This is a genomic window from Microbacterium sp. MYb54, from assembly GCF_002979515.1.
In the GTDB taxonomy this organism is placed as follows: domain Bacteria; phylum Actinomycetota; class Actinomycetes; order Actinomycetales; family Microbacteriaceae; genus Microbacterium.
The window spans coordinates 1-54,997 of sequence record NZ_PCPA01000023.1 but is presented as its reverse complement, the minus strand read 5'-3'; the positions used below and the strand labels follow the sequence as shown (position 1 = coordinate 54,997).

The window sequence follows — 54,997 nt, the reverse complement described above, 5'->3', positions numbered from 1 at the left end:
AGCAGCGGGAGGAGCGGCCGGCGCTGCGGGCGGCGGCGTGCCCGGGTCAGAGGAGTCGGGGGTCGGCGGCTCGGGGAACGGGGGGTTCGTCATGTTCTGTCCTGTCGACGGTGTGCACGGGGGAACACGCTCGGCGGTTCCGATTGCCCCGAGCGTAGCGAGCGCGAAGCCCCTCGCACCATCCCATCGCGGATCATCACCGCACCCTGCCGCCTCTTCCGTCTGTCCACGGCCCGGCGTAGCGTGCCGGTATGTGTCGAAACATCGTCCCGTTGAACAATCTCGAGCCCGCGGCCACCGAGGCGGAATGCCACGACGCCGCCCTGCAGTTCGTTCGCAAGATCGCCGGGACGACGGCGCCCTCGCGAGCCAATGAAGCCGCTTTCGGCAGTGCGGTCGAAGAGATCGCGCAGGTCGTCAGCCGTCTCCTCGGCGAGCTCGTCACCGCGGCACCGCCGAAGAATCGTGAAGACGAAGCAGCCAAGCGACGGGCGCGATCCGCCGAGCGCTACGAGGCGATCAGGGTCTTTCAGGCGGAGAAGCGCGCCGCTCGTGCCGACGCCTAGTCGAGGAGCCGCTCGACGGTTGTGCTGTATGCCACAATCGACATACCCCGCTCGACTTTCCCTGCGGTCCCGGTGTTGAAGGCACTGAGATCGCGATGCCGATCCCCATCGGCGAGGGAACCTCCCCAAGGAGAGCTGTAAATACATGCCTGAGGATGCCCCCCGCGTACTCGTCGTCGACGATGACCCCGATGTAGCACTGCTCGTGAAGACCGTTCTCGAGCGACGGGCAGGCTGCATCGTCGACGTCGCTGAAGACGGCCAGATCGCGGTCGAGCGCGTCGCAGCGTCACGCCCCGACGTCGTCGTGACCGACATCGAGATGCCGGGGCTCAGCGGCCTCGAGCTGCTCGCCGAGCTGCGACGAATGGATCCCTCCGTTCCCGTGGTCGTGATGACCGCGCACGTCTCCGTCGAGTACGCGGTCTCGGCACTGCGTGCGCAGGCTGACGAGTTCCTCACCAAGCCGCTCGACAACGGCAAGCTCGTCGAGGCGGTCACCCGCCTGGTGGAGGAAGGCCGGCGTCGCCGCGAGGAGGCGCGAAAGCCTGAGCGGGTGCTCGCGATCGGCGCGCATCCGGACGATGTCGAGATCGGAGTCGGTGGGCTGCTCGCCGCCCACGCCAGGGCCCAGGACGAGATCACCATCCTGACGCTGTCCCGCGGCGCTCGTGGCGGCGACGCCGACAGTCGACAGAACGAGTCGCTGGCGGCCGCCGAGATGCTGGGTGCTCGGCTCTTCCTCAAGGATCTCGTCGACACGGAGATCTCCGGCGGCGGCTCCACCGTCCGTCTCATCGAGGAGGTCGTGCAGGAGGTCCAGCCCACGATCGTCTACACGCACTCGAGCCATGATCGTCACCAGGATCACCGCGCAGTGAGCGAAGCCACCATCGTGGCGACCCGGCGCGTCGGCACGGTCGCGTGCTACCAGAGTCCCTCTTCCACGATCGATTTCCGCCCCACGCGGTTCGTGCGGATCGATCAGTACCTCGACGAGAAGCTTCAGCTGCTCGAGCGCTTCGGCTCGCAGACCGAGAGCCGCGAGTACCTCGCACCCGAGTTCGTGACGGCGACTGCGCGGTACTGGTCGAGGTTCGGCGGCGGAACGGCGGTCGAGCCACTCGAGGTCGTGCGTGAGACCGCGGAGTTCATCGGCGCCCACGAACTCACCCGACGGGAGAGCTGATGACGAAACGTGTGCTGGTGACCGGTGCCGGTGGGCCGGCCGGAGTCGCCGTGATCCGCTCGCTCCTGCGTCGCTCTGACCTGACGGTGTTCGCCGCCGACATGGACGGCTGGGCGAGCGGCATCTACCTGGTGCCACCGGAGCAGCGTCGTCTGGTGCCGCCGGGGCGGGATGCGGACTTCGTGTCGACGATCGCGCGGATGGTCGCCGACGACGCGCTCGATCTCGTGATCTCCACGGTCGACGTCGAACTCATCGCCCTCGCCGACCGGCGAGACGAATTGGCGCCCGCGGTTCTGGCCGCACCCTCGGCGGACACGCTGAACACCGCGCTCGACAAGCTGGCCCTCGCCGAGCGCTGCGCCGCGACCGGCCACACCCCGCGCACGGTTCTGGCCGGGAGCGATGCAGAGGCCGTCGACTGGGAGTTCCCGGTCTTCGCCAAACCGCGCCAGGGAGCCGGCAGTCGCGGGGTGCGCCTCGTGCCCGACCGGGCCGCGCTCGAAGCGCTGCCGACCGACGAAGGCCTCATCGTGCAGGACTTCCTCCCGGGGGAGGAGTACTCCGTCGACGTCATCGCCGACGCGGCCGGCACCGTCATCGCAGCAGTGCCCCGCACCCGCGCCAGGGTCGACTCCGGCGTCGCGATCGCCGGGCGCACGGTCCTCGACCCCGAGCTGGAGGAGACGGCCGCATCGATCGCGCGGGCGATCGGACTCGTCGGCGTCGCGAACGTGCAGCTGCGGCGCGACCGCGACGGCCGCGCCGTGCTGCTCGAGGTCAATCCGCGTTTTCCCGGCGCGCTGCCCCTGACGATCGCGGCCGGGGTCGACATCCCCTCGCTCGTGGCCGACCTGTTCCTGGGGCGCGAGCTGCCGGTGCGGATCCCGTTCCGCGAAGTCGCCTCGGTGCGCTTCCTCGAAGACATCATCGTCGAGGTCGACGACCTGCTGGTCTCCGACCATGCGGGGCATCAGGAGGAACTGTGATCAACGCGGCGCTCCGCGGCGATCACCACGTCCACTCGACGTTCTCGGACGATGCCGTCTCGACGCTCGCGCAGAACGTCGAGGCCGCATCGGCGGTCGGGCTCACGACGCTGCGTCTGGTCGATCATGTGCGTCAGAGCACCACCTGGGTACCCGAGTACCTCGCCGCCGTCCGCGCACTCCGGGTGCCGGACGGGCTCACGGTTCTCACCGGCGTCGAGGCGAAGATCCTCGACGTCACAGGAACACTCGACATCCCGGCGCTTCCGACCGGCATCGATCGGATCCTCATCGCGGACCATCAGTTCCCCGGAGTGGAGGGTCCGCTCGGACCCTCAGCCGTGCGGGAGCGGATCGCCGAGGGCTGGGCGACCGACGACGTGCTCGACCAGCTCATCGAAGCGCTCATCGCGACGATGCGCCGGTACCCGGGGAACCAGCTCGCACACTGCTTCTCGATCCTGCCGAAGATCGGTCTGTCCGAGGGCGACCTCGGTGCGCAGCGCACCGAGGCCTGGGCGCGAGCCGCCGCCGACACCGGCACGCTCGTCGAGGTGAACGAGAAATGGGGCTGCCCCGGGGTCGCGACGCTGACCACGCTGCGCCGAGTCGGTGGCGAAATCGTCGCCTCCACCGACAGCCACGACGCATCGGACGTCGGCCGCTACTCCCGGATCATCCCGCTGCTCGACGCGGTCGAGGCCTCCTGATGGTCGACCTCACCTGGCTGCAGACCGTGCTGGTCATCCTGCTCCTGCTCTGCGTCCTGGTCGGCACGCTGCCTGTGATCAACACCGGGCTGCAGTTCCTCGCCCTGCCGTTGCACGCATTCCGCAACCACTACGGCAAGGCGGCGCCCTACCACCCGAACGTCGCGGTCATCATCCCCGCGTGGAACGAGGGGGCGGTGATCGGTCCGGCGATCGAGCGTCTGCTCCAGCTGGAGTACCCGGCCGACCGCCTCCGGGTCTTCATCGTCGACGATGCCTCCACCGACGACACCCCGGCCATCGCGGCCGCCAAGATCGCTGCCCACCCCGGGCGCGTCGTGCACCTGCGGCGGGAGAAAGGCGGCGAGGGCAAGGCGCACACCCTCAACCACGGGCTCGATGTGGTCCTCGCCGATTCGTGGACCGAAGCCGTGCTCATCATGGACGCCGACGTGATCTTCGCACGCGACTCGCTGCGCAAGCTCTCCCGGCACCTCGCCGATGAGAAGGTCGGCGCCGTCACGGCCTACATCGCGGAGGGCAGCCGCGACCGCAACTACCTCACCAGGTTCATCGCGATCGAGTACGTGATCGGGCAGCTCTCGGCACGCCGAGTCCAGAACGTCGGGGGCGCGATCGCGTGCCTGGCAGGCGGCGCGCAGCTGCACTCGAGGGCGAACCTCGAGGCGATCGGCGGGCGGATTCCCACCGGCACTCTCGCCGAGGACACCATGACCACGTTCGAGGGGCAGCTCAAGGGGCGTCGGATGGTCTTCGAACCGCACGCCGTTGTGTTGGCCGAAGAACCGCGCACGATCGACAGCCTCTGGAAGCAGCGGTTGCGGTGGGCGCGAGGCAACGTTCAGCTGACCTCGATCTACCGAAAGCTCTGGTTCCGTCCGAGCCGGGAACACAAGCTGGGCAGCTTCGGGTTCGGTCTCGCCTGGTTCACGATCCTGCTGCTGCCCGCCTTCATGCTCCTGGCCGCGGGCGGCATGCTCGCACTGTTGGTCCTGCACAGCGACATCGCCGAGTTCGTCTTCCGCTTCATGTGGATCTCCGCGGCCTGCATCTACCTCTTCTCGATGCTGTACGCGGTGCAGCTCGATCCGCGCACCGGCCGGCACTCCTGGCGTGAGGCGATCATGTTCCCAGGGCTCGGGGCTTTGATCCTGATGGCCATCGCGCTGTTCCCCTGGGTGTTCGAGTCGGTTCTGACCGCGCTCGGACTGCAGCTGACAGACCAGTCCCGCATCACGTGGGCAGTGATCTTCTACCTCTGGGGGCCGATCTCGATGCTCGGGATCTGGTTGGCGCGTGCGGTGGAGCCTCTCCCCGGCGGGCGGTTCTTCGCCGGTCTCCTGCTCTACATCTGCGGCTACGGTTCGCTGCTGTGCGCCATCACCGTGGACTCCTACATCAAAGAGTGGCGTCGAGCTGACGCCTCCTGGATCAAGACAGAGAAGATCGGACGTGTCGACTCATGACCGCAGCACCGTCACACGACGCCGAGGTGGAGGAGATCGCCGCGGACGGCCGCCGAGAGCGGCGACTGATCCCGCAAGCGCTCCTCGCTCTCGCGGTCGTCGTCATCGTGGTCGTCGTGCGAGAGCTGTTCCTGCGATGACCGGGAGGCCGTTGGCCCTGGTCGTCGAAGACGCCCCCGACCAGGCGGCGCTGCTGCGCCGCTATCTCGACCGCGAGGGCTTCGATGTGTTCATCGCGCCGGACGCCGAGTCGGCGATCGCGGCGTTCCCCGACATCGACCCTGCTCTCGCGGTGCTCGATCTCCTCCTCCCCGGCATCTCAGGGCAGGAATGTGCGCGTCTGGTGCAGGAGCGGTTCCCCGACTGCTTCCTCGTGATCAGCTCGGTGCTCGACGCGGCCGACTACCCACCCGCCGATGCCGCATTGCCGAAGCCGATCACGGGCTCGGACCTGCACGCCATCGTCGGTCGGGTACGGCGATGAGGGCGACGCCGCTCGACCGTGCGGAGACCCGCTGGTATCAGGTCTTCGACAGCCCGAGCCCGCTGCTCAAGCAGGCCCCGACGGTCGTCGCGACTGTCATCGCGGCGATCCTTACCTGGTGGGTCCCCGACCTTCCGATGACGCACGTCGTGCCGGCGGTGGCGGGAATCGCCGTCGTCCTCGTCGCCACCGCGTTCGCCGCCGTGCTCACGGCGCGCGGGGTGCACGACGGCTGGGCCGTGCTGCTCATCCCCATCGTCGACATCGTCGGCCTCGGTCTGTTCCGCACCGGCACCGGCGGCGCCACCTCCCTCTTCTCGTCGCTCGTTCTCCTGCCCGTGGTCTGGTTGGCTGCCGCTCCCGGCATCCGCTGGGTCTTCGTCGTCGGCGGGCTGACCTCGATCGCGCTGCTGATGCCGTACTTCACCGATCCTCCCGAGACCTCGGTCGAGTGGCTGCGGGGCGTCGTGGGTCCGCTGGTGTTCTCGGCGGTGGCAGCAGTCATCAACCAGCTCTCCCGGCAGCAGCGCATGCGCGTCGAACAGGCGGAGGAGCTGGTGGCCGAACGCACCAGGGCGCTTTCGGAGAACGTCGCCATGATCGTGCAGCTGCGTGACAAGGAGCGCCAGTACCGCGAACTGCTGGACTCGTTCGAGAGCCTGTGGTCATCGATCACGGCGCAGGCGGTGATCGCGACGGATTGCAGCGGCACCGTGACCGCGTGGAACCCCGGAGCAGTGCGGCTGCTCGGACTCCCCGTCGACGAAGCGCTCAAGGGCGTGCGCATCGATCGCTTCTTCTCGACCGCCGTCCTCTCGATGCTGGCCGCGGACAACGCCGAGCCCCCGCAGCTCATGCCAGGGCTCCCTCCGGGCTACACCGAGCTCTCGCCGGGGATCAAGGCGCTGTTCGCGCAGGCCGATGCCGGCGCGACGGTCGACGGCGACATCGATGTGATCACGACGGGAGGGACCACGGTTCCGGCCCGCGTGACGGTCACTCCGCACAAGGACGGCGCAGGGGCGCAGCAGGGATACCTGTTCGTGCTCACGGATGAGACCAGGGCCGTCGAGGTGGCGCGGATGAAGGACGAGTTCGTCGGGATGATCTCGCACGAGCTCCGCACGCCTCTCAGCGCCATCATCGGCTTCCTGGATCTGCTCCAGAACGATCCGGGGCAACCTCTCACCGACGACCAGCAGGAGTTCGTCGGGATCATCGAGCGCAACGCGCAGCGTCTGCTCAACCTCGTGGGCGATCTGCTGTTCACCGCTCAGGTCGAGTCCGGACGGTTCCCGCTGGAGCGCGAGGAGGCCGACGTGGCGGAGCTGGTCCGCTCTGCCGCGAGGTCGGCCGGACCGCACGCGCAGCGAGAGGGGATCGAGCTGATCGCAGAGGTGGGCGTGGACGCAGTACCCGTCTTCGTCGACGCCGGCAGGGTCGGGCAGGCCATCGACAACCTGCTCTCCAACGCCATCAAGTTCACCCCTCGAGGGGGGAAGGTCACGGCCGGAGTGCGGCAGGTCGACGGCGGCGTCGAGTTCTTCATCTCGGATACGGGCGTCGGGATCCCCGAAGACGAGCAGGGGATGCTGTTCACCCGCTTCTTCCGCGCGTCGACCGCGACGCGCAACGCGGTCCCGGGCGTGGGGCTCGGGCTCACGATCACCAGAGCCATCGTCCTGGCGCACGGCGGCACGATGGAAGTGACCAGCCAGGAGGGCGTGGGCACGGAGTTCCGTTTCGTCCTGCCAGCGGCGCCGCGCACCGAGGTGCTGATGAGCCTGAGCCGCGCCGACTGACCGCGACCCGGTGGCGCCGGGGCCATCCGGAGATCGTGACGCCCTGTGTCCGCCCGTGAAGCCCCGTGACGTGCGGCGGGCTGTTCGCTGGAGACGCTCGCTACCGTCGGGCCATGACTCTTCTCCAGGACCAGCTCGCCGGCATCGCCGATGTCACCCCTGTCGAGCGCACGCAGCGACTCACCGACGCCGGCGCCGCGTGGAACGAGAGGATCGCGGCGGACGACGCGAACGCCCAGCTCACGTATCGGGTCAGCGGCCGCGGCATCGGATCGGTCGCCACCGAGATCCGCGCGGGCAAGCACCGCTTCCTCGTCGACGAGCCCGGTGCGCTCGCCGGCGACGACGTGGCGGCGAGCCCGGTCGAGTACGCACTGGGTGCGCTCGTCTCCTGTCAGGTGGTCGTCTACCGGCTCTATGCCCAGGCCCTCGGGCTCACGATCGACGAGATCGAGATCACGGCAGAGGGAGACCTGGATGTGCGGAAGCTCTTCGGCATCGATGAGTCGGGGCGCGCCGGATTCCACGACGTGCGGGTATCGGTCGACATCACGGGCCCTGACAGCGCGGAGCAGTACGAGAACCTGCGCGCGGTCGTCGACGCGCACTGTCCCGTTCTCGACCTCTTCGCAGCACCCGTGCCGACAGCGAGCGCTCTCGCCTGAGCAGAGTCGGAGCATCGTGGCTCAACCTGATATCCTGGTCGGCTCGGCATGCGCGGGCGGAAGGACGGCCACGCACCGTGGGCTATATCGATGTCTCCAGCGTCTCACTGACGCTCCCAGACGGCAGACCTCTTCTCGATGAGGCGACATTCAGAGTCGGCGCCGGCTCGACCAGTGCGCTGATCGGTCCGAACGGAGCGGGCAAGACGACCCTCCTGCGGATCATCCGCGGCGATCAAGCCGCGGACGACGGCGTCGTGACGATCGACGGCGGGCTCGGCGTCATGGACCAGTTCGTCGGCCATGGCGAAGCAGGCGAGACCGTGCACCAGCTGCTGGCGCGCGTCGCCCCCGCACGCATCCGCACGGCGGCCGAAGCGCTCGAGGCAGCCGAGAACGCTCTGATCGAACGCGATGAGCATGACACGCAGATGGCCTACGCGTCGGCGCTCGCCGAGTATGCGGACGCGGGCGGCTACGAGCACGAGACCGTCTGGGACCAGTGCACGGTCGCGGCGCTCGGGCTGCCCTTCGAACGTGCGAGGTATCGCGAGCTCACGACCCTCTCCGGCGGGGAACAGAAGCGGCTCGCGCTCGAGGCGCTGCTGCGCGGCCCCGACGAGGTGCTGCTGCTGGACGAGCCGGACAACTACCTCGATGTGCCGACCAAACGGTGGCTCGAAGAGCAGCTGCGCCAGACGCCGAAGACCGTGCTGCTGGTGTCGCACGACCGTGAACTGCTCGCGCGTGCGGTAGATCGGCTGATAACGCTCGAACCCGGTGGGGCCGGAGCCACGGCCTGGGTGCACGGTGGCGGGTTCTCGACGTATCAGCAGGCGAGGACCGACCGGATGGATCGGCTCGACGAGTTGCGCAGGCGTTGGGATGAGCAGCACGAGAAGCTGCTCACCCTCGTCGCGAACCTCAAGGTGAAGGCCTCGGCGAACGACGGCTTCGCGTCGCGGTATCAGGCGGCGCAGACCCGTCTGCGCAAGTTCGAGGAGGCGGGACCACCGGAGGAGCGTCCGCCGTCGCAGGACTTCGACATGCGTCTGCGCGGCGCACGTACCGGCAAGCGCGCAGTGGTGGCGCAGCGGCTCGAACTGATCGGCCTCATGCGTCCGTTCGACGCGGAGGTCTGGTACGGCGACCGGGTCGCGGTGCTCGGGTCGAACGGATCGGGCAAGTCGCATTTCCTGCGGCTGCTCGCGCGCGGCGGCAGCGATCCTGACTCCACGCTCGGTCACGTCACATCGACCGGGGAGAAGTTGAGCGCGGTGGAGCACACCGGCACCGCGACCCTCGGAGCGCGCGTCGTACCCGGGCTCTTCGCGCAGACGCATGCGCATCCGGAGTTCGTCGGACGCACACTGCTGGAAATCCTGCACCGCGGCGACGACCGCCGCGCCGGGATGCCGCGGGACGCCGCGAGTTCGGCGCTCGACCGCTACGGACTCGTGCGCCAGGCCCAGCAGACGTTCGACTCGCTCTCGGGCGGGCAGCAGGCGCGGTTCCAGGTGCTGCTGTTGGAGCTCTCGGGGGCGACGCTGCTGCTGCTGGACGAGCCGACGGACAACCTCGACCTGGAGTCGGCCGAAGCCCTCGAACAGGCGTTGGCGCGATTCGAGGGGACCGTGCTCGCGGTCACCCACGACCGCTGGTTCGCCCGGTCGTTCGACCGGTTCCTGGTGTTCGGCGCCGACGGCGAGGTCTACGAGTCCGATGCTCCGGTGTGGGACGAGAAGCGCGTGGCCCGCGCCCGCTGAGCGGTGCGGGTTCAGGGCAGCCGGAAGGGCGCGGCGGCGCGGGCGGCGGGGTCGATCGCGAGGTCGGCGAGGACCCCGCCGACACCCGGTGCGAACTTGAAACCGTGGCCGGAGAACCCCGCGCCCACCACGACCCGGCCGCGGCGATCGAGCACGAACGTTCCGTCGTCGGTCGAGGTGTACGTGCAGCTGATCGGCGCGGCTGATGCGGGGTCGAGGCCCGGCATCCACTCCCGTACGTAGTCCGCCAGCGCTCGCTCGTGCGTGGGCAGGTGCGGGCGGGCGTCCGGGTCGATCTCGTCGCCCACGCGGTGGAATCCCACCTTCACGCCCTCGCCCGGTGTGGGCATGCCGTAGACGGTCGCGGGGTATGCCGCAGTGTCGACGTAGTGGTTGAACGACGGCCACGGCGCATCCGTCGACGGCCGGAAGTGCGCCGGTGTCTCTTCGGTGACGGTGAGCCGTGGCAGTCCGAGTCGGGCGAGGAGCTTCCCCGTCCATGCGCCGGCGGTCACGACGACGGTCTCCGCGCGGAGTCGAGTGCCGTCGGCGAGAGCGAGCACAGCGCCATCCGGACTCTCGCCGATGTGCGCGACCGGTGTGTTCCAGCGCACCTCGCTGCCTCCGACGACGATCCGCCGTTCGAGCTCGCGCAACGTCTCCGCCGCGCGCACGACTCCGGCGTCGGAGGACCACAGTACGTCGCCGTCGAACCGCATGCCCGGCCACCGGGTGCCGGCTTCGGCGGGGGAGAGGATCGTGGACGGGATGCCGCGGACAGCGAGCCCCGTGTGCACGGCGGCGATGTCGAGAACTCCGTGCGTGACGAGCCCGTGCAGGCGCAGCAGTGGTTCGCCGTCGACCTCTCCGAGCGCATCCCACCCGTCGCGGGCGCGCACCAGCAGGTCGAGATAGTGCTCCTCGTCGTACGCGTTGTTGAAGTTGCGCGTCGCTCCGTGAGATGCGCCTTCGTGGTGGCCGCGGGCGAAGCGCTCCAGCACGAGGGGACGCAGGCCCCGGCGCACCAGCTCCCAGGCAGTCGCCAAACCCATGACACCACCGCCCACCACGACGATGTCGACTGTCTCGGTGCTCATGCAGCCTCCCGGTCTCGCCTCCAGTCTCCCAGCACGGGTGCGCCCGGCCGCCGGGTAGGCTGGTGGGGTGACCATGGAGATCGAGCTCGGCCGAGGAAAGCGTGCACGTCGCGCGTACACGTTCGATGACATCGCGGTGGTGCCTTCGCGGCGCACGCGCAACCCGGAGGACGTGTCGACCGCCTGGACGATCGACGCCTTCGGCTTCGAGATCCCGGTGCTCGGTGCACCGATGGACTCGGTCGTGAGCCCGCAGACCGCGATCATGCTCGGGCAGCTCGGCGGACTCGGTGTGCTCGACCTCGAGGGTCTGTGGACGCGCTACGAGAACCCGGAGCCGCTGCTGGCGGAGATCGCCGGTCTCGACGACGCCAAGGCCACGGTGCGGATGCAGGAGCTGTACTCCGAGCCGATCAAGCCCGAGCTCATCACCCGCCGTCTCGCCGAGGTCCGCGAGGCCGGCGTCACGGTCGCAGGCTCCCTGACCCCCCAGCGCACCCAGGAGTTCTACGACACCGTCGCTGCGGCGGGCGTCGACCTGTTCGTGATCCGCGGCACCACGGTGTCGGCCGAGCATGTCTCGAGCGTCGCAGAGCCCCTCAACCTCAAGAAGTTCATCTACGACCTCGACGTGCCCGTCATCGTCGGCGGTGCCGCGACCTACACCGCTGCCCTCCACCTGATGCGCACCGGCGCCGCCGGCGTGCTCGTCGGCTTCGGCGGGGGAGCAGCCTCCACGACCCGCGCGACCCTCGGCATCCACGCGCCGATGGCGACGGCGGTCTCCGATGTCGCAGCTGCTCGCCGCGACTACCTCGACGAGTCCGGCGGACGCTACGTGCACGTGATCGCCGATGGCGGCGTCGGCACCTCCGGCGACATCGTCAAGGCTCTCGCGATGGGTGCCGACGCGGTCATGCTCGGCGTCGCGCTCGCGCGTGCCACCGACGCGCCCGGTCGTGGTTTCCACTGGGGCCCCGAGGCGCACCACCCCAAGCTTCCGCGGGGCCACCGCGTCGAGGTCGGCGGCATCGGCACGCTCGAGGAGATCCTGTACGGACCGGCGCCCGTCGCCGACGGCACCGCGAACCTCATCGGCGCGCTGCGCAAGTCGATGGCGACCACCGGATACTCCGACCTCAAGGAGTTCCAGCGGGTCGAGGTCGTGCTCGCACCGTACGAGGCCTAAGGGTCCTGCGCTTCACCGTGACGAATCCTGCTCTGTTCCCCCCGACTCTCCGTGAGGTCATGCTCCGGGGACGCTGGATCGGGATGCTCCTGCTCTGCCTTCTGGTCGCCGGCGTTTTCGCCTGGCTCGGCCAGTGGCAGCTCGAGCGTGCGATCGAGACCGATCCGCCTGCTCCCGGCGCCACCGAGCAGGTGCTGCCGCTGACGGAGGTCTTGGAACCGGGCGAGTACCTTCCTGAACCGCTCGTCGGTCAGCGTGTCGAGACCTCGGGCGCGTGGGTGCCGGAAGACTTCCTCGTCGTGTCGAGTCGATTCAACGACGATGTCCAGGGCTACTGGGTCACCGGTCAGCTGCGGGTCGATGAGGGCGTCTCGGTCGCGGTCGCGATCGGCTGGGCTCCCGATCAGAAGACCGCCGACGCCGCTGTGAAAGAGCTCGAGGCCGGTGCCGACGGCTCCGAAGTGGCCGTCTCCGGACGCATCATCTCCGACGAGGGTCCGCGCGTGCCACCGCATGCGAACCCGGACCAGATGGACCGGATGTCGCCTGCAGCTCTCCTCAGCCGCTGGCACGACATCGAGCAGCTCGATGTCTACCGTCCGTATCTCGCCTCGACGACCGCGACGGCCGGACTGGCCGACATCTCTTCTCCCGCACCGGATGAGATCTCGCCGGTCAACTGGCTCAACGTCTTCTACGCGGTCGAGTGGGCGATCTTCGCCGGCTTCGCGTTCTACCTCTGGTATCGCCTGGCGAAGGACGCCTGGGAGCGCGAGGTCGAGGAGTTCGAAGAGCAGGCTGCGGCCGAAGCCGTCTGACCGCTCGCGCATCCGCGCGTGATCTGATGCGCAATTGTGCGTCGCCCTCCCCGGTTAGCGACCTTCGTCAGGGGTCGCGCGGGCCATCCGGTGAGCGCTCGATGACGAATCGGGAAACTCCGTTGAGGATGTCCGGACCGCTCCGTATGCTCGCACCATGTGAGCATGCTGGGAGTTTCCCCTGTGTGCCGTGACAGTCCTGAGAAGTGTCGAACCCGACCGAGGAGACAGCACCGATGATGTCCGCTCCAGACGACGAGAGCCGCATGGCTCCCGTCTCGCACCGTAGAAGTCGGGGGCGCATCGGCGCTCTCGCCGTGACCTGCGTCGCCGCGCTGAGCCTCGGCTCGCTGGCCGCGGTTCCCGCCACCGCAGACACCACGGGAACGGGGGTGGTGATCAATGAGGCGTACCTGTCCGGCGGAAGCGCGGGCGCGGCGTTCAAGAACAAGTTCGTCGAGCTGTACAACCCCACGTCCGCCCCTGTCACCCTCGACGGGATGTCGTTGCAGTACCGCTCGGCGAACGGAACAGCGGCGTTCAACGGCGTCGCCCCGCTCACCGGTGTCATCCCGGCCGGTGGTTATTACCTGGTGCAGGGAAACAGCAACGGAGCCAACGGCGCTGAGCTGCCGGCCCCGGACGCCGTCAGCACCCTGACTCCCAGCGGCACCAACGGCACGCTCGCGCTTGTCGAGGGCACCGCCGCTGTGACCCTCACCCCCGGCTCGGTCGTGGGTGTCGACGGCGTCGTCGACCTGCTCGGCTACGGCACCTCGAACACGTTCGAGGCCACGGCGGCGACTGCGCCCACCGGCAACACCGACGTCAAGTCGCTCAACCGCACCGGTGGCGTCGACACCGACGTCAACAGCGCCGACTTCACGCTCTCCGCCACGATCACTCCGCAGAACTCCGGCGACACCGACCCGGGCACAGGTCCTGGCACTGACCCGACCGAGGCCACCATCGCCGAGGTCCAGGGCGCGACCGACGTCTCCCCGCTGAACGGCCAGACCGTGCAGGTCGAGGGCGTCGTCACCGCCGACTACCGCACCGGCGGCTACAAGGGCATCGTCATCCAGACCCAGGGTTCGGGAGGCGCGACGGATGCGACTCCCGGTGCCTCCGATGGCGTGTTCGTGTTCCTGAACGCCCTTGCTCCGGCCCTGGCGATCGGTGACCTCGTCTCGGTGACGGGCTCTGTGAGCGAGTACTTCGGGCAGACGCAGATCAACCCGGCCGCGGCCGCCGATGTCGAGGTTCTCACCGCCGGCGTCGGGGTTCCCGCCGTCACGCCGCTGCCCGCCACGGTGCAGGGCGCCGACCGCGAGCAGTACGAGAACATGTACGTGGCTCCGGAGGGGACCTACCGTCTCGCTTCCAGCCACCAGCTGTTCAACTTCGGTGCGCTCTGGCTGAACGCCGGCGATGCGCTCGCCGTCAAGAGCACCGAGACCACGCGTCCGGGTGACGCAGCCGCAGCGATCACCGCGGCCAACCGCGCCAACCGGATTCTGCTCGACGACGGCTGGTCGATCCAGGTGTCCAACAGCGGCCACCCCGGTGAGCAGCCGTACTTCACGAAGGACACGGTGGTCCGCAACGGCGACACCGTCGACTTCGGCGACAACGGCTACGTGCTGCAGTGGGGCTTCAACGACTGGCGTCTGCAGCCGGTCGTGCCGATCGACGACTCCTCGTCCGCCGACCTCAAGGTCGGTTTCGAGGCGACGAACCCGCGCACCGAGAGTGCACCGACCGTGGGCGGCGACGTCCAGGTCGCGTCCTTCAACGTCTACAACTACTTCACGACGCTGAAGAGTGAGAACTCCAACGCCCGAGGTGCGGCGAACGCGGCGCAGTTCGCGATCCAGAAGTCCAAGATCGTCGCGGCGATCAACGGGCTGGATGCGGACATCGTGTCGCTCATGGAGATCGAGAACTCGGTGAAGCTGGGCAAGCCCATCGACACCGCCCTCAAAGACCTGGTCGCCGGGCTCAACGCCGACGCAGGCAGCGACGTGTGGGGCTACGTGCCCACGCCCGCCGCCCTGAACAACGCGGCGACGACCGACTTCATCACGAACGCGATCATCTACAAGAAGGATGCGGTCAAGCGGGTCGGCGACAGCATCACCGTCACTGACGAGACGGTGTGGGGCAACGCCCGTGAGCCGATCGCGCAGGCGTTCGACATCGACGGACGTGTCGTCACGGTCGTGGCGAACCACCTGAAGTCGAAGTCGCCGCCCGAGGGCGCGGGAGCCGAGCCGGCCGACGGCCAGGGCTTCTTCAACGCCGACCGCGTGAAGCAGGCGAACGCGATCCTCGCCTTCACCGACCAGCTCGAGCAGACGACCGGCAGCGGCGACATGCTGCTGATCGGCGACTTCAACGCCTATGGCAAGGAAGACCCGATCGACGTGTTCACCTCGAACGGGTGGAGCGACCTGGTCGCCGACAAGGCCTCCGGTCAGTACACGTACTCGTTCGACGGCGAGCTCGGCTCGCTCGACCACGTGATCGCGTCGCCGTCGCTCGCCTCGTCGATCACGGGTGCCGGGGTGTGGGGCATCAACTCGCCGGAGTGGAGCGACCGCGGCTACGCGTACGGCGCCACCGAGTCGGGAACCCCGTACCGTTCCAGCGACCACGACCCGATCATCGTCGGCGTCTCCGCGGAGATCCCGCCTGTGAGCATCGACGTCGTCACGGTCAATGACTTCCACGGTCGGATCGAGGCCGACGGCGCCGCTGCAGGCGCGGCGGTGCTGGCAGGCGCGGTAAAACAGTTCCGTGAGGCGAACCCGAACACGATCTTCGCCGGTGCCGGCGACCTGATCGGCGCATCGACGTTCACCTCGTTCATCAATGACGACAACCCCACGATCGACGCGCTCAACGCGGCCGGCCTCGACGTCAGCGCGGCGGGCAACCACGAGTTCGACCAGGGCTGGGAAGACCTGCGCGATCGCGTGCAGGAGCGTGCGGACTGGGAGTACATCTCCTCGAACGTGTTCGTCACCGAGACCGGCGAGCCTGCGCTCGCACCGGCCTGGGTGAAGGAGCTCGACGGCGTCCGGGTCGGTTTCGTCGGTGCGGTCACCGAAGATCTCGACTCGCTCGTCTCGCCCGAGGGCATCAAGGACCTCGAGGTCCGCAGCATCGTCGACTCCGTGAACGCGGTGGCCGACGACCTGCGCGACGGCGATGAGTCCAACGGCGAGGCGGATGTCGTCATCCTGCTCGTCCACGAGGGCGCAGCCAGTGTCGCGCTCGACAGCATCACCCCGGACTCGCCCCTCGGCGAGATCGTCTACGGCGTCGATGACGACGTGGACGCCATCGTGTCGGCGCACACCCACCTCGCCTACAACCACGTGATCGACGGCCGCCCGGTCGTCTCTGCGGGGCAGTACGGCGAGAACCTGGGCCTGATGAACATCAAGGTCGACCCGAAGACGAAGGACCTGATCTCGATCACCAACGAGATCAAGCCCCTCACCGCTGCGGGCAAGCCGCTGTACCCGGCCGTCCCCGAGGTGGCCGACATCGTCGCCAAGGCGAAGGCCGAGGCCGATGTGCTGGGCGCGATCAAGGTCGGAGACATCACCGCCGACTTCAACCGCGCACGCCAGAGCGACGGCAAGACGGAGAACCGCGGTGGCGAGTCCACCATCGGCAACTTCGTCGCCGACGTGCAGAAGTGGTCCACGGGCGCCGATGTGGCGATCATGAACCCCGGCGGCATCCGTGCGAACCTCACGTACGCCTCGGCCGGAGCATCCGACCCCGACGGCAACGTCACCTACCGCGAGGCGGCGACGGTCCAGCCGTTCGCCAACACGCTGGTGACGCTGACGCTCACGGGTGCACAGCTGAAGGGCGTGCTGGAGGAACAGTGGCAGCCGGCGGGATCGGCGCGTCCGTTCCTGAAGCTCGGTGTCTCGGAGGGCCTGGTCTACGCCTACGACCCCGCCGCGGCGCAGGGTTCGCGGATCACGTCGATCACGCTCAACGGCGCGGCGCTCGACCCGGCTGCGAACTACACGGTCGCAGCCAACTCGTTCCTCGCGGCGGGTGGAGACAACTTCTTCACCTTCAAGGAGGGCACGGGCAAGCGCGACACCGGCAAGGTCGATCTGCAGTCCATGGTCGACTGGTTCGACGCGAACAAGACCGCGAGCCCCGACTACGCCCAGCGCGCGGTCGGCGTCGCGGTCAGCCCTGCGGACGCCGACGGCTACAGCGCCGGCGACCAGGTGACCGTGTCGCTCTCCTCGCTGGCGTTCAGCGCCGGTGAGCCGGCCCCGGGCGAGGTGTCGCTGTCGCTCGGCGGCACGCAGCTCGCGGCCGGTGCGGTCGACCCGGCGGTCGTCGACACCACCGACGAAGGCGGGCGTGCCAGCCTGACCTTCACGGTTCCGTCCGGCGTCTTCGGCGAGCAGGTGCTCACGGTGGCCGTCGCCGGTACCGGCACCACGGTGCAGGTGCCGTTCACGATCGCCGGCGAAGAGCAGTTCGCCGGCACGATCGCCCTCGGCTCGTCCAAGGTGACCGCGGGCAAGAGCCTCAAGGTCACCGGTGAGGGCTACGTGCCCGGCGAGACCGTGAGCATCGAGTTGCGTCCCAAGAAGGGCAAGCCGGTCCAGGTCGGCACCGTCCAGGTGGGCGCAGACGGCACGTTCAACACCTCGGTCACCGTGCCGAAGAGCGCTCCGTCGGGCAAGTACACCGTCGCTGCGTCGCAGGCCGATGGAGACGCGGCGACAGCCACCGTCACCGTCAACCGCGCCGGCGGCATCATCGGTGCGATCCTCGACTGGCTCTGGGACCTCCTCACTCGGTGGTTCTGAGCGGGAGAGCGCGGTTCTGATCCGATAGTCGGATGACAAAGGCGAAGGCCGTCGGGAGCGATCCCGGCGGCCTTCGTCGTCTCCTCTCCGGATCACGGGTGGTGAACGCGACGTCTCAGGCGGTCACCGCGACCGGAGCCCACACGAAGCCGTCGGGGTCGACCGCCGCACCGAGCACGCCGTTGACCGTGATCCGATGCGAGCCGGACCCTTCCGCCGGAACACCCGCATCCTTGGCAAGCGACGCATGACGGTACAGGCCGAGTCCGATCGGGCCGGCTCCGGTGTCGAACTGCACATAGCTGCGGCCGAAGCTCTTGCCGACCGGGATGCCGCGGTCCGCGTAGAAGGTCTTCGAGGCGACCACGTCCTCCGCGCCGAGCAGCAGCACGATCTCGTCGACCGCGCGACTCGGGGGAGCGGTGTCCTTCTTCGCGGAGGTCGCGATCTTCCAGATGGCACCGTCCGGAGCCTGGACCGTGCCGCCGACGCCCCAGAGCGACTTCGACACCGGCTTGATCACGGTGGCTCCGCCGGCGACGGCCGCGTCGATGAGGGCGTGTACGTTCGCGGGCTGCGAGACGACGAGCGACAGGGTGTATCCGCGGAAGCCGGAGGTATCGGCATCTGCGGTGCGGAACCGCAGGCGATCGCCGAGGTCGAACGCCTGGGTGTAGAAGGAGCGGGCGGCGTCCACATCCGGGAGGTCGAGGGTGAGGGAATCGATGGTGGTGTTCATGACGACGACGCTACGAGCCCGGCATCCGAGCTGCTTCTCGATTCCTGACCGATGCCTCCGCGACCGGATTCGGCACGATTTTCCGGCGGCTAGACTGGACCCATGCCCGAACCGAAAGTCGCCAGCTTTCCGGCGATCCGCGGTGCGCTGAAGTTCTACCAGATCGCGTCGATCATCACCGGAGTCATGCTGCTCCTGCTGCTGACCGAGATGGTGCTGAAGTACACGCCGATCCACCTCGAGCTCTTCATGGGAGGCTCAGGAGGACCGCTCTGGTTCGCCGGCGTGATCGCCGGGCCCGACTGCCAGTGGTGGTCGCTCTTCGCCCCGATGACCAACTCCTGCGAGATGACCTCTCTGGGCGACGGGTTCAACCTGTCGCTGTTCATCCTCGTGGCGCACGGCTGGTTCTACGTCGTCTACCTCTTCGCGTGCTTCCGCATGTGGAGCCTGATGCGCTGGCGCTTCCCCCGCTTCATCCTGCTCGCGCTCGGCGGCGTCGTGCCGCTGCTGTCGTTCTTCATGGAGGCGGTCGTCGCCCGTGAAGTCAAGACCTATCTCGCCACCAGAGAGGCCTCCGAGGCCTCCACCCCCGCCCCGGAAGGTGTCCGTTGACCGAACAGTCCGAGACCCAGCAGCGCCCCGCGCTCGTCGTCGACTTCGGCGCGCAGTATGCGCAGCTGATCGCCCGTCGCGTCCGCGAGGCGGGTGTCTACAGCGAGATCGTGCCGCACACCGCCACAGCTGAGGAGATCGCCGCCAAGAACCCGGTCGCGATCATCCTGTCGGGCGGTCCTTCGTCGGTGTACGAGGAGGGGGCCCCGAAGCTCGACCCGGCGGTCTTCGACCTCGGTGTTCCGACGCTCGGCATCTGCTACGGCTTCCAGTACATGGCCCAGACGCTCGGCGGCGAGGTCGCGAACACCGGCCTGCGCGAGTACGGTGCGACGGATGCCGTCATCTCGGGCGACGGCGGAACGCTGCTGGGCGGCCAGCCCGCGCAGCAGAACGTCTGGATGAGCCACGGCGACCAGGTCGCCAAGGCGCCGGAGGGCTTCGACGTGCTCGCGACGACGGATGCGACCAAGGTCGCGGCGTTCTCGAACGAGGAGCGCGGCTTCTACGGCGTGCAGTGGCACCCCGAGGTCAAGCACTCCGACCACGGTCAGCAGGTCCTCGAGAACTTCCTGCACAAGGGTGCGGGTCTCGCGTCCGATTGGAACAGCGGCAACGTGATCGCCGAGCAGATCGAGCGCATCCGCGAGCAGGTGGGTGACGCCCGCGTCATCTCCGCTCTCTCCGGCGGGGTCGACTCCGCGGTCTCCACCGCGCTCGTGCACAAGGCGATCGGCGACCAGCTGACCGCCGTCTTCGTCGACCACGGCCTCCTCCGCAAGGGCGAGCGCGAGCAGGTCGAGAACGACTACGTAGAGTCCACCGGTGTGCGTCTGATCACGGTCGACGCGGCAGAGACCTTCCTCGGTCACCTCGAGGGTGTGACCGATCCGGAGGAGAAGCGCAAGATCATCGGACGCGAGTTCATCCGCGCGTTCGAGAAGGTGCAGCTCGACCTCGTCGCTGAGGCCAAGGCTTCGGGCGGCGCTCCGGTGAAGTTCCTCGTGCAGGGCACGCTCTACCCCGACGTCGTCGAGTCCGGCGGCGGTGCCGGCACCGCGAACATCAAGTCGCACCACAACGTGGGCGGCCTCCCCGACGACCTCGACTTCGAGCTGATCGAGCCGCTGCGCGCCCTGTTCAAGGACGAGGTGCGTGCGATCGGTCGCGAGCTCGGCATTCCCGAGGCCATCGTCGGACGCCAGCCGTTTCCGGGGCCCGGTCTCGGCATCCGGATCATCGGTGAGGTCACCGCTGACCGTCTCGAGATTCTGCGTGAGGCCGACGCCATCGCCCGCGAAGAGCTGACGAAGGCAGGACTCGACCAGGAGATCTGGCAGTGCCCCGTCGTGCTGCTGGCCGACGTGCGCTCGGTGGGCGTGCAGGGCGACGGCCGTACCTACGGTCACCCGATCGTGCTGCGTCCGGTGTCGAGTGAAGACGCCATGACGGCCGACTGGACGCGCCTGCCGTACGACGTGCTGTCGAAGATCTCGAACCGCATCACGAACGGTGTGCGCGACGTCAACCGCGTCGTGCTCGACGTGACCTCGAAGCCGCCGGGGACGATCGAGTGGGAGTAGGGAGCACGATGCTCCCCGATGCGGCGCCGGTACTTCCCGACGCCGAGTACGTGGTGCTGTCCAGTCGGCTGATCCCGGGGATGGACGGCGGCTACACGATCGCGACGCTCACGCGTGCCCGACAGCTCGCTGCCGCCGGTGTGGCAGACGGTGCGGGCCCGCAGCTGCTCACGTTCGACCCGGGCACTGCGGCCGATCACGCTGCGCATCGACAGACGTTCGTCGAACAGGGTGCACTCGTCGACCCGTCGCGGATGCGCAACCTCTTCGACGAGGCCGTGGCTCCTGGCGGGGGAGCGGCCGACTGGCTGCGTGCTGCCGCTGACGCCGCGGTCAGCCCTGATCCCGACGTCGAATACCGCGTGCTGGCGGATGCCGAGGGGCGACCGTTCGCGGCGCTCCCGGTGATCCCGGGCAACCCGGACTGGCACCTGACCGAGGAACCCGTCCTCGTCTACGACGCCGCGGGTGAGGTGGCCGGAGCGCTGCACGGGTTCCGCGGGCTGTATCGGGCGTGGCTCGAGAAGGTGACCGCCGCGTTCGGCGACCGCCTCATCGTCGTGATCTGCGAGTCCCGGCAGCTCGGTGAGCTCATCGCCGACTGGTCCGATCCGCGCGTGCGCATCCTGCACCCGATCCACACGATGCACGTCGAGGCGCCGTACACCCCGGATGCTCCGATGAACACGCTCTGGACGCGCTGGTTCCGTCTGACCGACCGTTTCGATGCGGTGATCTGGCCCACCACCACGCAGCGCGACGACGTGGTGGCGCGGTTCGGAGAACCGGCGCGACACGTCGTGGTGCCGAATCCGATCGCCCCGGTGACCGGCCGCGACGACCTGCGCGAAGATGGCCTCGTCGTCGTGCTCGGTCGCCTCGCGCCGGGAAAGCGCATCGATCAAGCCATCCGCGCCTTCCTCGCCGCAGACGTGCCGGACGCTCGGATGGAGATCTGGGGCGGCGGCCCTGAAGAGGGCCGACTGCGCGCATTGATCGAGGAGCTCGGAGCCGGTGATCGGGTGTTGCTCGCCGGCTACACCGATTCTCCCGGCACGGTGCTGGACCGCGCATCCCTCATCGTCACGGCAACCGCCTACGAGGGGCAGCCGCTGTCGATCGTCGAAGCTCTCCTGCACGGGGCGCCCGTCGTGTCGTACGACGCCCGCTACGGCATCCGTGACGTGCTGGAGCAGGGCGGTGGCGTACTGGTGCCCAGCGGCGACGTCGATGCGCTGGGCGTGGCGATCCGTGACCTGCTGACCGACCCCGACCGGCTCGCGGCTCTGAGCGCCGAGGCCCCGTCGGTCGCCGCGGCGTGGAGCCCCCAGCGCTCGCTCGACGCCCTCACCGCCGTGATCGCGTCTGTCGCCGAGCGCCCGTCTCGTCGCGTCTGAGACCTCGGCGAGCGACGCGCTCCGGTCGCAGTTCCTGCCGCTTCTGCGCGACCGGAGCGACGGCAAGTGCGACCGGAACGACAGAAAGCGCGGCTGAGCGACAGGAACTGCGACCGGAAGTGCGATCTAGAGCAGCTTGAGCGCCTCGCGGCGGGAGAGCGGCGACAGCTCGTGCGACTCGACGAAGGCGCGCACCCACGCCGGGTCGGTCTTGCCGAGCTCCCGCAGTGCCCAGCCGATGGCCTTGCGGACGAAGAACTCGGCATCGGCGAGGTTCGGTTCGATCACGGCCGTGAGCAGCTCGCGATCGGTGGCATCTTTGCGCCCGAGCTGCGAGATGATGCTCGCCCGGCGCACCCAGAAGTCATCGTCGCGCGACCAGGCCCGCAACAGCGGCGCCATCTCGGCGGGGTGCGCATCGAGCGTCTCGGCGAGCCGATGCGAGACCTCGTCGACGTGGTCCCACCAGGCTCCGGTGCGGATCATCTCCTCGTGCACATCGAGCATGTCGAGTCTGGCGCGTACGGGGCGCAGAGCCATCAGCGCGCTCGCAGCGTAGCGCTCCTCGCGGTAGGCCGCCTCCCGCCACAGCACGAGTGCCGTACCGCACAGCACCGCAGCCGCCGTCACCTCGCGCGCGAGCCCACGCGTCACGGCTCGCACCCGAGGAACGCGTACGCCGAGGAAGGGCAGCGCCGACTTCATGTATGCCTGCTGCGCGGGTGCCAGCTCCGGATCGGCCTCATCGCGGAGCGCGGATCGGATGCTCTGCACGAGGTCTGCGGCGGTCACGGGAGCGAGTCTACGACCGCCCCGAGAACTTCTTCAGAAAGAATTCCGGGATGATGTCGATCCGGGTCGTTCCCGTTCGACGTCTTAGATGAGAGGGTCGAGAGACGGCCCACGAACAAGGAGAACATCATGAAGTTCATGCTCATCATGCGCGCGACCGACGAGGCCGTCGAGGCTTACAAGGAGACGCCGTTCGAGCAGGTCATCGAAGCCATGGGCAAGTACAACGAGTCCATGATCAAGGCCGGCGTGCTCGTGGCCGGTGAGGGTCTGACCGACGCTGCCGAGGGGTTCGTGGTCGACTTCAGCACCGAGAAGCCGCTCATCACCGACGGCCCCTACGGTGAGACCAAGGAGCTCTTCAACGGCTTCTGGATCGTCGAGGTCCCGACCCGCGAAGAGGCCGCGGAGTGGGCGAGTCGTGCTCCTCTCGGACGTGGGTCGTACCTCGAGGTGCGTCGCGTGACCGGCGTCGAGGACTTCCCCGCCGACAACGAGTGGATCGAGAAGGAAGCGGGCTGGCGCGAGGAAGCGGCTCAGCGCGCCCAGCAGTGATGGCCCAGCAGTGATCACACTGCGGTGATGGGACAGCAGCGATGGGACAGCAGTGATGGACACCTCGGCGCACCGCGAGACGGCGCGTTCTGAACCCGACTCCGGGTCTGCGGAACGCGCCGTCGCCGCTGTCTGGCGCATCGAGTCCGCCCGCATCGTCGGCGCGCTCACCCGGATGGTCGGCGACTTCGGGCTCGCGGAAGACCTGGCGCAGGAGGCTCTGATCGATGCGCTCCGGCAGTGGCCCGTCGACGGTGTCCCGCGAAATGCCGGTGCCTGGCTGACCGCGGTCGCAAAGCGCAAGGCGATCGACCGGTGGCGTCGGCAGGAACGCCTCGACGAGCGCGTCGCGCAACTCGCCCACGACCTGGAACGCGAGCAGGATGAGGGCGGTGACCTGCTGTGGGACCCGGATGCCGTCGACGACGACGTGCTGCGGCTGATCTTCATCGCCTGCCACCCGGTGCTGTCGAAGGAAGCTCAGGTCGCCCTGACGCTGAAGGTGGTGGGAGGCCTGTCGAGCGAAGAGATCGCCCGCGCCTTTCTCGTGCCGACGGTCACCGTGCAGCAGCGCATCGTGCGGGCGAAGAAGACGCTCGCCGCCGCGAACGCCCCCTTCGACGTGCCTCCTCGTGAGGAGCGCGCCCAGCGCATCGGTGCCATCCTCGGCGTGCTGTACCTGATCTTCAACGAGGCCCGTGCGGCGAGCAGCGGCCCCGAATGGATGCGACCCGAGCTGAGCGACGAGGCCATCCGCCTTGGCCGTGTGCTCGCGGCGCTGATGCCGCGAGAGCCCGAGGTGCACGGCCTCCTGGCGTTGATGGAGCTGACGGCGGCGCGGTTCGGCGCCCGGGTGGATCGCAACGGTGACCCCGTGCTGCTGGCCGACCAGGACCGCAGGCGCTGGGACCGCGGACGTATCACCCGTGGTCGTGCATCGCTGGCCACGGCCGACGCGCTCGGCCGTGGACGCGGCGCCTATTGCCTGCAGGCCGCGATCGCCGAATGCCATGCGGTGGCGGCATCGATCGATGAGACCGACTGGGACCGGATCGTGCTGCTCTACGAGGCGCTCGGACGCATCTCTCCGTCGCCGGTCGTGGAGCTCAACCGTGCTGCAGCCGTGGCGATGGCGACCGGACCTGCGTCCGCCCTGCGCATCATCGATCAACTGTCGTCCTCCGGGGCGCTGCGCGGCTACCACCTGCTGCCCGCGACACGGGGCGAGCTGCTGCGGCGGCTCGGACGCGAGGAGGAGGCCAGGAGCGAGTTCGTCGTTGCCGCTGGTCTCGCCGGCAACGACCGTGAGCGGTCGCTGTTGGAGCGGAAGGCGCTCGGGGCAGAGAAATAGCCCGCCCCGATGACAGCGCGAAGCTGCCGACGGGGCGGGCATCAGACGACGCGAAGAGCGTCGGAGCCGTGTGGCGTCAGTCGTTGACCTTCTGACCGCGACCGGCGATCAGGCCGTAGATCAGCAGCACGATGATGGAACCGGCGATGGCGAGGAGCCAGGTGCCCAGGTCCCAGAACTCGGTGAGCGGGCGGTTGAGGATCAGGCTGCCGAGCCACCCGCCGAGCAGCGCTCCGACGACTCCGAGCAGCAGCGTGATGAACCAGCCGCCGCCCTGCTTGCCGGGAAGGATCAGCTTGGCGATGGCTCCGGCGATGAGGCCGAGAAGAAGAAAGCCGAGAAAACTCATGGTCAGCTCCTGTGGATCGGGAGCCCCAGGGTGCCGGGGCTTCGTGACAACCACACTGCCGACATCGCCGGCCGAGTGCCAACCCCTTGCGCGCACGCCCCCGGGTATGCCAAGAGGCCCGCCTCCGCGGGGGAGACGGGCCTCTTGAAGCGCAGCGGTCAGTTGTTGCCGCGGACGATCGCGATGATGCGCAGGATCTCGACGTAGAGCCAGACGACCGTGACCATGATGCCGAAGGCACCGAGCCAGCCGTACTTGCGAGGAGCGCCGTTGCGGACGCCCTGCTGGATCTGGTCGAAGTCGAGCACCAGCGAGTATGCCGCCATGATCACGACGAGGACGCCGATGATGAGGCCGAGCGGGATGCCCATGATGCTGGCGCTCAGGAGGCCGAACGCCTGCCCCTGGGGCAGAACGCCGGTCCACATGAGGACGAGGTTCAGCAGCGAGAAGACCAGGTAGCCGACCATGGCGATCATGAAGATCTTGGTGGCCTTCTTCGACGCGCGGATCTTGCCGCTCGCGAAGAGCGCCAGGGTCACACCGACGACCGAGACGGTCGCGAGCGTCGCCTGGAAGACGATGCCGGGGTAGATGACCTCGAAGAAGGCCGAGATTCCACCGATGAAGAGTCCCTCGAACACCGCGTACGCGAAGATCAGCGCCGGGCGCACCTTCTTGCGGGAGGTGAAGGTGATGACCATGGCGAGCACGAAGCCGCCGAGTGCACCGACGATCCACGGCAGCATGCTGACGGGAGCGGGGTTGTAGGGGTCATAGCGCGGCACGTCGAGGCCACCGAGCGTCATCACCCAACCGATGACGGCGGTGACGAGCAGGACGCCGAACAGGCCGGCCGTCTTCCACACGGTGTCTTCGACCGACATGCGGTCGGTCTCGATGGCGCCGGCGGGCGGGGCTGCGTACATGCCCTCGAGCTGTGCGTTGGCCGCGGCGTCCATCGCACCGTGCTGGAGCGAGGCGTTCTGCGCGCCCTGGGCAGCCTGAGGTCCGCCCGGGTACGTCGCGACGTTGCGCGGGTCCTGCTTCTGGAAAGCAGGGTTGTTGAAAGCGAAGTTGCTCATTGGTGGGCCTCACTCCAAAGGGGGGTAGTAGGTCTCTTTCCTCCACGATACTCGGGAGGTGGCGGTGCCGGGGTGTTCTACGCTGAGAGCGTGCCCAGGAAATCACCCCTCGTCATCGGGCACCGCGGTGCGCCCGGCTATCGTCCGGAGCACAGTCGCTCCTCTTACGAGCTCGCGCTCGCCATGGGGGTGGACGCCGTGGAACCCGACATCGTCGCGACGAGAGACGGCGTCCTCGTCGTGCGGCACGAGAACGAGATCTCGGGCACGACCGATGTCGCCGAGCGTCCGGAGTTCGCCGACCGCAAGACGACCAAGCGCGTCGACGGACAGGCGCTGACCGGCTGGTTCACCGAGGACTTCACCTGGGCTGAGCTGTCGACGCTGCGGGGCCGTGAGCGGCTGCCGGAGATGCGGGTGTCCAGCGCCAGCTTCGACGGGGCGCAGCAGATCCTGCGGCTGCGTGATGTGCTCGACATCGTGCGCGCCGGATCGGCGGAGTACGGGCGGGAGATCGGCGTCGTGCTCGAGGTGAAGCACGCGACCTATTTCGCGAGCATCGGTCTCGACCTCGCCCCCCTCATCGATCGCGAGCTGCACGAGGCCGGATGGGCAGACGGCGAACTGCCGTTGGTGATCGAGTGCTTCGAGTCGACGGTGCTCGGTGAGCTGCGCGAACGCGGGATCTCCGCCTCGTACATCTACCTGATCGAGGCATCGGGGCGTCCGTACGACCGGCTGGTGGCAGAGGGCAAGCAGGCGCTCACCTACAAGGACACCGTCACCCCTCGGGGCCTCGACGGACTCGTCGGAAGAGTCGACGGGATCAGCGTCAGCAAGAAGATGCTGCTCGACCGCGGCAACACGATCGTCGCCGACGCGCATGAGCGCGGCCTCCAGGTCTTCACCTGGACCTGCCGTCCGGAGAACGCCTTCCTCGCCGCGGAGTTCCGCGGACCGGGCGGGCGCGATGCCTACGGCGACTACGAGGCCGAGTGGGGCGTGATCGCGCGTCAGGGGATCGACGGAGTGTTCGTCGATCATCCGGATCTGGGCGTCGCTTTCTTCCGCAGCTGACCATCCGTCACACGATCGGGGGACGCAGAGGATCACGCGATTCAGAGCGGTCCGAGCACGCTCTGCACGTCGTCGTCGAGCACGATCGCGCGCAGGGGTTCGAGGATCTCGCGCTCCTCGAAGCGGAAGTGCGATTCCATGATCGCGGCGATCCCGTCGAGGTGCCCGCCGATCGCCGCGGCGTTGTCGCCGCGTTCGGCAGCGCTGCGCAGCGAGGCGAGCAGATGGGCGAGCATCGAGTGGTCCTGCATCAGCTTGTCGATCACCCCGCCGAGTTCTGGATGCTCCGCGCGCAGAGCGGGGAAGAGCTGCCGGTCCTCCGCGCCGTGGTGGCCGTCGAGAGCGGCGCAGAAGCCGATGCAGTACAGCGCGAGTTCCGAGGTCGCATCCGGGGCATCCTCGCCCTGATCGAGAGCTTCGCGGGTTGCTGCGAGGGCGGCACGCAGACGGGAATGCGCCGATCGGAGTTCCTGATCCCAGGCGATCAGGCGGGCGGCATCCATCGCCCCAGTGTAGGAGGGCTCCCGCTCAGAGCGTGTGATCGAATGCGCCGCGGCGGGTGGAGACGATCTCCTTGCCGAGTGGCATGAGCGAGACCGGCACCATCTTGAAGTCGGCGATGCCCATCGGGATGCCGATGATCGTGATGCACAGCAGGATGCCGGAGACGATGTGACCGATAGCGAGCCACCACCCGGCGAGGATCACCCAGAGGACGTTGCCGAGGAACGACCCGACGCCGGCGGTCGGCTTGCTGATGACCTCGCGACCGAACGGCCAGATGGCGTAGGCGGCGATGCGGAACGAGGCGATCGCCCAGGGGATCGTGATGATCGGGATGCACAGCAGGATGCCGGCGAGGACGTACCCGAGGAACAGGGCCCAGCCGGCCAGGATGACCCAGATGATGTTGAGGATCGTGCGCATGAGCTGATTGTGTCAGTCCGGATCGCCCGCGCCTGAGCATCCGCCCCGAGCTCCCGGATGCGGCGGCTCCTCGATGCCAGACTGACCGCATGACCGGAATCGTGGTGCAAGACGTCAGTAGAGCGTTCGGGACAGTGCAGGCGGTGAGGGCGGCGACTCTTCGGGCAGAGCCCGGCCGCGTGACAGGACTTGTGGGGCCGAATGGGGCGGGCAAGACCACCCTGCTCCTGATGCTCGCCTCGCTCCTCGCCCCCGACACCGGGACGATCAGCATCGGTGGTGTGGATCCGTCTGTCGATCCGCTTGCCGCCCGTCGTCTGCTCGGATGGATGCCTGACGCCCTCGGCGCCTGGCCGTCGCTCACTGCCCGCGAGACCATCGTCACGACCGCCCGCCTGTATGGCATCGACAAGCCCGAGGCCGCAGCCCGCGCCGCGCAGGTGCTCGCGCTCGTCGGTCTCGCCGACCTCGCCGACTCTCCGGCCAAGGTGCTGTCCCGCGGGCAGAAGCAGAAGCTCGGACTCGCCCGCGCTCTCGTGCACGACCCGCAGGTGCTGCTCCTCGACGAGCCGGCATCCGGCCTCGATCCGGAGGCTCGCGTGCAGCTGCGGGTGCTGCTGCGTCGTTTCGCCGCCGAGGGTCGCACCGTGCTGATCTCCAGCCACATCCTCTCGGAGCTGGAGGAGGTCGTCGACGACGCGGTGTTCCTCGTTGCGGGTTCGGTCGTCGACGCGGCTCCGGCGCAGGCCATGGTGCGCGCCTGGCGGATCCGTCTCGCCGGTGCGACCCCCGAACGGATGAAGGCCGACACCTGGCAGGTGGCCTCGAACCTCGGGCTCGCGCCCGAATCGCTCGCCGAAGACCGCGGCGCGGTGCTGGTCGGGTTCACCGGTGAGGACACGGCGGCCCAGTCGCTGCGTCATCTCGTCGAGGCGGGACTCCCGGTCGTGGAGTTCGCCCCCGCCCAGAGCCATCTTGAGCACACTTTCCTGAACCTGCAGCATGCGACGCCGCCCGCGGCACCCACCGGAACGGAGGCGGGAGCATGAGCCTCGCGAACATCGGGATCATCGCCCGACTCGAGCTGACCCAGCGGCTGCGCAGCGTGGGCTGGTACGTGCTGCTGGGAGTCTTCGCGCTCGTGCTGCTGGGCGTCACAGGGCTCTCGTTCGCCGTGTACTCCTGGGGTGACGCCGTCGGCGCCGGTGTGTACTCGATCGTCGTCAACATCGTGCTGCTGCTGGTCGTGCTGGTCTCGCCGACGCTGAGCGGCAACGCGATCAACGGCGACCGGGACGCCGCCACTCTTGCCGCGGTCCAGGTGACCGCCGCATCGACCGGTGACATCATGCTCGGCAAGCTGGTGGCCGCCGTCGCGACCGGTGGCACCTTCCTGGCGGTCGCCGTGCCGTTCCTCGCGCTGTCACTGCTGGGCGGGGGAGCGGACCTGGCTGTGCTGCTCGTCTCGCTGCTCGTGCTCGCGGCGGAGATCATCATCGTGGCCGCGATCGGCGTGGGTCTGAGCGGACTCATCGCCCGTCCGCTGTTCTCCGTCGCGACCACGTACCTCGTGGTCGCCGCACTCGTGTTCGGGACGCTCATCGCATTCGGCCTCGGCGGCATGGCGGTGCGCAGCGAGGCGACCGTGTACTCGCGTCCCTACGACGCGAACGGCAACCCCGAGTGCGACCGGTGGGAGGTCAACACCACTCAGGAGGTACCCCGGTTCGACCTGGTCTGGTGGACGCTCGCGGCGAACCCGTTCGTCGTGCTGGCGGATGCGACGCCGACCGAGTTCTCCCCTCAGGGGTATCCCGTCGACATGTTCGGCCAGATCAAGTACGGGTTGCGCAGCGCGCAGCAGTCACCGCTCGAACAGCGCTGGGACGCTTGTGATCCGGAGGGTGACACCCCTACGGCCGAAGAAGTGATCGCATCGTCGATGCCGAGCTGGTTCGTGGGTCTCGGCGTGCAGGTCGTCATCGCCGGCTCGCTGTTCGCCGGAGCATGGGCGCGCACGCGGACGCCCGCCCGGCGCCTCCCCCCGGGCACCCGCATCGCCTGAGGTCGTTCCCCGGACTGCGCGCAACCGCCACCTCCCGTTCACCTTGCGTGCACCGGGGGGCTTCCTCGCGGCCACGCGGGCTCGGTGGTCTGGGCTGGTACCCGACTGAGTCCCCTCCGGACCGGCCTCGCGTCCGGCGGGGTCTTCCGACCGAGCCACCCAGGAGTCCTCCATGCCCCGTCTGCAATCTGCAGCGGCGGTCGCGGCGGTGTGCGCCTTGAGCGCCGCCGCCCTGCTCGCCTCGCCCGCCGCCGCGATCGGCGCCGATCCCGGCATCCGCCCCGCTGAGGCGATCTCGGCCGCACCGAACCTCGTGCTGAACGAGATCGTCTATGACGACGCGGCGACCGGTCTCGCCGACCAGGTCGAGATCTACAACGCCGGAAGTGAAGCGGTCGACCTCGCGGGCTGGACCATCGCCGACGAGAAGCGCGACACCTTCGGCAAGGCGCCGGATGCAACCGTGCTCGCACCGGGAGAGTTCCTGGTGCTCGTGAAGGATGTCGACTTCACCTTCGGGCTCGGCAAGGGCGACGAGGTCGTGCTCTTCGACCCGAGCAGCACCGAGGTCGACTCCTACGCCTACGAGAACACCGCACCGCTCTCGGTGTGGGCGCGCTGCCCTGACGGCACGGGTGCCTGGGCGCCTGCGACCGCGGCGACGCCCGGCGCGCCGAACGACTGCTCGGTCGCTCCCGTAGCCGGGTCCATCGTCATCAACGAGGTCGACTCGCAGCCGGCCGACTGGGTGGAGTTCCACAACCCGGGCACCGAGGCGCTCGACATCTCGGGCTACGAGATCCGCGACAACTCAGACGACCACCGCTGGCAGTTCCTCGCGGGGACGCAGATCGCTGCGGGCGGGTTCCTGGTCGTCGAAGAAGGCACGATCGGGCTCGTCGGCGGCGTGGAGACCGCGTTCCGCGACCCGATCGGCATCGGCAGCGCCGACCGCATCCGCCTCTACGACACCACGAGCACGCTGATCGACGACACCCTCCCGTGGCAGGGGCACGCCGCGATCGGCGGCGACTTCGCCGCGGCAACCCTGGCGCGCTGCCCGGACGGCGTCGGCTCCTTCGTGCTCGCGCACCCGACCCCCGGCGCTACGAACTCGTGCGTCATGCCCGACGTCGTGATCAACGAGATCGAGTCGAACGGCGACACCACCGACTGGGTCGAGGTCGTGAACACCGGCAGCACGGCGGTCGATCTCTCCGGCTGGACCGTGATGGACAACGACCCGGCCGGTCACGCGGCCGAGACCACGCCACTGCCGGCCGGTGCGATCCTGCAGCCGGGCGGCTACTTCGTCTTCGACCAGCCGGCGAACTTCATCTTCGGTCTCGGCAACGGCGACACGGTGACGATCCGCGACGCGAACGGAAACACCGTCGACGAGCACGTGTACACCGCGCACGCCGCCGGTGTTCTGGCCCGCTGCGCCGACGGTTCGGGTGACTTCGTCGACATCGCGGTCTCGACCAAGGGGCTGCGCAACGCGTGCGGCAACCCGGTGCGCATCAACGAGGTCGAATCCGACGGCGGCTCGCCCGACGACTGGGTGGAGCTCGTGAACCCGACGAGCACGACGCTCGATGTGTCCGGCATCGTCGTGAAGGACGACGATGACACCCACGCCTATGCGATCCCCGCCGGCACGTCCATCGGCGCGGGGGAGTACCTCGTCATCGAGCGCGATCAGCTCGGGTTCGGTCTCGGTGCCGGCGATGCGGTGCGGGTGTTCGACGGCGACCTGCTCGTCGACGAGACCGCCTGGGGCGATGGCCACGCCGCGACGACCTGGGGCCGCTGCGCCGACACCGTCGGAGCCTTCGCCGTCACGGCGGAGTCCACGAAGGGCGCGGCGAACGTCTGCGCCGGCGAGGTCGCGGTGGCGACCTGGCCGGGTTCCGCCGACGTGCGCGTGGTCGACAGCATCCCGACGTTCCTCGAGGACAGTTCTGGACTCGACGTGCAGGAGACCGCCGACGGCGCGTTCCTCTGGGCCGTCGACAACGGCGAGGGCCGCATCTGGAAGCTCGAGGCGCATGCCGACGGCTCAGTCGAGAAGGTCGACGGCTGGGATGCGGGCAAGCGTGTGCGCTTCCAGAAGGATGCCGCGAACCCGGGTGCTACAGGCCCCGACACCGAGGGCATCACGGTCGACGCAGACGGCTTCGTCTACGTGGCCTCAGAACGCGACAACAGCGCCAAGGGTGTGAACCAGAACGTGGTGCTCAAGGTCGACCCGGATGCCTCGAACGGCGACCTGGTGGCCCAGCAGGAGTGGGATCTGACGGCGCTGCTTCCTGCGGTAGGCGCGAACCTCGGCATGGAGGCCGTGCAGTGGGTGCCCGACTCGGCGCTCGCCGGAAAGCTCTTCGATGACAAGAAGGGCGCGGCATACGACCCGAAGGACTACACCGGTCACGGCAACGGGCTGTTCTTCGTCGCGGTCGAGGACAACGGGCACGTCTACGCGTTCGCACTCGGTTCGGACGGCTCGGCGACGCTCGTGTCGGAGATCGCTCCCGGCCTCACCGGTGTCATGGCGCTCGACTACGACAGTGTGCGAGGTACCCTGTGGGCCGTGTGCGACGACGGCTGCCAGGGCCGCTCGGCGGAGCTCACCCTGAACGGCACCGCGCAGCCGGGCATCGCGCACTACGCCCGCCCCGCCGGTATGCCCGACATCAACAACGAGGGCTTCGCGACCGCGCCGGCCTCGCTTTCTGTCGACGGTCAGCGTCCGGTGTGGTGGTTCGCCGATGGATTCGCTTCAGAGGCACTGCGTACCGGAACGCTTCCAGGGGCCGCCGGTGAGAACCCCGGTGGCGAGAACCCCGGCGGCGAGAACCCGCCGCTGCCTGGCACCGGTCTCATCGACGACAACCGCAACGGCCTGACGGTAAACCCGTCGGTGGCCACCCGCGGACAGAAGGTCACGGTCACGGTCGGTGCGGACAGTGCAGGGAAGGACGTGGCGGTGTGGATGTACTCCGACCCCGCGCGGATCGCGACGGGCGCCCTGACTGCTGCCGGCGCGATCACGGTGACCATACCGACGGATGCGCCGCTCGGTGCGCACCGGATCGCGGTTTTCGACGCGAACGGCGCGCTTCTGGGTTGGGCCGACATCCGCATCTCCGCGGGCGGTGGCGCGGCCGCGGGCGGGCTCGCCACGACCGGTTCCGAGCTCCCGGTGGCCGCGGTCGCGCTGGCGCTGATGCTCCTGGTCGGTGGTGCCGTCGCCGTTCGACGCCGCAGGCACGCGGCCTGACGTCGGAGGGGTGCGCGGGTCGACCCGTGCACCCCTCCGTGGCACCCGCATCCGTGCCGTGATGTCGGTGCCGCGGCCTAGACTCATAAGGCCATGACCGAAGCTCCTCTCATCGTCCCGTCCACCGCCGGTCCCCGCTCGTCTGGAGCCCCCGGGCAAGACGATCTCCTCGCCGGCCTGAACCCGCAGCAGCTCGAGGCCGTGACCTATCGCGGCCCCGCTTTGCTCATCGTCGCGGGTGCCGGGTCGGGCAAGACCAGCGTGCTCACCCGCCGGATCGCTTCGCTGCTGCGCGCTCGTGAGGCCTGGCCGAGCCAGATCCTCGCGATCACCTTCACGAACAAGGCGGCCGGTGAGATGCGCGAGCGCGTCGAGGGGCTGATCGGCGACGCCGCCCGCGGAATGTGGATCTCGACGTTCCACTCCGCCTGCGTTCGCATCCTGCGCCGAGAGGCCCAGCAGTTCGGCTACACGAAGTCGTTCACGATCTACGACTCCGGCGACTCGCGTGCCCTCCTCAAGCGCCTGGTCAAAGAGCATGAGGCCGACGCATACGGGCTCACGCCGGCGTCCGTCCAGTCGCGCATCTCCAAGCTGAAGAACGAGCTCTCCGACGCCGAGTCGTATGCGCGTCAGGCCAACATGAGTGACCCGACCGAACGGGTCTTCGTCGAGGTCTTCGCCGACTACCAGCGCCAGCTGCAGAAGGCCAACGCCTTCGACTTCGACGACCTCATCGGGCAGACCGTCTACCTGTTCAGGGCGTTCCCGCAGGTCGCCGACACCTACCGTCGCCGGTTCCGGCACATCCTGGTCGACGAGTATCAGGACACCAACCACGCGCAGTACTCGTTGATCCATGAGCTGACGCGTCCCGTGTCGGGCTCCGCGGGTGCCGCCCCCGACCCGTATGCCTCGAACGGCATGATGATCTTCGAGCCCGACCCCGCCCCCACGGCAGATGCCGGAGAGGCCGGTGCTTCGCTCACCGTGGTCGGTGACTCCGACCAGTCGATCTACGCCTTCCGCGGCGCCGACATCCGCAACATCAGCGAGTTCGAACGCGACTTCCCCGGCGCCCGCGTGGTGCTCCTCGAGCAGAACTACCGTTCGACCCAGAACATCCTGTCTGCGGCGAACGCGGTGATCGGCAACAACTTCGACCGCAAAGACAAGAAGCTCTGGAGCGACAAGGGCGACGGCGATCCGATCATCGGCTTCACCGGGTACTCGCAGCACGACGAGGCGCAGTTCGTCGCCGACGAGGTCGAGGCGCTGCACCGCGCCGGTATGCCCTACTCCGAGATGGCGGTGTTCTACCGCACCAACTCGCAGTCCCGCGCGCTGGAAGAGATCTTCATCCGCTCGGCGGTGCCCTACAAGATCATGGGCGGCACGAAGTTCTACGACCGCGCCGAGATCAAAGACGCCCTGGCCTATCTCGTCGCCGTCGCGAATCCGGCCGACGAGATGTCGGTGCGCCGCATCCTGAACAAGCCGAGACGCGGCATCGGCGACGTCACCGAGACGGCGATCGCCCGGTTCGCCGAAGAGCACGGCATCAGCTTCCGCGATGCGCTGTCGATGCCCGGACAGCTCGGTGTCGGTCCGAAGATCCAGGCGGCGATCGCGCAGCTCGACGCCGTGCTCGCCGACGCCACCGCGATCCTGACTCCGGCCAGTGGCGAGCTGCCTCCGCCCACGGCGGTGGCCGACGGCCTGAGCCTGCTGCTGTCGAAGAGCGGCTACCTCGACGCGCTGCGCGCGAGCCGTGACCCGCAGGACGAGGCGCGCGTCGAGAACCTCGACGAGTTCGTCGCCGTCGCCCGCGACTTCGCACGCAACAACCCGGAGGGGACGATCGTCGACTTCCTCACCGAGGTCGCCCTGGTGTCAGACGCCGATGACCTCGACGACGAATCCGGCTCGGTCTCGCTCATGACCATGCACACTGCGAAGGGCCTCGAGTACGACGCCGTGTTCGTCACGGGTGTCGAGGAAGACCTCATCCCGCACCGCATCTCGGCCGGAGAGCCGGGCGGGCCGCAGGAGGAGCGGCGCCTCTTCTACGTCGGCATCACGCGTGCGCGCAAACGCCTGCACCTGTCTCTCGCGATGACGAGAGCCCAGTTCGGCGAGGTCACCGTCGCGATGCCCAGCCGTTTCCTCCAGGAGATCCCGGCGGGGCTGATCGACTGGCGGCAGTCGCCGGGAGATGTGAACTCGCGCGGCGGCATGCAGTCGCGTGCGCTGAACGCCCGCCGTCAGGGCGGATTCGGCGGCTCGGGCTCGGGTTCCGGCGACCGTTTCGCGGTGAAGTCGCTGCCGGGGCGCGACTCGTTGAAGCCGCTGTCGACGGCGATGGACAAGTTCCCCAACCGGGTCACGGCCAAGATGCGTGACAACGGCGACCTCGAACTCGCAGCGGGAGACCGCATCCGTCACGTCGACTTCGGTGAAGGACGAGTGGATGCCGTGACCGGTGAGGGTGCGAAGCGCATCGCCCACGTGAGGTTCGACTCCTCAGGGCAGAAGAAGCTCCTCATCAAGGTCGCGCCGATCGAGAAGATCTAGCTCCGGCGGGAGCATCCCTCCACGGCGAAACACAGGCGGGATTGCCGGTTAGGCTGGCTCATATGGCCCTCTTCTCCCGCCGCAAGAAGTCCGGTGACGATGCCGTCGCCCCCACCGTCGATGCTGTCGAGACCGACAGTGCTCAGCCTGACGAGACTGCCGCCGCAGACCAAGGCGCGTCCGTCGCCGAGGCCTCGGTCGAAGCGCCCGCCATCGCGATCTCGGTCCAGGCATTCCGCGGAGTCGGTGCCGAAGCCGGCCCGGAGGTGGCGTTGCCGACCTCTGATGCGACTCCCCAGGCGTCGGCACCCGCCGCCCCGCGACCGCCGCAGCCGAGCCCGACCCCTCAGCCCGAGGCTTCCGAGGAGCGACGCCTGCCGCTCGCCCCGTCGCTCCCGCCGGAGCAGACAGAGACCGTCGCCGGGATGAAGGACAACGTCCTGCTGCGCGAAGCGCTCACCGAGATCGAGGCGGGTGCGACCAACGACCAGCTGCTCGGTGTGATGCGCCAGGCGCTCCAGGGGCACCTCTACATCCGCGTGAACGGTGACGCCCGTGCGCAGATCAGCGAGGGCAAGCCGCTCTCGGTCGCCGTGGTCCGCGACGCGGAAGATCGTCAGTTCATGCTCGCGTTCAGCTCCGCTCGTGCGGTGCGCGATTCGGTGCAGCTCGAGGCCGACCCCGCAGCGACTTCGGCGGTCGCGCAGCCTGTCACCTCGGTGCTGCAGCAGGTGGTGTCGGGTGAATTCGCCGGCCTCATCGTCGACAACGCCTCGGCACCGCACCGTGTGGTCTTCCCGACCGAGCTGCTGCAGAAGACGCTCGAGCAGGCCGATGTCGACATGACGGTGAAGAGCATCCTCGCTGCTCCCCGCGAGCAGGACTCGACCGTCAAGGTGGGCGAAGCGCTCGCGTCGAAGCGCATGTGGGTGGCCGTCAACGACGGGTCGGGTGGTGGACCGGTCGGCATCGCCGAGGCACAGACCACCGACGGACGCCGGTTCCTGCAGCTCTTCTCGCACCCGCTCGAGGTCATCGCGCTCGGCCGGGGTGACCGTCCGCTTCCGTTCGAGCCGGAGCAGCTGGCGAAGGTCCTCACGAGCCACTCCGAGATGGCCGGCGTGATCGTCGATTCCGCCGGACCGTCGATAGTGGTCGAGCGCGACGCGCTCACGCCCGTCCTCGTGCTCGCAGTCGACCTCGGCGACTGACCTCACCCGAACCCCGCACGCGAGAGCTCGCGCGCGGGGTTCCCTCTGTCGGGGCCGCGCTCTAGGGTCGGAACATGGCCTCCGAACGCGTGACCCTGACCGTCGCCGACTCCGATGGAGAGCGCGAGGTCGCACTCTCCAGCCCGAACCGGGTGGTGTGGCCTGATCTCGGGATCACGAAGGCCGAGCTCGCCGACTACGTCCAGATCGTGTCGACGCCTTTCCTCGCGGCCAACGGCAACCGTCCGGTGTCGCTCGAGCGCTTCCGCGACGGCATCGGCCCCTCCGGCGGCACGCGAGCCGAGGGCTTCTTCTCCAAGAACCCGCCCAAGGGAACCCCCGACTTCGTCGACGCCGTCACGGTCACGTACAACAGCGGGCGGCAGCATCCGCAGATCGTCCTCAACCGCGCGAGTGCGATCGTCTGGGCGGTGCAGATGAACACGATCGTGTTCCACCCGTGGGCGTCGCTCGCCACCGACGCCGACGACCCCGTCGAACTGCGCATCGACCTCGACCCGCAACCGGGCACGGACTTCGCGGATGCCGTGACCGCAGCGCACACGCTGCGCGAGGTGCTGCGGGATGCGGGCCTGGAGGCGTTCGCCAAGACCAGCGGCAACCGCGGCCTGCACGTGTTCGCGCCGATCGAGCCGACCCACGAGTTCCTCGACGTGCGGCACGCCGTGATCGCTGCGGGACGCGAGCTCGAGCGTCGGATGCCGGAGCAGGTCACGACGAACTGGTGGAAGGAGGAGCGTGGCGAGCGCATCTTCGTCGACTTCAACCAGGCCAACCGCGACCGCACGATGGCCGGTGCTTACAGTCCCCGTGCCCTGCCGGGGGCGACGGTCTCGACTCCGGTGACGTGGGAAGAGCTCGATGGACTCGATCCGCGAACGTTCACGGTGCGCAGCATTCCGAAGCGCCTGGAGGAGATCGGTGATCCCTGGGCTTCGATGCAGGATTCGCCTGGGCGCATCGACACCCTGCTGCAGTGGTGGGAGCGCGACAAGGAGAGCGGGCTGGGGGAGTTGCCCTTCCCTCCGGAGTTCCCCAAGATGCCGGGCGAGCCGCCGCGGGTGCAGCCCAGCAAGAAGGTCGCCGCGAACTGGGACGAAGACGGCGCTCCCGCCGAGAACGGCTGACCCCGGCTCAGGCGAGCACGTCGGCGAGGTCGTAGCCCACGACGGTCTCCAGCTGGTCGTAGGTGCACGAGCGGGCGTCGCGATCCGGGCGCCAGCGTTCGAACTGCACGGTGTGCCGGAAGCGGGCGCCTTCGAGCTGGTCGTAGCGCACCTCGAGAACCCGCTCTGGACGAAGCCGAACGAACGAGACATCCTTCGAACCGCTGAACCGTGACCGCTCGCCCTCCGCCTTCACGGCGTCGCCGGATTCATCGCGTTCCACCAGGGGTGCGAGCTCCTCGACGAGCTCCTGCCGGCGCACGTCGCTCCACGCGGCCACGCCGCCGACCTGGCGCAGCACCCCATCGTCGCCGTAGAGGCCGACCAGCAGTGAGCCCACACCCGAGCCGGACTTGTGGATGCGGTAGCCCAGCGCGACCACATCGGCCGTGCGGGCGTGCTTGATCTTGTACAGGGTGCGCTTGCCCGGTGCGTAGGGCTGATCGAGCGGCTTGGCGACGACGCCGTCGAGTCCTGCACCTTCGAATTCTGCGAGCCAGCGGACGGCCGCATCGCGATCGCGGGTCGTGCGGGTGATGTGCAGCGGGTGTTCGACCGCCTCCATGAGCGTCTCGAGCCGCGCCCGCCTCGTCTCGAAGGACTGGGTGAGCAGGTCGTCTTCCCCGGAGGCGAGCAGGTCGAAAGCGATGAACATCGCCGGTGTCTCCACCGCCAGCCTGGCGACACGCGAGGCAGCCGGGTGGATGCGCTGGCTCAGCGCTTCCCAGTCCAGGCGCTGCGATCCGTCAGGGCCGGTGGCGACGACGATCTCGCCGTCGAGCAGGCAAGGGCCGGGCAGCAGATCGGGAATCGCGTCGACCAGCTCGGGGAAGTAGCGGGTCAAGGGCTTCGCTCCCCGGGATCCGATCTCCACGGTCTCACCATCCCAGGCGATCAGGCCGCGGAAGCCGTCCCACTTCGGCTCGTACAGGAGTCCACCGGGAGTCTTCGCCGGGTCGGGGACCGCCGGCACCGCTTTGGCGAGCATCGGCGCGGGGATCTCATAGCGCATGGTCCTATCCTGGCCGCAGGCGATCCGTGAGGGAAGGCCCTCGGTCAGCGCAGCAGGTCAGCCGAACAGGTCGGTCGACGTCGCACGTTCGCCGGCATCGCGCAGCGCGGTACGGGCGGCATGCCAGCCCGCCATGCCGTTCACGGAGGGGCCGGGAGGCGTCGAGGCGGAGGCCAGGTACACCCCGCGCATCGGAGTCCGCCAGGGGGTGGGGGAGAGGACGGGCCGCCGCAGCGCCTGGCGCATGTCGAACACCCCGCCGGAGATGTCGCCACCGATCTCGGTGGGGTTGATCGCCTCGCGGGACGAAGCCGGGACCGCGTGGTGCGCCAGGATGAGGTCGCGGAACCCGGGGGCGAACCTCTCGACCTGCGCGGTGATGAGCTCGGTCGGATCGAGGTCGGACCCCGGCGGCACGTGGATGTAAGCCCAGAGCACGGCCTTGCCCGCAGGCGCACGGGAGTCGTCGAGCACCGATGGCTGCACGGCGAGCACGTAGGGGCGCTCGCTCAGCCGCCCGGCAGCGACCGCGTTCTCACTCGCCCAGACCTCCGCACGGGTGCCGCCGAGGTGCACGGTCGGGGCTTTGGCGACCTCGGGGTTCGTCCAGGGGATCGGCCCGTCGAGGGCGAAGTCGACCTTCGCAGCTCCCGGTCCGTAGCGGTAGGCGGAGACCTCCCGTGCGTATCCCGCCGGCACATCCGGGTGTGTGAGCGCGAGTCGGGGCGAGGTGTTCAACATCAGGAGGTCGCCGCGCCGCGGGTCGCCCCAATCCAGCGCACCGAGGTCGGAGACGGGTGTTCCCGCCTCGACCGTTCCGCCATGCTCGGTGATGTCGGCGACCATGGCGTCGGCGATCCGCTGCGCGCCACCACGGGGATAGGGCCAGCCGCCCGCGTGTCCGAGCGCGGCCAGCAGCAGCCCGGCAGCAGCACCTGCGAGCGAAGGCTGCGGGGAGTTGGCGTGGGCCACGACTCCGGAGATGAGGGCTGCCGCCTCTTCCGTGCGGAATGCGCGGGCGGCCAGTGGCGTGCCCTGATCGAGCATCCTGATCGCGAAGCGGACGGCGGTCACCGGGTCGCGCGGCACCCGCAGCAGCTGACTGCCCGTGAAGTCGACGACTCCGTCGATGTGGGAGCTCAGCGGGCGGAACCGCGAGAGCCACGCGTGCCCGTCGACTCCGAGGTCCGCCGCCGTGCGGTCGATGTCACGCCAGGCGATCGCCGCGCGTCCGTCATCGAGCGGGTGGGCGTATGAGGCATCGGGCCTGATCCATTCGAGGCGTCGATCGAGCCCGAAAGCCTGGAAGAACGGCGAGGCGAGGGCGGCCGGATGCACGGCGGAGCAGACATCGTGCAGGAAGCCCGGCAGCGTGGATTCGCGCGTGCGCACCCCGCCGCCGATCGTGTCGGCACCCTCGAGCACACGCACCTGGTAGCCGGCGCGCGCGAGCGTCACCGCTGCAGCGAGCCCGTTCGGACCGGATCCGATGATCGTCGCCTGAGCCATGAGGTCAGTTTGGCATGTGCGCGGTGCAGAAGCGGTCGAACGCACCCCTCTGAGCGTGCGATCCTGGAACAAATGAAAGAAGCACAGGGGCCGACCCCCGCAGGCACCTCCCGTCCATACCGTTCACTCTCGGAAGCGCTGCGCGCGCACCGCATCGATCCGACGAATCACGCGTTCATCAAAGCCATCGTCGACGGCATCGGCATCAGCTCGTTGATCGACCGCGGTCGCTACATCGAGGCGATCCGCCGTGGCGAGGGGGCGTCCCTTCATATCGGGCGCACCTACACCAACGGCTTCACCGAAGACGAGCGAGTCGTCGTCGGGGCAGTCGCCCTGCGTCTGCAGCCGAGCGAAGGGCGGGCACCGTACTTCTACGTCAGCCACCCGACCGAGCTCCTCCCGATCACCCCGCCGCGCGCTGCGAAGCGCACGACGACTCCGCGGGTGTCCGCGCCCCGCGCTGCGAAGTCGCCGATGCCGGTCGAGGAGCGTGACTACGGAGTGTGCGACGTGTGCTTCATGGTGAAGACTCCGGCCGGCGGCTGCGGCTGCAACTGATCATGAGTGCTGATGTCGGATCAGCGGCCGAGCGGCCGTTGATCCGACTCGCCGACCTCACCGGACCCGATGCGCTCGAGGTCGGTGCGGCCGTGCGCGCCTATCTGCAGCAGACCGAGCTCGAGAAGAGTCTGCAAGAGCCGGGAGACGCGCTCGATTCGGTGGTTTCGCTCCCCGAACGCTACCTCCGTGAGGTCGAAGACCCGGCTGCGGCGTATGTCGAGCATCGCGTGTGGCTGGCGCAGCTCGGGGCGCGCATCGTCGGAGTCGTGGTGCTGTCCGTGGTCGACGAGGCGGCGGAGATCAAACGGCTGTGGACGGCGCCTGCGGCACGCGGTCGCGGGGTGGGATCGGCGTTGCTCGACGCCGCGCTCCACGATGCGACCGACCTCGGCGCCGCGCAGGTTCGGCTGTCGGTGTGGGACTGGCGCGACGGCGCTGTGCGGCTGTATGAATCGCGGGGTTTCGAGCGCGTGCCTTCGTGGGACGAGCGCGAGCGCCTCGTGTGCATGGTGCGCGCGACTCACGCCGGGAGCTGAGACAGGCGGTACCGGCCGGGGGTCATCCCGACCAGCGGTGTGAACTGCTCGATGAACTGGCTGGTCGTCGCCCACCCGCACGCGGCAGCGGTGTCGGTCACCGAGGAGCCGTCCGCGAGCAGGACGAGCGCGCGGTGCACGCGCAGCTGGAGACGCCATTGCCGATATCCCATGCCGGTCTCCTGCTGGAACAGGCGGCTCAGGGTGCGCTCGGCCGCGCCGGTGCGCATGCCGAGCTCGCCGAGCGCGACGGGGACGGCGAGGTCGTCCTCGACGATGCGCGCCGCCAGACGCAGGCGTGGATCATGCGGCTCCGGCAGATGCAGGGGCTGCTCCGGCGCTGTGACCGCCTCGTCGACGATGACGCGGCGCAGGTGGTCCAGCGCGCTCATGCTGCGCGGGCGGTCTGAGGTCATCGCCAGCACGGCCTCTCGCGCGAGCGGGGTCGCGACGAGCACGGCAGGGGTGGCCGGCAGCAGCGCAGCGAGCTCATCGGTCAGGTGGATGATGCGCATGTCCGTGCGACCGTGCGCGCGATGACGATGCTCGGCGCCGGCCGGCACCCACGCCATGCGCGTCGACGGCGCGATCCAGGCGCCTTCGTCGGTGAGCAGCGAGAGCACTCCTGAGGCCGCGTGCACCAGATGTCCGAGCGGGTGGGCGTGGCGCGGCGATGTCTCGGCGTGCGCGAAGCGGTAGGCGCCCTCCATCGGCAGGGCGGCGAGCGAGCCGAAATCGACCAGGTTCAGGTCGACCAGTCGTGAAGATTGGCGAGAATTCGACATCAAGATGCAGTGTACGTGTTTCCTGACAGGCGGGGTGAGTGCTGGACTCGATGCATGACCACGATGCAGGAGCCGTTCGACACCGCCCCGACCCCGCTGACCAGACCGTCCGCCCGCCGCGGCGGCGTTCTCACCGGGATCTACGTGGGTATCGGCCTGCTGATGATCGCCCTGAACCTCCGCATGGGTGTCGCATCGGTCGGACCGGTGCTCCCCGCGATGGAACATGACCTCGGCATTCCCGCGGCGGCGGCAGGGCTCCTGACGACGATCCCCGTGTTCGCCTTCGGCGCCTTCGCCTTCCTGACTCCCACGCTGACGCGCTGGTTCGGACTGCATCGACTGCTCGCGCTGACGATGCTCGTCGTGGCGGTCGGCATCGGCATCCGCCTCATTCCCTCTCCCGTGGCGCTCTTCGGCGGCACGGTGCTGGTGGGGGCGGGTATCGCGGTCGCCAACGTCTGCATGCCCGCCGTGATCAGGCAGGACTTCGCGCACCGTCTCGGCCTGATGATGGGGCTGTACTCCACATCGCTGTTCCTCGGCGCCGCTGCGGCTGCGGCCCTCACGGTTCCGTTCATGACTGCGCTCGACGGGTCGTGGCGGGGCGCCCTGGCGATCTGGGCGATCCCCGCCGTGCTCGCGCTGCTGATCTGGCTGCCCCGGGCGATGCGCGCGGTCACCGACTCGCCGAGTGCGGCGGGCGCACCCGGTGCGCCCGTCGATGCGATCGTGGAGCTGCGGGACGAACCACGGATGTCGACGCTGCTGCGTGATCCTGTCGCGTGGGCGGTCACGGGCTTCATGGGCCTGCAGAGCCTGAGCTACTATGCGGCGCTGACCTGGATTCCGACGATGCTGCAGGATGCCGGGGTCTCGGTGTCCGATGCCGGACTGCTGTTGTCGTACTCGAGCCTTCCGGGAATCGCGGCCGCGCTGCTCGTCCCGGCAGTGCTGCGCCGTATCCGACCGACGTGGCTCCCCGTCCTGCTCTCCGCGCTCCTGTGCGCAGCGGGGCTGATCGGCCTTCTCGTTGCGCCAGGGGGAGCCGCGCCGTGGGTGTGGATGACGCTGCTCGGGTTCGGCCAGGGCGCCGCCATCGCCCTGTCGCTGACCTACATCGTGCTCCGTGCGCCCGATGCGAGGCACACCGCGCATCTGTCCACCATGGCGCAGGGGGTCGGTTACCTGGTGGCAGGCCTCGGCCCGATCGGCCTCGGCATCCTGCACGCCGCCGTCGGGGGATGGGTCCTACCGGTCGCGGCCCTCGTCCTCCTGCTCGGCGTGCAAGCCGTTGCCGGTGCCGCGGCGAGCCGAGAGCGCCACGTGCGCTCCCTGGGCCGGTGATCCGATCCAGGCGCACGCGTCTCAGGCGAACGCGCTCATCCCGGTGATGTCGCGCCCGAGCAGCAGTGCCTGCACGCTCTCGGTGCCCTCGTAGGTGTGGATGGCCTCGATGTCGGCCATGTGCTGCATCACGCCGTTCTCGAGCAGGATGCCGTTGCCGCCGAGCAGGTCGCGGGCGGTCGAGGCGATGCGGCGCGCGGCACGCGTGTTGTGGAACTTCGCCAGCGACGCCTGGGTCGGACGCAGCTGACCCGCTGTCTCGAGGTCTGCCATCCGCCGGCAGTACAGCTGCATGGCGGTGAGGTCTTCGAGCATGTGAGTGAGGCGCTCCTGCACCATCTGGAACTTCGCGAGGGGCTTGCCGAACTGCACCCGCTGGGTCGCATACGCCAGCGCCGCCTCGTAGCAGGCGGTCGCGTGTCCGAGCGCCGACCATGCGACACCGGAGCGGGTCGCGTAGAGCACGGTCGAGGCGTCCTTGAAGCTCTTCGTCCCCGGCAGCACGGCGTCGAGAGGCACTCGCACGTCGTCCAGCACGATGTGCGCCTGGTGGATCGCTCGCAGCGAGGCCTTGCCGCGGATCACGCTTCCGGTGTACCCGGGGGTGTCCTGCTCCACGAGGAAGCACCGCACGGCGCCGTGCTCGGCGGCGCCCTCGTCGTCGATGCGGGCCCAGACGAACGTGATGCCGCCGGAGGCGCCGTTGCCGATCCATTTCTTCGTCCCGCGGATGACCCACTCGTCGCCGTCGCGGCGAGCCACGGTCTCCAGCGAGACGGAGTCGGAGCCGTGGTCGGGCTCGGTCAGAGCGAACGACCCGAGCACCGAGCCGTCGGCGAGAGCAGTGAGCCAGCGCTCCTGCTGCGCGGGGGAGCCGAACAGGGCCAGCGAGCGCAACGCGAGTCCGCCCTGCACCGCGAGGATGGTGCCCAGCGAGCCGTCGCCACGGGAGATCTCCATGTTCACCAGGCCCGCCGCCAGCGGCGACAGGCTCGTGAGTGACGGGTGCTGGATGCCGTCGACGACGAGGTCCATCTCGCCCATTCGGCGCGCGGCCTCGAGCGGGTACTCCGCGCGATCCCAGGCGTCAGCCATCTGCGGGGCGACCTCGTCGATGTAGGACTTCGCGCGGTCCCACGCCTCACGGTCGGCGGCGGGGATGTCGGCGAAGACGGCGTAGTAGTCGCTGTCCTGACGTCCGGTGATGTCGTACGACGAGACGCGCTCGCCGGGGAACGGGGTGGCTTCGGTGCTCATGGGGCTCCTTCGTGGACCTGAGTATCGTACTCCTCGACACTCGGTTCCACGACCCTCGAACGCCTAGTTGTGATGTCCAGGCAGGTTGTTGAGTCTGCTGATGGGTGGGGCTCCGATGGCGGAGTGGTGGACTCCGAATCAGCACGATCATCGAGCACTCGACCGCCCCGGGATCCTATGCGTACGAGCTCCCCAGTGACGTTGACGTCGTCTTGAACGACGACGGATCGGCGAGCCTGAGCCGGACGGTGACGGCAACGGACGAAGAGGGGTCTGAGCTCTCCGTCACGGCGAACATTGGGCAGATTGGGGCCGCCTGGGCGGTGGATGCCAATGGCGAGCCGGTCGCTACTCACTACGAAGTTGTTGACAATCAACTAGTTCAGTTCGTGGATCACAATCAGCCTGGAGTGGCGTACCCGGTAGTGGCTGACCCGACCTTCTGGTGGGGCTGGAACATCTACGCGAGCAACGCTGTTGTGGGGCAAATCACCAAGCTAATGCTCTCCGGCGTCGCTGCTGGCGTTCTGGCAAGTCGAATCACTGCCCTGATCCCGGCAATCGGAACTCTCACCACGAACATCATCGCGCTCGCTGCTGCGTTGCTTGGTATGGGGGCAGCGCTGATCAACCAGTGCAACTGGAATGGGCGAGGTGTGTACTTCGGGCAAACGTGGGTCACGGGCGTGCTTCCGTTCGTGCCTACGGTCCTGCGGAACGGATACTTCTGCGTGCCTAACTGATAGCTAGAGTGGCGAGTGGAGGAATGATGGAGAACTTGATCCTGGCGGGCTTGCTGGCGCTGTCAACAAGCGCACTTCTATCCTCGCCATTACGCAAGGTCCGACCACTGTCTCTCTGCATGTGGGTACTGTTGGTTCTTGAACTCACTCTGCTCGCCGCTCTTCTATTTTTCATCACCGAAAGCGCTCTGCAACTGTGGCTTCCGAGCGCTCTTGTCGTGCTTGCTGGGTTCAACGTCGTGCTCTGGGCGTTCGCTGTCACCAGATCGCTCGACGGGAGCGACACGAACGCATCACAGCAACCACCCGAGTCACCAGAGAGTAGCTGACTGCGTCGGGCGTCCAACGAAGCTGGGACGTCCGCGCCTCCGACTGGACCTCATAATCGGCTGGTGGACGTACACGATCGCCGCCCCCGCTGATGGACCTCGAAGGCTGGAACGAAGCAGTCGATCAGTGGGGGAACCTCGGTCCGTCATGCTCTGACTTCCAAGACGACGATGCGCCAGCAGTTCTCGTGCCACGTGTACGGTTCGTGGTTCGCAGAAGAAGGGAACCTGGAGAAGGCTCGCCCGACTCGCACCGTAGATTGGGCTGGACCGATCGCCCATCCCGGCGATGCCTTCTGCCCGATACCTGGCAGCCCATTTGCGCGCCGTGACGGGCGAGACCATGAACATCTTTGCGGCGACAATGGCCGTCCACCGGTCATCGACGATCAGGGCTAGTCGAGCTGGGACTGCAGTCGTCGGCTGACCTCGGCGATCGGCATGGAGCGCGGGAACACCGCGACCACCATGTCGTCGGGGGCGGAGGCTGCCTCGTCTCCGGCGACGCCGTAGCGGCGGCGCACATCGGCCAGCGCGGTCTGCAGCGTCGCCAGCGGCACCTTCTTGCGGCCGCGCAGCAGCTGGCGTAGCACGTGATTGTGCACCGCTGTCACGAGGGCGGCGAACCCGACCGCGTCCAGCGGATCGACACCGGGGAGCGCGCTTCGCAGGTAGTCGTCGAACAGCCGCTCGTATCGGAAGACCGTGATAATCTCGCGCTCGCGCAGCACGGGCACCTGACGCACGATCTGGTAGCGGCGCCTGGCGAGCTCCGGATCATGGGCGAAGTGCGCGAAGACCGACTCGGACGCCGCGCACACGGCGCCCCACGGGTCGTCGTGACCCTCGTCGAGGAACTCTCTGAGCTGCTCGAGGAGAACCTCGTGATCGGCGAAGACGACATCCTCTTTGCCGCCGAACTGGCGGAAGAAGGTCGAGCGGGAGACGCCGGCGGCCTTGGCGATCTGCTCGACCGACGTCTGATCGAACCCCTGGGCGCTGAAGAGTTCGAGCGCTGCGGCGACGACGCCGGTGCGCAGTTCTGCGGATTCGTGCATGGCGAAAGCCTAGACCTCGGCGGGCGGAGTCGCCGATGCGCGGCCGTCATACTGAGGAGCGTGAGTGATGACGGGATTGCGGCCGGGTGGTTCGACACGCGCAGACGCGGCACCCGGCGCTGGTGGGACGGCACACGATGGACCTCGCGGATCGTGGTGCGCGGACGTGAGACGACCTTGGCCGAAGACAATGCCTCGGTGCGCCGGCAGCTGCTCGTGAGCGAGGTCGTGCTCGTCGTGGTCCTCGTCGGGTCGATCCTCATCGCCCTGTGGGGTTCGCTCCCCGTGCTCGTCGTGCGCCCGGTGATCGTCGCTGTGGGCGCGGCTCTCGTGGTCACGCCGTTCCTCATCACCCGGCAGTTGCGTCTGGTCGCTCTCCCGGCGCGTCGCCGCGGTGTGCCCGCAGGGCGCTGACCGCAGAGGGGCGTGGCCGCAGGAGCGTCCAGGCCGAGGTAGTAGGCTGGGGGACTGGTCGATGTCTCGACATCGAGAGAATTACCAGACAGCAGCCCAGTGAAGGAACCACAGTGGATCTGTACGAGTACCAGGCACGAGACGTTTTCGAAAAGTACGGAGTGCCGGTTCTCGCCGGCATCGTCGCGGACACCCCTGAAGAGGTGAGGGCGGCTGCCGAGAAGATCGGCGGAGTGGTCGTCGTCAAAGCTCAGGTGAAGACCGGTGGCCGTGGAAAGGCGGGCGGCGTCAAGGTCGCCAAGACGCCCGACGAGGCGTACGAAGCAGCGAAGGCCATCCTCGGCCTCGACATCAAGGGCCACGTCGTCAAGCGCGTCATGGTCGCCCAGGGCGCACGCATCGCCGAGGAGTACTACTTCTCCGTGCTGCTCGACCGGGCCAACCGCTCCTACCTGAGCCTCTGCTCGGTCGAGGGCGGCATGGAGATCGAAGAGCTCGCCGTCGAGCGTCCCGAGGCGCTCGCGCGCGTCGAGGTCAACCCGCTGACGGGCATCGACAAGGACAAGGCCGTCGAGATCGCTCGCGCGGCGAACTTCCCGGAAGAGCTCATCGAGAAGGTCTCCGACGTGTTCGTGAAGCTCTTCGACGTCTACAAGGGCGAAGACGCGACGCTCGTCGAGGTCAACCCGCTGGTCCGCACCGAAGAAGGCGACATCGTCGCGCTCGACGGCAAGGTCACGCTCGACGACAACGCCTCCGAGATCCGTCACCCCGAGCACGAAGCGCTCGAAGACAAGGACGCCGCAGACCCGCTCGAGGCCAAGGCCAAGGCATCCGGTCTCAACTACGTGAAGCTCGACGGCGAGGTCGGCATCATCGGCAACGGCGCAGGGCTCGTCATGTCCACGCTCGACGTGGTCGCCTACGCGGGCGAGAACCACAACGGCGTGAAGCCGGCCAACTTCCTCGACATCGGCGGCGGCGCCTCGGCTGAGGTCATGGCCGCCGGCCTCGACGTCATCCTCGGCGACCCGCAGGTCAAGAGCGTCTTCGTCAACGTGTTCGGCGGCATCACGGCGTGCGACGCCGTCGCCAACGGCATCAAGGGCGCGCTCGAGACGCTGGGCGCCACGGCCTCCAAGCCGCTCGTCGTGCGCCTCGACGGCAACCGCGTCGACGAGGGTCGCGCGATCCTCGCCGAGTACGCGCACCCGCTCGTGACCCTGGCCGCCACGATGGACGAGGGCGCCGACAAGGCCGCCGAGCTCGCCAACGCCTGAGACTGAAGGACTAGAAGAATGTCGATCTACCTCAACAAGGACTCCAAGGTCATCGTCCAGGGCATCACCGGCGGCGAGGGCACCAAGCACACCGCGCTGATGCTCAAGGCCGGCACCCAGGTCGTCGGTGGCGTCAACGCCCGCAAGGCCGGCACCACGGTCTCGCACACCGACAAGGACGGCAACGCCGTCGAGCTGCCCGTCTTCGCCTCGGTCGCCGAGGCCATGAAGGAGACCGGCGCCGACGTGTCGATCGCCTTCGTCCCCGGCGCCTTCACGAAGGACGCGATGATCGAGGCCATCGATGCCGAGATCCCGCTGCTCGTCGTGATCACCGAGGGTGTGCCGGTCGGCGACTCGGCCGAGGCCTGGGCCTACACGCAGAGCAAGGGCAACAAGACCCGCATCATCGGACCGAACTGCCCCGGCATCATCACCCCTGGTGAGGCGCTCGTCGGCATCACGCCCGCGAACATCACCGGCAAGGGCCCGATCGGCCTCGTGTCGAAGTCGGGCACCCTGACGTACCAGATGATGTTCGAGCTGCGCGACCTCGGCTTCTCGACCGCCATCGGCATCGGCGGCGACCCGGTCATCGGCACCACGCACATCGACGCGCTCGCCGCGTTCGAGGCCGACCCCGAGACCAAGGCGATCGTCATGATCGGTGAGATCGGTGGCGACGCCGAAGAGCGTGCGGCCGACTACATCAAGGCGCACGTCACCAAGCCGGTCGTCGGCTACGTCGCGGGCTTCACGGCTCCCGAGGGCAAGACCATGGGTCACGCCGGTGCGATCGTCTCCGGCTCGGCCGGTACCGCCCAGGCGAAGAAGGAGGCCCTCGAGGCCGCCGGTGTCAAGGTCGGCAAGACGCCGTCCGAGACGGCAGACCTGATGCGTGCGATTGTCGAAGCGCTCTGATCTGAGCTACGCTTGATCTGAAGGCCCCGGACTCCACTCTGGGGCCTTCTTTCATGCCCGGCGCGTGCAGAGCCTCCGCGTCAGCTCCGCGGAGTCACGGAAGCCAGGATGCTGTCGAGCACGCGGTGTGCGTGTCGACGTGCTGCGGGGGCGTCCTGTTGGGCGGCGAGCCAGAGCGCGAGCTCGTTCATCGCTCCGGAGAGGGCCGCCGTCAGCGGGTCGAGGAGCGCGGGGGTGATTCCGGCCTCGCGCAGCCCCGCCCTGAGTTCGTTCTCCGGGCCCTCTGCGTCCAGCCGGCGCCAGTGCTCCCAGCCGAGCGCGGCGGGGCCGTCGATCAGCAGGATGCGTGCGGCCGTACCGTCGGTGATCGCGTCGAGGAAGGCGTGGCTGCCGTCGCCGAGGGCGGCATCCGGAGCGCTGTCCGTGGTGGCGGCGACGATGGCATCCGCGATGTGCTGCTGCTGCGCGGAGGCGACTGCGGCGAACAGCTGCGGCTTCGAGACGTAATGGTGGTACACGGCGCCGCGGGTCACGCCGGCCGTGCGGGCGATCTCGTCGACGGAGGCCGTGGCGTAGCCATGCTCGGCGAAGTGCGCGGTGGCGGCTTCGAGGATGCGTCGGGCGGTCTCGGCGGCGTCGGCGGCGGATGATCGGGGCATGGTCTTCCTTTACGTGCGTCGTGTATGTAATCTATCCCCAAGGATACAAACACGCTGTATGTAAAGGAATGACCATGGAGATCACGAGCTTCTATCCGGTGCTGATGGTGGACGACGTCGCCACGGCGGCACGGTTCTATCGAGAGGAACTCGGGTTCGAGACGACCTTCGAAGCGGACTGGTACGTGAGTCTGCGCTTCGACGGCGGCGAGCTCGCGATCCTCGACCGCGCGCACGAGACGATCCCCGAAGGCTTCCGCGAACCCGTGCGCGGCCTGCTTCTGAACGCGGAGGTGCCCGACGCTGCGGTCGAGCACGCGCGCCTCGTGGGGGAGCGGGGTCTTCCCGAGCGGTTGACGTTGCGAGACGAGGCCTTCGGGCAGCGGCACTTCATCGTCGAGGCGCCCGGCGGCGTGCTGATCGACGTGATCGAACCGATCGCGCCGTCACCGGAGTTCGCTGCCGCATTCGCCTGAGGCACGAAAGAGGGGCGGATGCCGCAGCACCCGCCCCTCTCGCGATCTCGGACTGAGGTCAGATCCCGACGCCGAAGAGGGCCTCGATCGGCCCGCGGGCGAAGAAGATCAGGAAGCCGGCGCCGACGACCCACAGCAGCGGGCTGATGGTCTTGGCCTTACCGGAGAACGCATGGATGATCACCCAGCTCACGAAGCCCGCACCGATGCCGTTCGCGATCGAGTACGTCAGCGGCATGACCGACACCGTGAGGAACACCGGCAGCAGCACGCGGAAGTCCGTGAAGTCGATGTAGCGGATCTGCGCCATCATCATCGCACCGACGATGATCAGCGCGGCTGCCGCGATCTCGGTCGGGACGATCGACGTCAGCGGGGTCAGGAACATCGCGATCAGGAACACGACGCCGGTGACGACGTTCGCCAGTCCCGTGCGCGCGCCCTCGCCGATGCCGGCGCCCGACTCGATGAAGACCGTGCTCGAGGAGGAGGAGGTGGCACCACCGGCGATGGCGCCGACGCCCTCGACGACCAGCGCCGACTTGATGCGGGGGAAGTCTCCGTTGTCGTCGGCGAGGTTCGCCTCCTTGGCGAGACCGGTCATGGTGCCCATGGCGTCGAAGAAGTTCGTGAAGAGCAGCGTGAAGACGATCATCACGATGGCGACGAGGCTGACCTTGCCGAAGTCGAAGCTGAAGTCGACCGCGCCGATCAGGCTGAGGTCGGGAACGCCGACGGGTGAGCCGCTGAGCGCGGGAACCGTGAGTCCCCAGCCGCCGGGGTTGACCACGTTGCCCTCGTCGTCGAAGCCTCGAGCGCCGATGTGCCAGATCGCCTCGACGATCACCGCGATCACGGTGCCGCCGACGAGACCGATCAGCATGCCGCCCTTGATCTTGAGAGCGACGAGGATGCCGGTGAGCAGCAGCGTGATGACGAAGAGCAGGCTCGGAACGGTCGCGACCGAGCCGTTGACGCCGAGTCCGACCGGCGGTGAGGATGCGCCGGTCGCGGTGACGAAGCCCGAGTTGACGAAGCCGATGAAGGCGATGAACAGACCGATGCCGACCGTGATCGCGATCTTCAGCTGGAACGGCACGGCGTCGAAGATCGCCTTGCGGAGCCCGGTGGCCGCAAGCAGCACGATCACGACACCGTTGATCATCACGAGCGCCATGGCCTCAGGCCAGGTCACCTGCCCGACGACCGAGAACGCGACGAAGGCGTTGATGCCGAGTCCTGCGGCGAAACCGAACGGCAGGCGCGTGACCAGACCGAACAGGATCGTCATCACACCGGCGGTCAGCGCGGTGGCGGCTCCCACGGCGTTGAAGCTGAGCATGTCTCCCGCGACGTCGGGCTTGCCGGAGAGGATGATCGGGTTGAGGATCACGATGTAGGCCATCGTGACGAACGTCACCAGGCCCCCTCGGATCTCGGTGCCGATCGTGGATCCGCGCTTGCTGATCTCGAAGAAGCGGTCCAGGGAATTCTTGGGCTCGGTGGATGCCGGGGCGGGCGGGGCAGTTGTCATCGGGAAACCTCCGGAGAAACGCTATCGTGTCGCCGGGTCCACGCGCGCCCCCAGGGCTTCGTCGGCATCTCGTCGTAGTCTCGAAACGCTATGCAACGCCTCCTCGTCGCGCTCCTCGCCGCTTTCGACGCCGCCATCGCCGCGGCGGTCGGTCTCGTCGTGCTGCTCGCGCCGCTGACACTGCTGTGGACGCTCGCCTTCGGCGTCACGGCCGACTGGGGCGCACTCTGGCCGCTCACCGGCACGCTCTGGGAGTTCGGTCACGGGGCGCCGCTCGCGATAACCATCCCGGCGGAACTCCTCGTCGCCCTCGGCATCCCGGCAGAGGCGGCATCCTTCGCCGTGTCGATCACCCCGTTGGCGTTCCTGATCTTCACGCTGCTGTTCGCCGCCCGCTCCGGCGGCCGGGCGGCGGCGGCAGGGACGTGGCTGCTCGGGTCGCTGTCAGGCGCTGCGGTGTTCGCCGTCATCTCCGTGGGGGTCGCGCTGACCGCACGGCTGGATGCGGTGCAGACTCCCTTGCCGCTCGCGATGCTGCTTCCGGCAGCGGTCTACCTCGTCGGTGCCCTGTGCGGTGCGATCCGCGTCGCCTGGGAAGAGGGCGACGGCGGCATCCTCGACCGCCTGCATGACCGGCTCGACGCCCGCGAGGACTGGGCTCCCGTGCTGCCCGCGGTCGTGCGAGGCACGGCCTTCACGCTCGTCGCCGTGGTGGGTGCTGCGGCTCTGGCGCTTGCGGTGGCGACCCTGTTCCGTGGCGGCGAGGTCATCGCACTGTTCCAGGCCGCCCGCGTCGACGCTCTCGGTGCGACCGTGATGACCCTGGCGCAGCTCATGTACCTGCCGACGCTGATCGTGTGGGCGGCATCCTGGCTCGCCGGCCCCGGTTTCGCCGTCGGAGTCGGAACGGCCGTGTCGCCGGCGGGCACGCAGCTGGGAGTCGTGCCCGGTATCCCCGTGTTCGGTCTGCTCCCCGAGAACAGCTCTATGTGGATGCTGATCGTCGTGCTCGTCCCCGTCGCCGCCGGAGCGTTCGCGGGGTGGGCGGTGCGTTCCCGTCTCGTCTGGGAAGGCACGCCGCTCGGTGTTCCGCAACGTGCCGTGATCGCGGTCGGCATCGCCGGGGTCACGGCGGGGGTCGCCGGGCTCGCCGCCGTGCTCGCGAACGGATCGATGGGTCCCGGCCGCCTGGAGGAAGTCGGGCCAGCCGTGCTTCCGTTCATGTTGGCGCTCGGTCTGGAAGTCCTCGTGGGCGCCGCGATCCTGCTGCTCTCCCCGCGTCACCGTGATGAGCTGGCCGAGGAGCGCACCGACCGTTGGATCGCCGAGATGACGGAGTTCGATCCGAGTCTTGCCCCGGCTGCCCGCGCGGCGTCGGATGCCCCGCTCTTCGAGACGTCGAGCTTCGATGACACGGCCCCGCTCGACGACGTCCGCGGGTTCACGACACCGAAGGCCGACCAGAAGGACCAACGCGACTGAGCGCTCTCCGCACGCGCGCGGATGCCGGGCGGAAGCGGTCTGCGCTCCCCGGTAGACTGGGCGCGTGCTCACGGTCGCCGTTCTCATCTCGGGCACCGGCTCGAACCTTCGCGCCCTCCTCGAGGCCGCTCGTCATCCCGATTTTCCCGCCAGGGTGATCGTCGTCGGCGCCGACCGCGAAGCCGACGGACTCGCCCACGCCGAGGAGTTCGGCATCCCCAGCTTCACGGTGCCGTGGCACGAGCACGAGAGCCGCGAGGCGTGGGGCGAAGAGCTCGCCCGCCAGCTTGCCGTCTGGAACCCCGACCTCGTCGTCCTCAGCGGCCTCATGCGTCTGCTTCCGCCGTCGCTCGTCGCACAGTACTCCCCGCGCCTCATCAACACGCACCCGGCGTTCCTGCCGGAGTTCCCCGGCGCGCACGGCGTTCGTGACGCGCTCGTCTCCGGAGCCGCAGAGACCGGCGCCAGCGTGATCGTCGTCGACGACGGCGTCGACACCGGCCCGATCCTCGCGCAGGAACGCGTCGCGATCCTCGAGGGCGACACCGAGCACAGCCTGCACGAGCGCATCAAGCCCGTCGAACGCCGACTGCTCATCGACGTCGTCCGCGGCATCGCCACCGGCGACCTCTCCCTCCGCTCTTCTTCCTGACCCCCTCCACCCGACGCCCCCGCACGAA

At 68.5% G+C, this 54,997-nt stretch carries 50 protein-coding genes; 35 read left to right on the top strand and 15 right to left on the bottom strand.

Features of this window, described 5'->3' with window-relative positions; genetic code table 11:
* Window positions 1-251 precede the first annotated feature (251 nt).
* From CQ040_RS17815 to CQ040_RS17775, 10 genes are all read left to right on the top strand, one after another.
* Complete coding sequence (locus tag CQ040_RS17815; RefSeq protein ID WP_105527638.1) at window positions 252-566, top strand: DUF2277 domain-containing protein; 315 nt, start codon at window positions 252-254, stop codon at window positions 564-566.
* A gap of 145 nt (window positions 567-711) precedes the next feature.
* The gene (locus CQ040_RS17810; RefSeq protein WP_105527639.1) at window positions 712-1,755 is read left to right on the top strand and encodes a response regulator; all 1,044 of its coding nucleotides are present in this window, start codon (window positions 712-714) and stop codon (window positions 1,753-1,755) included.
* Window positions 1,755-2,744: an ATP-grasp domain-containing protein gene (locus CQ040_RS17805; protein WP_105527640.1), complete on the top strand. Its 990-nt coding sequence runs from the start codon at window positions 1,755-1,757 to the stop codon at window positions 2,742-2,744. The genes CQ040_RS17810 and CQ040_RS17805 overlap by 1 nt, the downstream gene beginning before the upstream one ends.
* A complete protein-coding gene (locus tag CQ040_RS17800; RefSeq protein ID WP_105527641.1) occupies window positions 2,741-3,454 on the top strand; it encodes a PHP domain-containing protein in 714 nt (237 codons plus the stop codon). Before CQ040_RS17805 ends, CQ040_RS17800 begins: the two co-directional genes overlap by 4 nt.
* Window positions 3,454-4,941, top strand: coding sequence for a glycosyltransferase (locus CQ040_RS17795; RefSeq protein ID WP_105527642.1), 1,488 nt, complete (start codon window positions 3,454-3,456; stop codon window positions 4,939-4,941). Before CQ040_RS17800 ends, CQ040_RS17795 begins: the two co-directional genes overlap by 1 nt.
* The gene (locus tag CQ040_RS20795; protein ID WP_181156779.1) at window positions 4,938-5,081 is read left to right on the top strand and encodes a hypothetical protein; all 144 of its coding nucleotides are present in this window, start codon (window positions 4,938-4,940) and stop codon (window positions 5,079-5,081) included. Before CQ040_RS17795 ends, CQ040_RS20795 begins: the two co-directional genes overlap by 4 nt.
* Window positions 5,078-5,425: a response regulator gene (locus CQ040_RS17790; protein WP_028502324.1), complete on the top strand. Its 348-nt coding sequence runs from the start codon at window positions 5,078-5,080 to the stop codon at window positions 5,423-5,425. The genes CQ040_RS20795 and CQ040_RS17790 overlap by 4 nt, the downstream gene beginning before the upstream one ends.
* Window positions 5,422-7,227 (top strand): ATP-binding protein, encoded by a 1,806-nt coding sequence (locus CQ040_RS17785; RefSeq protein WP_105527643.1) that lies wholly within the window; start codon window positions 5,422-5,424, stop codon window positions 7,225-7,227. The genes CQ040_RS17790 and CQ040_RS17785 overlap by 4 nt, the downstream gene beginning before the upstream one ends.
* Before the next feature lie 113 nt (window positions 7,228-7,340).
* Window positions 7,341-7,892, top strand: a complete 552-nt coding sequence (locus CQ040_RS17780) for an OsmC family protein (RefSeq protein ID WP_105527644.1) — start codon at window positions 7,341-7,343, stop codon at window positions 7,890-7,892.
* Window positions 7,893-7,969: 77 nt separating this feature from the next.
* On the top strand, window positions 7,970-9,658 hold the full coding sequence (locus CQ040_RS17775) for an ABC-F family ATP-binding cassette domain-containing protein (protein ID WP_105527645.1): 1,689 nt from the start codon (window positions 7,970-7,972) through the stop codon (window positions 9,656-9,658).
* 11 nt (window positions 9,659-9,669) lie between these two features.
* On the opposite strand, the gene CQ040_RS17770 is transcribed toward CQ040_RS17775, so the two are convergent.
* The gene (locus tag CQ040_RS17770) at window positions 9,670-10,755 is read right to left on the bottom strand and encodes an FAD-dependent oxidoreductase (RefSeq protein ID WP_105527646.1); all 1,086 of its coding nucleotides are present in this window, start codon (window positions 10,753-10,755) and stop codon (window positions 9,670-9,672) included.
* A gap of 73 nt (window positions 10,756-10,828) precedes the next feature.
* Here CQ040_RS17770 and CQ040_RS17765 point away from each other — a divergent pair, with 73 nt between their 5' ends.
* The 3 genes from CQ040_RS17765 to CQ040_RS17755 all read left to right on the top strand — a co-directional run bounded on the left by CQ040_RS17765 (window position 10,829) and on the right by CQ040_RS17755 (window position 17,621).
* Entirely contained in the window at window positions 10,829-11,944 is a 1,116-nt protein-coding gene (locus CQ040_RS17765) for a GuaB3 family IMP dehydrogenase-related protein (RefSeq protein ID WP_028502331.1), read from the top strand.
* 59 nt (window positions 11,945-12,003) lie between these two features.
* On the top strand, window positions 12,004-12,762 hold the full coding sequence (locus CQ040_RS17760) for an SURF1 family protein (RefSeq protein ID WP_105527647.1): 759 nt from the start codon (window positions 12,004-12,006) through the stop codon (window positions 12,760-12,762).
* A gap of 236 nt (window positions 12,763-12,998) precedes the next feature.
* Window positions 12,999-17,621, top strand: coding sequence for an ExeM/NucH family extracellular endonuclease (locus CQ040_RS17755; protein ID WP_105527679.1), 4,623 nt, complete (start codon window positions 12,999-13,001; stop codon window positions 17,619-17,621).
* Between the two features lie 115 nt (window positions 17,622-17,736).
* Here CQ040_RS17755 and CQ040_RS17750 read toward each other — a convergent pair whose 3' ends face one another.
* Window positions 17,737-18,360, bottom strand: coding sequence for a glyoxalase (locus tag CQ040_RS17750; protein WP_105527648.1), 624 nt, complete (start codon window positions 18,358-18,360; stop codon window positions 17,737-17,739).
* A gap of 102 nt (window positions 18,361-18,462) precedes the next feature.
* Between CQ040_RS17750 and CQ040_RS17745 the strand changes: the two genes are divergently transcribed.
* Genes CQ040_RS17745 through CQ040_RS17735 form a run of 3 tightly spaced genes read left to right on the top strand, consistent with a single transcriptional unit; the run spans window position 18,463 to window position 21,955 of the window.
* Window positions 18,463-18,975, top strand: coding sequence for a DUF3817 domain-containing protein (locus CQ040_RS17745; protein WP_105527649.1), 513 nt, complete (start codon window positions 18,463-18,465; stop codon window positions 18,973-18,975).
* Complete coding sequence (guaA, locus tag CQ040_RS17740; RefSeq protein ID WP_105527650.1) at window positions 18,972-20,558, top strand: glutamine-hydrolyzing GMP synthase; 1,587 nt, start codon at window positions 18,972-18,974, stop codon at window positions 20,556-20,558. The genes CQ040_RS17745 and guaA overlap by 4 nt, the downstream gene beginning before the upstream one ends.
* An 8-nt stretch (window positions 20,559-20,566) precedes the next feature.
* A complete protein-coding gene (locus tag CQ040_RS17735) occupies window positions 20,567-21,955 on the top strand; it encodes a glycosyltransferase (RefSeq protein WP_105527651.1) in 1,389 nt (462 codons plus the stop codon).
* Between the two features lie 126 nt (window positions 21,956-22,081).
* Here the strand turns inward: CQ040_RS17735 and CQ040_RS17730 are convergent, their stop codons facing one another.
* The gene (locus CQ040_RS17730; RefSeq protein WP_105527652.1) at window positions 22,082-22,747 is read right to left on the bottom strand and encodes a DNA alkylation repair protein; all 666 of its coding nucleotides are present in this window, start codon (window positions 22,745-22,747) and stop codon (window positions 22,082-22,084) included.
* 129 nt (window positions 22,748-22,876) lie between these two features.
* Between CQ040_RS17730 and CQ040_RS17725 the strand changes: the two genes are divergently transcribed.
* Both CQ040_RS17725 and CQ040_RS17720 read left to right on the top strand, forming a co-directional pair.
* A complete protein-coding gene (locus CQ040_RS17725) occupies window positions 22,877-23,302 on the top strand; it encodes a YciI family protein (protein WP_105527653.1) in 426 nt (141 codons plus the stop codon).
* A 55-nt stretch (window positions 23,303-23,357) separates the two neighbouring features.
* Window positions 23,358-24,653: an RNA polymerase sigma factor gene (locus tag CQ040_RS17720; protein ID WP_105527654.1), complete on the top strand. Its 1,296-nt coding sequence runs from the start codon at window positions 23,358-23,360 to the stop codon at window positions 24,651-24,653.
* Window positions 24,654-24,729: 76 nt separating this feature from the next.
* On the opposite strand, the gene CQ040_RS17715 is transcribed toward CQ040_RS17720, so the two are convergent.
* Window positions 24,730-25,002, bottom strand: a complete 273-nt coding sequence (locus CQ040_RS17715) for a GlsB/YeaQ/YmgE family stress response membrane protein (protein WP_017203627.1) — start codon at window positions 25,000-25,002, stop codon at window positions 24,730-24,732.
* 158 nt (window positions 25,003-25,160) lie between these two features.
* Window positions 25,161-26,087, bottom strand: a complete 927-nt coding sequence (locus CQ040_RS17710; RefSeq protein ID WP_105527655.1) for a Bax inhibitor-1/YccA family protein — start codon at window positions 26,085-26,087, stop codon at window positions 25,161-25,163.
* 90 nt (window positions 26,088-26,177) lie between these two features.
* Here CQ040_RS17710 and CQ040_RS17705 point away from each other — a divergent pair, with 90 nt between their 5' ends.
* Window positions 26,178-27,164 carry a glycerophosphodiester phosphodiesterase family protein gene (locus CQ040_RS17705; RefSeq protein WP_105527680.1) on the top strand — a complete coding sequence of 329 codons (987 nt, stop codon included), beginning with the start codon at window positions 26,178-26,180 and terminating at the stop codon, window positions 27,162-27,164.
* A 41-nt stretch (window positions 27,165-27,205) separates the two neighbouring features.
* Here the strand turns inward: CQ040_RS17705 and CQ040_RS17700 are convergent, their stop codons facing one another.
* Both CQ040_RS17700 and CQ040_RS17695 read right to left on the bottom strand, forming a co-directional pair.
* Window positions 27,206-27,667, bottom strand: a complete 462-nt coding sequence (locus CQ040_RS17700) for a hemerythrin domain-containing protein (RefSeq protein WP_105527656.1) — start codon at window positions 27,665-27,667, stop codon at window positions 27,206-27,208.
* 25 nt (window positions 27,668-27,692) lie between these two features.
* Window positions 27,693-28,091: a YccF domain-containing protein gene (locus CQ040_RS17695; protein ID WP_105527657.1), complete on the bottom strand. Its 399-nt coding sequence runs from the start codon at window positions 28,089-28,091 to the stop codon at window positions 27,693-27,695.
* A gap of 89 nt (window positions 28,092-28,180) precedes the next feature.
* Between CQ040_RS17695 and CQ040_RS17690 the strand changes: the two genes are divergently transcribed.
* The 6 genes from CQ040_RS17690 (at window position 28,181) to ligD (ending at window position 38,372) form a co-directional block, all read left to right on the top strand.
* Window positions 28,181-29,140, top strand: a complete 960-nt coding sequence (locus CQ040_RS17690) for an ABC transporter ATP-binding protein (protein WP_105527658.1) — start codon at window positions 28,181-28,183, stop codon at window positions 29,138-29,140.
* Window positions 29,137-30,156 carry an ABC transporter permease gene (locus tag CQ040_RS17685; protein ID WP_105527659.1) on the top strand — a complete coding sequence of 340 codons (1,020 nt, stop codon included), beginning with the start codon at window positions 29,137-29,139 and terminating at the stop codon, window positions 30,154-30,156. Before CQ040_RS17690 ends, CQ040_RS17685 begins: the two co-directional genes overlap by 4 nt.
* Before the next feature lie 172 nt (window positions 30,157-30,328).
* Window positions 30,329-33,439: a lamin tail domain-containing protein gene (locus tag CQ040_RS17680; RefSeq protein WP_105527660.1), complete on the top strand. Its 3,111-nt coding sequence runs from the start codon at window positions 30,329-30,331 to the stop codon at window positions 33,437-33,439.
* 93 nt (window positions 33,440-33,532) lie between these two features.
* A complete protein-coding gene (locus tag CQ040_RS17675; RefSeq protein ID WP_105527661.1) occupies window positions 33,533-36,013 on the top strand; it encodes an ATP-dependent helicase in 2,481 nt (826 codons plus the stop codon).
* Window positions 36,014-36,075: 62 nt separating this feature from the next.
* Entirely contained in the window at window positions 36,076-37,224 is a 1,149-nt protein-coding gene (locus CQ040_RS17670; RefSeq protein WP_105527662.1) for an SseB family protein, read from the top strand.
* 74 nt (window positions 37,225-37,298) lie between these two features.
* Window positions 37,299-38,372 carry a non-homologous end-joining DNA ligase gene (gene ligD, locus CQ040_RS17665; RefSeq protein WP_105527663.1) on the top strand — a complete coding sequence of 358 codons (1,074 nt, stop codon included), beginning with the start codon at window positions 37,299-37,301 and terminating at the stop codon, window positions 38,370-38,372.
* A gap of 7 nt (window positions 38,373-38,379) precedes the next feature.
* Here the strand turns inward: ligD and CQ040_RS17660 are convergent, their stop codons facing one another.
* Together CQ040_RS17660 and CQ040_RS17655 are read right to left on the bottom strand one after the other, a co-directional pair.
* Window positions 38,380-39,423, bottom strand: a complete 1,044-nt coding sequence (locus CQ040_RS17660) for an ATP-dependent DNA ligase (protein WP_105527664.1) — start codon at window positions 39,421-39,423, stop codon at window positions 38,380-38,382.
* A 57-nt stretch (window positions 39,424-39,480) separates the two neighbouring features.
* A complete protein-coding gene (locus CQ040_RS17655; RefSeq protein ID WP_105527665.1) occupies window positions 39,481-40,932 on the bottom strand; it encodes an NAD(P)/FAD-dependent oxidoreductase in 1,452 nt (483 codons plus the stop codon).
* 72 nt (window positions 40,933-41,004) lie between these two features.
* Between CQ040_RS17655 and CQ040_RS17650 the strand changes: the two genes are divergently transcribed.
* Together CQ040_RS17650 and CQ040_RS17645 are read left to right on the top strand one after the other, a co-directional pair.
* The gene (locus CQ040_RS17650) at window positions 41,005-41,493 is read left to right on the top strand and encodes a hypothetical protein (protein WP_105527666.1); all 489 of its coding nucleotides are present in this window, start codon (window positions 41,005-41,007) and stop codon (window positions 41,491-41,493) included.
* Between the two features lie 2 nt (window positions 41,494-41,495).
* Window positions 41,496-42,032 carry an N-acetyltransferase gene (locus CQ040_RS17645; RefSeq protein ID WP_105527667.1) on the top strand — a complete coding sequence of 179 codons (537 nt, stop codon included), beginning with the start codon at window positions 41,496-41,498 and terminating at the stop codon, window positions 42,030-42,032.
* Here the strand turns inward: CQ040_RS17645 and CQ040_RS17640 are convergent.
* A complete protein-coding gene (locus tag CQ040_RS17640) occupies window positions 42,017-42,817 on the bottom strand; it encodes a helix-turn-helix transcriptional regulator (RefSeq protein WP_105527668.1) in 801 nt (266 codons plus the stop codon). The genes CQ040_RS17645 and CQ040_RS17640 overlap by 16 nt on opposite strands.
* A 54-nt stretch (window positions 42,818-42,871) precedes the next feature.
* Between CQ040_RS17640 and CQ040_RS17635 the strand changes: the two genes are divergently transcribed.
* The gene (locus CQ040_RS17635) at window positions 42,872-44,164 is read left to right on the top strand and encodes an MFS transporter (protein ID WP_105527669.1); all 1,293 of its coding nucleotides are present in this window, start codon (window positions 42,872-42,874) and stop codon (window positions 44,162-44,164) included.
* A 21-nt stretch (window positions 44,165-44,185) separates the two neighbouring features.
* Here CQ040_RS17635 and CQ040_RS17630 read toward each other — a convergent pair whose 3' ends face one another.
* Window positions 44,186-45,421, bottom strand: a complete 1,236-nt coding sequence (locus tag CQ040_RS17630) for an acyl-CoA dehydrogenase family protein (protein ID WP_028502359.1) — start codon at window positions 45,419-45,421, stop codon at window positions 44,186-44,188.
* A gap of 212 nt (window positions 45,422-45,633) precedes the next feature.
* Here CQ040_RS17630 and CQ040_RS17625 point away from each other — a divergent pair, with 212 nt between their 5' ends.
* On the top strand, window positions 45,634-46,164 hold the full coding sequence (locus tag CQ040_RS17625; RefSeq protein WP_146113915.1) for a hypothetical protein: 531 nt from the start codon (window positions 45,634-45,636) through the stop codon (window positions 46,162-46,164).
* A gap of 311 nt (window positions 46,165-46,475) precedes the next feature.
* On the opposite strand, the gene CQ040_RS21305 is transcribed toward CQ040_RS17625, so the two are convergent.
* A complete protein-coding gene (locus tag CQ040_RS21305; protein WP_374954140.1) occupies window positions 46,476-46,886 on the bottom strand; it encodes a leucine zipper domain-containing protein in 411 nt (136 codons plus the stop codon).
* Between the two features lie 2 nt (window positions 46,887-46,888).
* Entirely contained in the window at window positions 46,889-47,551 is a 663-nt protein-coding gene (locus CQ040_RS17615) for a TetR/AcrR family transcriptional regulator (RefSeq protein WP_105527671.1), read from the bottom strand.
* Window positions 47,552-47,611: 60 nt separating this feature from the next.
* Between CQ040_RS17615 and CQ040_RS17610 the strand changes: the two genes are divergently transcribed.
* The 3 genes from CQ040_RS17610 to sucD all read left to right on the top strand — a co-directional run bounded on the left by CQ040_RS17610 (window position 47,612) and on the right by sucD (window position 50,166).
* Entirely contained in the window at window positions 47,612-47,965 is a 354-nt protein-coding gene (locus CQ040_RS17610) for a hypothetical protein (RefSeq protein ID WP_105527672.1), read from the top strand.
* Between the two features lie 113 nt (window positions 47,966-48,078).
* Complete coding sequence (sucC, locus tag CQ040_RS17605; protein ID WP_105527673.1) at window positions 48,079-49,245, top strand: ADP-forming succinate--CoA ligase subunit beta; 1,167 nt, start codon at window positions 48,079-48,081, stop codon at window positions 49,243-49,245.
* Window positions 49,246-49,263: 18 nt separating this feature from the next.
* Complete coding sequence (gene sucD, locus CQ040_RS17600) at window positions 49,264-50,166, top strand: succinate--CoA ligase subunit alpha (RefSeq protein ID WP_028502363.1); 903 nt, start codon at window positions 49,264-49,266, stop codon at window positions 50,164-50,166.
* An 80-nt stretch (window positions 50,167-50,246) separates the two neighbouring features.
* Here sucD and CQ040_RS17595 read toward each other — a convergent pair whose 3' ends face one another.
* Window positions 50,247-50,825 carry a TetR/AcrR family transcriptional regulator gene (locus CQ040_RS17595; RefSeq protein WP_105527674.1) on the bottom strand — a complete coding sequence of 193 codons (579 nt, stop codon included), beginning with the start codon at window positions 50,823-50,825 and terminating at the stop codon, window positions 50,247-50,249.
* Between the two features lie 74 nt (window positions 50,826-50,899).
* Between CQ040_RS17595 and CQ040_RS17590 the strand changes: the two genes are divergently transcribed.
* Entirely contained in the window at window positions 50,900-51,301 is a 402-nt protein-coding gene (locus CQ040_RS17590) for a VOC family protein (RefSeq protein WP_105527675.1), read from the top strand.
* Between the two features lie 58 nt (window positions 51,302-51,359).
* Here CQ040_RS17590 and CQ040_RS17585 read toward each other — a convergent pair whose 3' ends face one another.
* A complete protein-coding gene (locus CQ040_RS17585) occupies window positions 51,360-52,835 on the bottom strand; it encodes an NCS2 family permease (RefSeq protein WP_105527676.1) in 1,476 nt (491 codons plus the stop codon).
* 90 nt (window positions 52,836-52,925) lie between these two features.
* Here CQ040_RS17585 and CQ040_RS17580 point away from each other — a divergent pair, with 90 nt between their 5' ends.
* Both CQ040_RS17580 and purN read left to right on the top strand, forming a co-directional pair.
* Complete coding sequence (locus tag CQ040_RS17580) at window positions 52,926-54,317, top strand: DUF6350 family protein (RefSeq protein WP_105527677.1); 1,392 nt, start codon at window positions 52,926-52,928, stop codon at window positions 54,315-54,317.
* A 64-nt stretch (window positions 54,318-54,381) separates the two neighbouring features.
* Window positions 54,382-54,969, top strand: a complete 588-nt coding sequence (purN, locus tag CQ040_RS17575) for a phosphoribosylglycinamide formyltransferase (RefSeq protein ID WP_105527678.1) — start codon at window positions 54,382-54,384, stop codon at window positions 54,967-54,969.
* Window positions 54,970-54,997: the final 28 nt, after the last annotated feature.

Bases quoted from the DNA above. Each gene is read 5' to 3' on its own strand.
- CQ040_RS17815 (WP_105527638.1), top strand. From the start codon at position 252: ATGTGTCGAAACATCGTCCCGTTGAACAATCTCGAGCCCGCGGCCACC.
- CQ040_RS17810 (WP_105527639.1), top strand. From the start codon at position 712: ATGCCTGAGGATGCCCCCCGCGTACTCGTCGTCGACGATGACCCCGAT.
- CQ040_RS17805 (WP_105527640.1), top strand. From the start codon at position 1,755: ATGACGAAACGTGTGCTGGTGACCGGTGCCGGTGGGCCGGCCGGAGTC.
- CQ040_RS17795 (WP_105527642.1), top strand. From the start codon at position 3,454: ATGGTCGACCTCACCTGGCTGCAGACCGTGCTGGTCATCCTGCTCCTG.
- CQ040_RS20795 (WP_181156779.1), top strand. From the start codon at position 4,938: ATGACCGCAGCACCGTCACACGACGCCGAGGTGGAGGAGATCGCCGCG.
- CQ040_RS17790 (WP_028502324.1), top strand. From the start codon at position 5,078: ATGACCGGGAGGCCGTTGGCCCTGGTCGTCGAAGACGCCCCCGACCAG.
- CQ040_RS17785 (WP_105527643.1), top strand. From the start codon at position 5,422: ATGAGGGCGACGCCGCTCGACCGTGCGGAGACCCGCTGGTATCAGGTC.
- CQ040_RS17780 (WP_105527644.1), top strand. From the start codon at position 7,341: ATGACTCTTCTCCAGGACCAGCTCGCCGGCATCGCCGATGTCACCCCT.
- CQ040_RS17770 (WP_105527646.1), bottom strand. From the start codon at position 10,755: ATGAGCACCGAGACAGTCGACATCGTCGTGGTGGGCGGTGGTGTCATG.
- CQ040_RS17765 (WP_028502331.1), top strand. From the start codon at position 10,829: ATGGAGATCGAGCTCGGCCGAGGAAAGCGTGCACGTCGCGCGTACACG.
- CQ040_RS17760 (WP_105527647.1), top strand. From the start codon at position 12,004: ATGCTCCGGGGACGCTGGATCGGGATGCTCCTGCTCTGCCTTCTGGTC.
- CQ040_RS17755 (WP_105527679.1), top strand. From the start codon at position 12,999: ATGATGTCCGCTCCAGACGACGAGAGCCGCATGGCTCCCGTCTCGCAC.
- CQ040_RS17750 (WP_105527648.1), bottom strand. From the start codon at position 18,360: ATGAACACCACCATCGATTCCCTCACCCTCGACCTCCCGGATGTGGAC.
- CQ040_RS17745 (WP_105527649.1), top strand. From the start codon at position 18,463: ATGCCCGAACCGAAAGTCGCCAGCTTTCCGGCGATCCGCGGTGCGCTG.
- CQ040_RS17735 (WP_105527651.1), top strand. From the start codon at position 20,567: ATGCTCCCCGATGCGGCGCCGGTACTTCCCGACGCCGAGTACGTGGTG.
- CQ040_RS17725 (WP_105527653.1), top strand. From the start codon at position 22,877: ATGAAGTTCATGCTCATCATGCGCGCGACCGACGAGGCCGTCGAGGCT.
- CQ040_RS17720 (WP_105527654.1), top strand. From the start codon at position 23,358: ATGGACACCTCGGCGCACCGCGAGACGGCGCGTTCTGAACCCGACTCC.
- CQ040_RS17715 (WP_017203627.1), bottom strand. From the start codon at position 25,002: ATGAGTTTTCTCGGCTTTCTTCTTCTCGGCCTCATCGCCGGAGCCATC.
- CQ040_RS17710 (WP_105527655.1), bottom strand. From the start codon at position 26,087: ATGAGCAACTTCGCTTTCAACAACCCTGCTTTCCAGAAGCAGGACCCG.
- CQ040_RS17700 (WP_105527656.1), bottom strand. From the start codon at position 27,667: ATGGATGCCGCCCGCCTGATCGCCTGGGATCAGGAACTCCGATCGGCG.
- CQ040_RS17695 (WP_105527657.1), bottom strand. From the start codon at position 28,091: ATGCGCACGATCCTCAACATCATCTGGGTCATCCTGGCCGGCTGGGCC.
- CQ040_RS17690 (WP_105527658.1), top strand. From the start codon at position 28,181: ATGACCGGAATCGTGGTGCAAGACGTCAGTAGAGCGTTCGGGACAGTG.
- CQ040_RS17685 (WP_105527659.1), top strand. From the start codon at position 29,137: ATGAGCCTCGCGAACATCGGGATCATCGCCCGACTCGAGCTGACCCAG.
- CQ040_RS17680 (WP_105527660.1), top strand. From the start codon at position 30,329: ATGCCCCGTCTGCAATCTGCAGCGGCGGTCGCGGCGGTGTGCGCCTTG.
- CQ040_RS17675 (WP_105527661.1), top strand. From the start codon at position 33,533: ATGACCGAAGCTCCTCTCATCGTCCCGTCCACCGCCGGTCCCCGCTCG.
- CQ040_RS17670 (WP_105527662.1), top strand. From the start codon at position 36,076: ATGGCCCTCTTCTCCCGCCGCAAGAAGTCCGGTGACGATGCCGTCGCC.
- ligD (WP_105527663.1), top strand. From the start codon at position 37,299: ATGGCCTCCGAACGCGTGACCCTGACCGTCGCCGACTCCGATGGAGAG.
- CQ040_RS17660 (WP_105527664.1), bottom strand. From the start codon at position 39,423: ATGCGCTATGAGATCCCCGCGCCGATGCTCGCCAAAGCGGTGCCGGCG.
- CQ040_RS17655 (WP_105527665.1), bottom strand. From the start codon at position 40,932: ATGGCTCAGGCGACGATCATCGGATCCGGTCCGAACGGGCTCGCTGCA.
- CQ040_RS17650 (WP_105527666.1), top strand. From the start codon at position 41,005: ATGAAAGAAGCACAGGGGCCGACCCCCGCAGGCACCTCCCGTCCATAC.
- CQ040_RS17645 (WP_105527667.1), top strand. From the start codon at position 41,496: ATGAGTGCTGATGTCGGATCAGCGGCCGAGCGGCCGTTGATCCGACTC.
- CQ040_RS17640 (WP_105527668.1), bottom strand. From the start codon at position 42,817: ATGTCGAATTCTCGCCAATCTTCACGACTGGTCGACCTGAACCTGGTC.
- CQ040_RS17635 (WP_105527669.1), top strand. From the start codon at position 42,872: ATGACCACGATGCAGGAGCCGTTCGACACCGCCCCGACCCCGCTGACC.
- CQ040_RS17630 (WP_028502359.1), bottom strand. From the start codon at position 45,421: ATGAGCACCGAAGCCACCCCGTTCCCCGGCGAGCGCGTCTCGTCGTAC.
- CQ040_RS17615 (WP_105527671.1), bottom strand. From the start codon at position 47,551: ATGCACGAATCCGCAGAACTGCGCACCGGCGTCGTCGCCGCAGCGCTC.
- sucD (WP_028502363.1), top strand. From the start codon at position 49,264: ATGTCGATCTACCTCAACAAGGACTCCAAGGTCATCGTCCAGGGCATC.
- CQ040_RS17595 (WP_105527674.1), bottom strand. From the start codon at position 50,825: ATGCCCCGATCATCCGCCGCCGACGCCGCCGAGACCGCCCGACGCATC.
- CQ040_RS17590 (WP_105527675.1), top strand. From the start codon at position 50,900: ATGGAGATCACGAGCTTCTATCCGGTGCTGATGGTGGACGACGTCGCC.
- CQ040_RS17585 (WP_105527676.1), bottom strand. From the start codon at position 52,835: ATGACAACTGCCCCGCCCGCCCCGGCATCCACCGAGCCCAAGAATTCC.
- CQ040_RS17580 (WP_105527677.1), top strand. From the start codon at position 52,926: ATGCAACGCCTCCTCGTCGCGCTCCTCGCCGCTTTCGACGCCGCCATC.